This is a genomic window from Pseudoalteromonas sp. Of7M-16, assembly GCF_022347805.1.
Classification (GTDB): Bacteria; Pseudomonadota; Gammaproteobacteria; order Enterobacterales; family Alteromonadaceae; genus Pseudoalteromonas; species Pseudoalteromonas luteoviolacea_F.
The window spans coordinates 1-57671 of the sequence record NZ_JAKRFY010000002.1; the positions used below are offsets into that span (position 1 = coordinate 1).

The following is a 57671-nucleotide window of genomic DNA, read 5'->3' on the forward strand; positions in this document are numbered from 1 at the left end:
GCGCCTCCTTGTCATCCCGAACTTGATTCGGGATCCAAATACTCTACCTAAAACCCATGGATTGCGGAGCAAGTCCACAATGACGGGAGTTGGGATCCATATACACTACCCAAAACCCATGGATTGCGGAACAAGTCCACAATGACGGGAGTTGGGGCTAGTTCGAAGGTTGGTTTTGTGCCCAAGGTCAACATTGTAATAATGCACCCCTTGTCATCCCGAACTTGATTCGGGATCCAAATACTCTACCTAAAACCCATGGATTGCGGAAAAAGCCAACTTTGGCATGGATGAGCCTATGATTGTTCATAGACTCAACCCTTGACTTTTAACCACCAAACGTTTTGGATAGGTGGGTTGCCAGTTTAATTTCAATAGGCTGAGCTTGAGCCGTAATATCCACTAAAGCGTCTTCAAAACTACCCTTAGACAATGCACTATAAGCATCATTTGACAGACCATATGGCTCGCTTGGCATGCCGATGAAAGGAAAAACCATGCGATCGAGTGTGCCATCACTATCTTTATCGTGAACGACGCTGATGGCGTACTTGCCCGCTGGGATATCCGTCAATACAACTTCCGTTGCCGGTATGCTCGGCTTGACGACTATGCGATGAAAATACTTAATGCTCGAAGCACTGTAGTTATCATCACTGTAATAGGAGCCTGCATTGTCATGCAAATATACCAGCAGCTGGCCTTCGGTGCTCTCCACATGATTTACCACAACCCGGACATCGGTTGGGGCACCTTTCACTTTATTAATACTCATGTTGGAAGTAGACGAACACCCAGCTAACAGTACGCTAATTAAAGATGACAACAATACCTTTTTATTCATAACAAATACCTTTTAATCTTCACAGTCTGTATCAATCATATTGGACAATACCCTGCTAATTTCAATATGGCTTTGCAAGATATCTCCATGATTTCGCTGCGTAAGCAAAGTATATTCAACCTTGCCTCCAATAAACTCTCCAACATTGTTGTCTACAATAGCATCCAATGTTTTCGACCACTCATGTGTCAACATTTCTGAGACTTGTGCCTCGTATTGACCTGCTTTTAATAGATGCACCTGAGTCGTTTTTAATGGCTGAGTTAATGGGCACAAGTCCAACAGCCCTTCCGCTTTGCGGGCTTTTATCATGGCGTCGATATTCTCTGTTCCATGCCCAAGCTCTTGCATACGTGTAATAAACAATTGTTCATTTTCAGACTCAAATTCTTGGGTAAGCAATTTGAGCTTACCTGACTTGATAATAGTGTCTAAAAGCAGCACTTTTATGTCAGCGTTGTGGTTTCTTTCAAACAAACCAGCCATTTCTAGTGCAATGTTACCACCTAGTGACCAACCAACTAGCTGAACTTTATCAAGTTCAATATGGGTGCAAACTTCGTCGTAATAAACCTTAGCTAGCACATCTAACTGACTAATTTTTTGATCATTGATGAGGTTGTAATTGTCAATGCCCAAACAATTAAACGATCCACTTAACTCTGCTGCTAGCCCTTGATAAACCTCACAACCACCGCTGCCAGCATGGATCATTACAAGGGTTGGCAAACCCGCTTTAAAATTGTTCAAACGCTTCACTAACTGCCCGTCTCGCGCTTGGTTTCGAATCAAACTTGCAAGGCCTTGCACCGTAGGCGAATTAAACAAATCTGCCACAGAAAGCTTGCAATTGATGGTTTGGTTTATCATTTGTGTGAGCTTAATAGCCGCGATTGAGGTCCCACCCAATTTGAAGTAGTCATCGCTAATACCTATTTGCGAATGACTTAGTGCTGATTGCCATAACTCACATAACTTAAGCTCGAGGGCATCCCGTGGCTCAACATATGTATCACTGGAAATAAAATTGGGTTCTGGCAAGGACTTCACATCCAGTTTGCCGTTGACATTGAGTGGGATCTTATCAAGTAACGTTATTGCGGATGGCACCATAAAATCAGGTAGCGCACTCTGTAAATAATCCAAGATCTGCTCTACTTTATCAGCCCGTGTATCGTCACTCACGACATACGCCGCGAGATACTTTTCAGTGCCATTTTGTTTTGCTATCACCGCGGTTTGCTTCACCCCAGCAATACTACAAATAGCACTTTCAATTTCCCCTAACTCAATTCTAAACCCGCGTATTTTCACTTGCTTGTCATTACGACCAACGTACTCAATATTGCCATCACTTTGCCACCTAACAATGTCTCCTGTGCGATACATACGAGTTTCTGCATTGCTTCCTGCAATCGGTTTTACAAATGGGTTTTCTACAAACTTTTCAGCGGTTAGTTCTGGGCGGTTTAAATACCCTCTGGCAAGGCCCTCACCACCGATGTAAAGCTCACCCGGTGTACCCACAGGTACTGGGTTACCCATCGAATCTAGCACATACAAAGTTTTGCCAGTCAAAGCATGACCAATGGGCGCATTAGTTCGACTATCATCGAGATGGCAAACAGAGGCAAACACTGTGGTTTCTGTCGGACCATAGACATGACTTAACTTCACTTGCGGTGTACTTTGCTTAAAGGCATTCACCACATTTAAATTGACCTGCTCGCCACCAAATAAAATGTGCTTGAGCGAACTACTTTTAAGCTGCCCACTGGTTGCCAGCGCATTAAATAATGCAGTGGTCATAAAGCTCGCATCTATATCGTGTTCCAAAACATACTGCGCAAATAATTCAGGAGATAGTCGCGTGTACTTATCAACTAAGTGCACACACAAACCGTTGAGCAAACTGAACATGGCATCAAAAATAAAGCCATCGAACGCATAAGATGACATACTTGCGATATTACTCACCTTAGATGCATCCAAGTAGTTATTACCCAATGCAAAGGAATTCACAGCATGGTGCTCTATCTCTACGCCCTTGGGTTGACCTGTGGTCCCAGAAGTATAAATAACATAAGCTAAGCTAGTCAGTTCAGTATCTACATCCAAATTCGCGGTGTTCTCGCCACCAACGTGCTCGGCAACCAATACCCTTGGCCCTGCGTCCGTATTGAAGATCCCTGACACCTGAGCATAATAATCAGCGTGTGTCAGTACCAAAGGTACATTCGCATCGTCGACAATAAATCGCGTGCGCTCATCTGGATTATCCATCGACAGCGGTACATAAGCAGCACCGGCTTTTAACACAGCTAAAATCGCCACAACCATATCGATATTTTGAGGGTAGTACAGTGCAATTAATGTATCTGGCTTGATCGCTGATTTTTGCTCAGCCTCGTACGCTTGTCGAATACATCGAGCAAGCTGATTGGCCCTATTATTAAGCTGCTGGTAACTCAATTGTTCGTCACCACACACCACGGCAATGTCATTGCTGTGTTGTTGAACAACCTGCTCAAATACACGCTGAATCGAGTGTTCACTCAGTTTATGCACTGGCTGTGCGTTGAAGTGCTCAAGCAACTGTGTGCGCTCAACGTCACTCAGCACATTAATGTGGTGCAATGGCTCAGATGGCGCGGCCAACATACTTTTGAGTATCCGCAAATAACGGCCTGCAAGTGCGTCAATTGTCACCTTTTCGAATAAACTGGTTGCATAATTAAACTGCAAACCAAGCTGCTCAGCGCTATCATCCACCATTAAGGTTAAGTCGTATTTTGCACTCTTTGCATTGAGCATATCGCTTAGCACAGGGGTGAGCTGCATATCACCGTGCACAATCGACTCAGCATTCATGCTCTGCACACTAAACATCACCTGAAAAATAGGGTGACGAGAACTATCTCTTTCCAATTCTAACAATTCAACTACCTGTTCAAACGGCAGCTCTTGGTGTACTTTCGCTTGTGTTACCAACTGATGGGTATGTTGAATAAATTCGCTAGCACTGGCTTGTTTATCGACTTGGCTGCGCAGCGCCATAGAGTTAACAAAAAATCCGATTAAGGCCTGCACTTGGCTATGATGTCGGTTGTCAGAAGGCGTACCAACTACAATATCTTGCTGGCCAGATACACTGGCCAAAGTCACATAAAAAGCGCTCAACATCACGGTATACACACTTGTTTGATGTGCTTTGGCAATCTCCACAACCTGCTTGGATAAGTCTTTATCAAGGGTTAAATCGAGATTTTCTCCGGCATAACTCACTTGGCTTGGCCTTGCTCTGTCATAAGGTAACTCAAGCGTTTCGAAACCTTTGAGCGCACCTGTCCAGTAGCTTTGCAGCTTGTTTAGTGTCTCACCTTGAAGATAATCTCTTTGCCACTTTGCGTAATCCGCATACCGGATGCTCAACTCTGGCAGTTGTGCAGTTTTACCATCCAGTGCCGCAATATACGCTTTCGTTAGCTCGTCGGTGAATACAAAAGTCGACCAGCCATCAAACGCAATATGGTGCCAAACAAAGAGCAAATACTGCGTGGATGAACAACAAATGTGATACACCCGCATTGGACTGTCTTTTGACAACTCAAATGGTTGTACAGCAAGTTCACTCACCAAAGCTGCCAACGCAACTTCATCTACCACTGTGTGCTGTAAAATGGCAATGTTTTTGCGTAAAGCGCACTGGCTTAAGACGCCGTCATCACGGGTATTAAATACCGAATTTAATACCTCATGGCGAGCAACTACTTGATTAAGCGCTTGTTGTAAGGCACCAAGGTTTAGCGACTCCCCCACTTCAAACAGGGCTGGAATGTGATATGCACTACTGCCCTTTTCGTAACTGTCGATAAAGAGCAACCGCTCTTGTGCAAATGACAGCGGTAAAACCTCACTGTCACTGCGTGGGATCACAATGGCCTGTGACGCATCAATTACTGTGGCAAGTTTTGCTACCGTATTATGTGTGAATAACATTTCGAGTGGAATATCACGCTTAAGCGCTTTGCGGCTGGCCGCAGACAGACGAATTGCCGTAATTGAATTACCACCTAACGTATAAAAATTATCATCCACACCCACAGTATCAACATTGAGCACCTGCTGCCAAAGCTCGCATAAAGTCGACTCAAGCTCACTGCTCGGCGCTTTATAGCTATGTGCGAAACCTTGATTAGGAATAGGCAGCGCCTTTTCATCCAGCTTTCCATTGCCAGTCAAAGGGAACACATCTAGTCGAGTAAAGCTGGCTGGGAGCATATATTTTGGTAACCTTGATCCCAGATATGCGCTTATATCTTCTTCACAGGCGGCACTGTCTGCGCTGGCAATCCAATAGGCATGTAGCGCACCGTCTGCATGACTTTTATCTGCAATGACAGCCGCACTGTGAACACCAGCAACGTCACATATAGCATGCTCAATCTCACCAAGTTCAATCCGATAGCCTCGAATTTTAACTTGATTGTCGTTTCGACCAAGGTATTCAATTTCACCATTGTCGAGCCAACGAACCAAATCGCCAGTTTTATATATACGCTGATTGTACGTATCATCGCTACTTACAAACGGATTTTTAATAAAGCGCGACTGGGTTAAATCTTCCCTATTTAAGTAACCTCTGGCAACACCAGCACCGCCGATATATAACTCACCGATTGCGCCTACTGGCACAGGTTTAAGTACCGATGACAAAACATACAGCGCAACATTGGGATAAGCATGCCCGATACCATTAACCACTTGACTTGGGTCAACGCGCTTATTCATGGCACCAACGGTCGCCTCTGTCGGACCATATTCATCAATCAATGTATCGGTGACTATTGAGAGCTTATCAATCACTGGCTTAGTCAGTGCTTCACCGCCCACCATTAAGCTACGTAAGGTTATCCCACTGTCAGTCAATAGTATGTTCGCAAGACTCGGTGTGGTTTTTACAAAACGCACTTTATTGTTTGTCAAATGTGCCTGATACGCTGACACATTGGCAATATCATCCTGATAAACACACACTGTGCCACCCGCCATCAGTGGGCACAAGGTGGTTGTCACAGTCAAATCAAAACAATAGTTGGTCGAAAAGTCAGTTACATCCAGAGCATCTAATAAGGTACTTTGCACCCCAAAAAAGTAATTCAGCACCTGCCCTTGCTCTACCATCACGCCTTTTGGTTTACCTGTGGTACCCGAGGTATAAATGACATATGCAATGTTATTTATACGACTGCGACGCTCAGCAAAGCCTTGTGGGTTATTTGCTACCAACATAGGTTTATCACAGCTGATAAAGCCAACTTGGGTGCCCGTGAGCCAAGTATCTAATCGATGGGCATATTGAGATTGAGTCAACACCAAGCGTGTGTCTGTATCAGCCAAAATAAACTGTACTCTGTCCTCAGGTGCATCCGGGGAGATAGGCACATATCCCGCACCTAATTTCAATACCGCTACCATCGCCACAAGGGTTTCAGCACTTGGGCTCAAATACAGCCCGATCAGTGTATCGGCTTGCACCGACTCCCCTTGCTGAGTAAGGCGCTGCAAAATGTTATTTGCTAAATGCTCAGCTCGCTCATTAAGTTGGTGATAACTTAAAGAAGTTTCCCCCGCTTTAACAGCCACCTTGTCTGGCATAGCTTGCGCGTGCTGGGCAATCAAGCCCGCAATGTCAGTTTCAAATTCAAAGTGCGTTTGTTGGCAGTGCCACTGCTGAGTGATTGCCTCACACTCAGCTGGTGTCAACAACCCTAATTGCTGATGCGGCTGTTCTGGCGCATCCACCAGCTGCTCAAGCAGAACTTTAAGCTGAGTTACCAACTTAGTGGCTTTGTCAGTATCTAACCAATTTGCACTGTAGTTAATGGCAATATCGAGCGTATCACCCTGCTCTGTCGCGACAATTGACAGCGGATAGTCAATTTTCTCTACCACCTTTTTGAGTTGCCATTTTCGAGTATCCCCTTGATGATTGATCGGATAGTTTTCAAATGTGAACAAGGTATGGAATAACCGCTCACCTTGAGGTTGCAACTCCGCTAAAGCAACACTGCTGGCACTGTTGAGGGAGGCAATCGACAGCTGAATGTCAGTCATGATTTGCGCACAAGAGGCATCTTGTGGCCAAAACACTTGCAGCGGCAAGGTATTGATAAATAATCCAACACTGTGGTCGATGCCGTCAACCGGCAAATTGCGACCAGAGACAACAGTCCCCACAGTTGTTTGCTCATCGCCCGCATAGACTTGAATAAGCTTGTGCCAACAAAATTGCAACGCGACATTCAATGTCACGCCCGCATTTTGGCACATGGATTTGAGTCTATGAAACTCAGCACCACTTATCATCAGCTGCTGCGTATCTGGCTCTGTGACCTGCATTGGTTTGGTTAAATCAAGGGGGGCACTCAACATACCCGAGATGTCGTTTGCCCCTTCAAATTGCAGCTTCTTTTCTAGCCAATACTGCTGTGTCTGTGCTTGGTTCTGTTGATAGTACTGCTGCGTTGCCAAATAGGCCGTTTCGACCTCAACAGTTGGTATCGTCCCCCCTAGCAGCTGTTCATAATATTCATGGACACTGCGCAGCAACAAAGGCGCACTCCAGCCATCGCTGATGCTGTGGTGCTCCGTTTTTAGTAAGGTGTATAAGTCATCTGCTTGCTTGATAAGTGAAATTCGGATCAAGCCCGGCTTTGACAGATCAAACCCTTTTGCGCGCTCCGCTTGCTGCAACGCATCTATCTTTGCACCGCGCTCTGCTTCACCTAATGCGCTGATATCTTCATAGTAAAAGCTATTGCTGTCGATACTCGCTTTGGGGGAGACAATTTGAAACAGGGTTTCATCCCAGTTAAAAAAAGTGCGCAGCGCTGGGAACCGTAAAGAGGTCAACTCCCAGGCCTTTTGATACAAAGGCACATTGAGCGGCTCTTGATAATCCAACATCATTTGTACGCGATATGCGTCATCGTCTGGCTGATTCAAATGATGATAGATAAACCCTTGCTGTAAGCTGTTTGCCGGACTCACCGACTCTATCCCACGAGAAGGCGCAGTTTGACTCTGAATATAACGTCTAAAGGCTTTCGCCGAGTCAATGTTTTGCTCACTCAAAAACGCAATTAATTCTGGCTTATTGGCTTTGATTTTATTCACTAACTGCGGATCCGGAGACGCATTGCCAAAAGCCAATTTTAACTTACCTTGCTCTGCCCAAATAGACAGGTTATGTGCGCTTATTTCTTTGATAAGTAACATTGCTTAAATCTCCATGATGTTGTCGTCGCAGGTATCGTCTTGCTCATCCATGTCTGCTTCTTCAAGCACGCTATTCAAGTGCGCAAGATGTTCTACTGATAAGTCATTGGCGATAAAGTCACTTGGCGTCGCAACAGCCCCCTGTTCGGCGATATGTGCGGTATGTTCGATCACATGTTGTAAATTAGTCATGAAATAGCGTTCAAAATCAGCACTGGCCTGCTGGCCTAGTCGCGACTGAATTGAAAACACCAATTGGTCTGAGTCGATCATGCCGTTGATATTGAGCATCAAAGCCATTTCATTTTGCTCGCCAATCAGTTGCCCACAGGACTCTTGCACAATCTGCCAACTCTCAACCCCTTTTGCACTACGATTAAATTGCCCTAAGTAGTTGAAACTGATAAGAGGCAGCTTTTGCGTAATTTGACCTGCTTGGAAAAAAGCACCATAGCCTACCCCTTTGTTTGGCACGCCGCGTAGCATTTCCTTGGTTTGCACAACAGTCGTAGAAAGGTCTTCATAAGCCATTAACTTCACAGGATATAAGCTGGTAAACCACCCTAAAGTTTGTGATACATCTAAGCGCTCATCAATATCTTCTCGGCCATGGCCTTCTAGAGTGATCACATGCTCTGTACCTGACAACACTTGCGGTAAAGTTAAACTCAACGCAGCTAACAATAGATCGTTGATTTCAGTGTTATAGCCTTCATTTGAATGCCTCAATAGCATTCTTGTATGCGCTACGGACAAAGAAATCGAGTGCTCACTTACAGGCTCGGTTACATTCAAAGCTTTGCTATGTTCAACCACATTTTGCCAGTAATTCAGCTCACTGCTGTGATCAGTTGGGTAGCTTTGCATAGCATTCACCCACTGGCGATAACTGCTGGTTTTTGCAGCCAATGTTTTACCGGTAAGCAAGGTTTGCATGTCTTGTGACAATACCCGCCACGAGACGCCATCAATGATTAAATGGTGGAAAATAAAACAAACCCGCGCAACACCATCGCCGTAACCTTGCAGGTGCACCAGCTTAAATAGCGGCCCACCTTTGAGGTCAAAACTTTGCTGCCACTGGTTCAACTGCTCGCCAATTTGCGTATCAGAGAGCCCTGTCACATCTAACTGAGCGACACCACACCAAGCAGCCAAATCTAACTCGTTGAGAGATAAATAAGATTGACGATCAGTATCACCTTGCGGCGCAAAACGGACGCGCATCATGTCGTGGTGCTCAATCAAAGCATGACATGCCCGCCCGATGTCGGCGGTTGTCAGATCCTCTGGTACGGTGAGCATAAATGACTGGTTCCAATGCGCAGGTTGCGACAGGCCTAAGTCAAAGAACCAAGACTGTACAGGCAGTAAATCAAACTCACCTGTTAGTATCCCTTGTTCTGTTTGCAATGTCTCAGCCTGCGGCAATTGCTCAAGCTTTTTCGCCAATTGCGCTATGGTGGGTGATTCATAAATATCTTTCACTTTGAGCGTATAGCCCAACAAACGCAGTTGTGACATTAATTGAATACTAATGATTGAGTCGCCACCAATACGGAAGAAGTGCTCATCAATCCCCACTTTTTCAAGGCCAAGTAACGCCTGCCAAATATCACATAGCTGGCTCTCAAGTTCAGTGGTCGGTGCCACATAATCGCTTTGTGCATCAAATACAGGATCTGGTAAGGCTTTGCGATCGACTTTGTTGTTAACAGTCAGCGGTATTTGCTCAATGGCCATAATGGCGCTGGGCACCATGTACTCTGGCAATTGCTCAGCTAAATACGTGCGTAGCACGTCGTGGTTAAGTGCGGTTTCGCCTTGTGATACCACATACGCAATCAGTTGCTGTGTGCCTTGCAGCAATCGCGGGATCACAACTGCTTGCTTCACATCTTGATGTGCAATGAGAATGTTTTCAATTTCCCCCAGCTCGATTCTAAAGCCACGGATCTTAACCTGCTCATCATTTCGGCCAATGTACTCTAGCTGACCATCCGCAAGTCTGCGCACCAAGTCACCACTGCGGTACAAGCGAGATTCTTGAGAAGCAGGCAATTGCGCAGCAAATGGATTTTCAATAAAGCGCTCACGGGTCAGCTCTTCGCGGTTTAAATAACCGCGCGCAAGCCCCGCGCCTCCTACATACAATTCACCTACAACTCCAACTGGCACGAGGTTTTGGTTGGCATCAAGCACATACGCTGACATATCACTGAGCGGACGGCCAATGAGTGATTGATGTTGATTGTTATCTGGTGAGAGTTCCTGATATGTCACATGCACTGTGGTTTCTGTGATGCCGTACATATTGATTAACTTGGTTTGTGTGTCACCATAAGCCTGCCACCAAGGCGCAAGGCGCGCCATATTAAGCTTATCTCCACCAAAAATAACATAACGCAGTGCTGGTAACTGTGCATCTTGTGACACTGCTGTGTCTATAAATGAGTAGAAGGCGCTCGGTGTTTGGTTTAATACCGTGACGCCTTGGTTTTGACACAAGGCAATAAACTCACGCGGATCACGGGTGCAGGCTTTGTCAGGGATCACCAAACAACCGCCATGCAGCAGCGCGCCCCATATTTCCCACACACTAAAATCAAAGGTACAAGCGTGGTACATCACCCACACATCTTGTGCTGTGAATTGATACTCCTGTTCACAAGAGTCAAATAACCTTACCACGTTGTGATGCGGCTGCATCACCCCTTTAGGCTGGCCTGTGGTGCCTGAAGTATAAATGACATATGCCAAATCATCAGCCGAAGTATTTATATCCGATAAGTCGATATCCGCTTCTTCCTGATTGAGCTCATCATAACTTAGCACCTGAACAGGAGACTCTAACCCATCTAGTACTTCAGTGAGTTCAACCTCCAGACCTGCTTGGCAAAGTAATATTGGCGTTTGCGTATCGCTCAAAATAAACTGGCTACGCGATTTCGGGTACTCTGGCGTTAACGGTACATACGTTGCCCCTAGCTTTAATATTGCCACCATGCTCACCAACAATTCGAGACTGGGAGCAAAATAAAGCCCGATGTAAACCGGCGCTTGGTTTGTGGCAGATGCAATGCTCGGATCTCGCGTTAAAATCGCCTTGGCCAATGCCGTCGACTGCGCATCTAACGCTTGATAGCTAAGCGCTTTGTCTTGGAACTTTAGCGCCGTATTATTGGGGTACTTTTGAACTTGCTCGGCAAAAATCTCACTCAAACTGCCACGCTCAGGTAGTGGCGTAATTTGTGGCTGGATTTGCATCAACAGCTCATGGCTTTGTTGCTTTGACAGCAAACTAATTTGACTATGCGGCTGCTCAGTCTCATCAACTATGGCGTTAATGATAATTTGCAGCTGCGCGATTAATCGCTCTGCCTGACACGTATTAATTTGCTGCGCACAATAATTCAAAGAAAACTCAACCTGCTCAGGCGTGGCAGTTACGATAACGGTGATCGGGTAATCACTTTTCTCGCGCGTCTCACGATACTGCATTGCTTGCTCTACACGCTCACGGTCGCTTTCTTGCACTTTTGGGATTGGATAGTTCTCAAACACAAATAAAGTATGGAATAACGCATCCCCTTGGCTTTGCACGCGAGATAACTCTGCGCCACTGTGGGTATTTACGTCCGCAATTTCTAGCTGAATTTGTGACATCACCTCTGCAATGGTTGCATCCGCTTGCCAATTAACTGCCAAAGGTAAAGTATTGATGAACAAGCCCACACTTGCATGAATATCTGCAACGGGTATGTCTCGCCCAGAAACCGTAGTCCCCACAATCGTTTGTTGATCTTGGCAATAGCTTTGCAACAACTTGTGCCAAGCAAACTGCATCGCGGCATTAAGTGTCACACCTGATTGCCTGCAAACCTCATTCAAAGCAGTAAACTCACTACCTGTGATCACAAACGCACTACGCTCAGGCTCGGAGACAACCCGTTCATTCGCCAAATCAAATGATTGGCTCAGTAGGTAATTGACGTCGTTGGCATGCTCAAACTCAGACATCTTTTGCTGCCAAAATGCATCCGTTTGGTCTTTGTTTTCATACAGGTATTCCTGTGCAGCTTGATAGGCATGGTCGTGTTGGATAGTCGGTTGCTCACCTGCTTTAAGCTGGTTGTAAAAATTATTGACGGTCTCCAGTAAGTTACCCACACTCCAACCATCGCCAATGCTGTGATGTTCAGTTTTAAGCACACTAAAATGCGTGTCGCTGTGCTTGAACACCACCACTCTAAAGAGCCCAGGATCTGCCAAATCAAATGCTTTGAGCCTATCTTGTTTTAGCAGCTCATTCATTTGCTGAACTCTTTCGCTTTCAGAAAAAGCACTTAAGTCCACGACATTGAAGTGAGTATCACTGAGAACAAGCTTTTGGCTGATCACTTGCAGCATCTGCGCTTGCCAATTAAATGCCATGCGCAATGCTGGGTGTTTATCCGTCGCTAGTTGCCAAGCCGCACGATACAGTTCAAGGTCTAGCTGAGTATGATAGTCCACTAGCAACTGTACTCGGTATGCATCATCATCAGGCTGATTTAAGGCATGATAAATAAAACCTTGTTGCAAACTATTGGCAGGATATAAAGCTTCTAAAGGAGTATGTGACTGTAGGTTTTGCAGCAGCTCAAAACTAATCTGCGCCTGCGGGAAGTCACTTGGTGTACTCACCCCACCAGCTTGCATCGCCGTCACACCTTGAGCAATGACCTGCTCAAGTGCACGTTCAAAAGCGCGCACAAATAGCGCGCCTTGCGCTGGCGCAAGCCTTGATTCAACCTCAATGCTCAACGCGTCCTGTTTAATTAACCCTAATACATTGAGCATTAAATCACTGTCATTGTCAGCGCCAACCAGTGCACCTACAGGCTCCCCTGTAATTTGCCAATCGGCAGGTTCAGCCGTTTTATACTGACCAAGATAGTTAAAGCATACTTTAGGGAGTGGCGCTGGTAACTTTGCAGGGTCGAATTGGAAAAGCGCACCGAAACCAATCCCTTTGTCAGGGATGGCGCGCAGCATGTCTTTGTTTGCAGCAATGGTTTGCTCTACAGACTGCGCACATACCAGCTTAACGGGATACAGGCTAGTGAACCAACCTAGTGTTTGGTTTATCTCTAACGCATCATCAATGGCTTCTCGACCATGACCTTCCAGCATAATATGATGAGACTTAGTTCCAAATACGGTTTCCATGGCAATGGCAAGGGCACTGAGTAATAATTCTTGCGTGTGCGTGTTATATCCTTGAGCAGCTTGCTGCAACAAAATTTCTGTTTGCTCGACCGATAAAGACAGTGACAATTGCTGCATTGCATGCAAAGGCCGTGGACTTGGCTGCCCAGCCATCACCTCAGCCCAATAAGCCGTTTGTGCTTGGTTACGCACTGCGTATTGCGACAGTCCATCCACCCACTGACGGTAACTGGTTTGCTTTGCCAACAGGCTTTGTCCAGCAAGAATTTGCTCAAGGTCGTTAAGTAAAATGCCCCAAGACACGGTATCTATGATCATGTGGTGGAAAATAAAGCACAGTCTATCGCGGCCATCGCTATGCCCTTTTAGTCTCACCACACGCCATGTAGGGCCTGCAAAAATATCCAAGCTGGCTTGTACAGCGCTCAAGGTGTCACTGACTTGTACCTCATCCAACAGAGAGATATTCAGCTCAGTTAATTCAAACAGCACTTCTTCGCAATAGCGATTTTTGCGCTCAACAACACATCGGCTGCGCAACATATCATGCTGGTAGCTCAGGGTGGTGAGCGCTTCATTTAGGTCATCATTAGATAAATCATTCGGACAATAGGCACTAAATGCTTGGTTGAAGTGATGCACATTTGCAAAATTTTGTGAAAAGAACCAACTTTGTGTTGGGTGCAGGTCAAAATCCCCCTGTAAAACCCCTTGCTCTGATAACACAGCTACTTTTGCAACATCATCATTGTCGATAATAAATTCAGCCAGCTCCGCCACACTTGGCGCGACAAAAATATCTTTTACTTTAAGGGAGTAGCCAGCGCGTCTTAGCGCTGAGACCAGACTGATACTGACGATTGAGTCGCCACCAATTTGGAAAAAGTTATCGTTTATCCCTACCTTTTCAAGGCCCAGTACGCCTTGCCAAACGTCACATAGTTCAGTCTCTAGTTCATTGCGCGGCGCTTGGTATTCAGTGCTGGCACTAAACTCAGGCTCTGGTAATGCTTTTCTGTCTAACTTGCCATTGAGGGTCAAAGGTAATGCATCAATAACCACAAAAGCAGCTGGCACCATATACTCTGGCAACTGCTTTGCCACAAACTCTCTCACATCATCTAAATCAATCGATGCATCGAGCTCGCCAACTAGATAAGCCACCAAGGCTTTTTGCTGATTGTGCTCTTTATCAATCACCGCAACGTGTTTTATTTCTGGGCGCTTTAATAAGCAGTGTTCAATTTCACCCATTTCAATACGATAGCCACGTACTTTGACCTGAAAATCTTTACGGCCTTTAAATTCAATGTAACCCTTTTCATTCCAACAGCCGTTGTCGCCAGTACGGTATAGTCGGCCAAGTGTAGGGTGTTCAAAATAGGCAAGGTTGGTGCGCTCTGGGTCATTAAAATACCCTTGAGCTACCCCAATACCGCCGATGTGAATTTCACCTAAAATACCCGCAGGACAATGATTGCCATATTGATCCAGCACCCACATGGCTTGATTCGGCATTGCCAAGCCATAAGGAATGCTCTGCCAATCCGGCTCAACTGTGTTTATTTCATGCCAAATTGACCAGATACTGCCCTCGGTAGCGCCACCCAGACTCATCACTGTCGCATGAGGCGTCATAGCACTGAGCTGCGTAGGTAGACGAAGTGGGATCCAGTCACCACTCATCATGTAAACACGCAAACTATCAACGTTGCGCACTTGTAGTGCTTGCTCATTCGCAAGCAATTGCGCAAGCTGAGGAACCGTATTCCAAATTGTCACTTGGTGCGCTTCGACCATGTCTAACCAATGATCTGTGTCCTGCACTTTGTCTTGCTCAGGCAGCACAATAGCTGCCCCCACGGCCAACGCGCCAAACACATCGTATACAGATAAATCAAAGCTTAAATCCGAAATACCAAAAATACGATCTTCTGACATAACCTCAAAACGTGCATTAATGGCGAAGATGGTGTTCATGGCACTTTCATGAGTGATCACCACCCCTTTGGGCTGGCCAGTACTACCCGAAGTAAAGATCACATAGGCAATCTCGTGTGGCAAAGGTAGCACGAGACTTTCTCGCCACTGGGTATCAGCAAGCTCGCTTTTTATCGCGGCCTCTTCAACCAAAGTGAATTGGAATTCGCTCAACCACGGCTCATTTTGAATGCGCTCGAACAACACTATCGAAATTAATACCTGCTTCACGCCCCCCGCCAATAAAACCTGATGAATACGTGAATTTGGCCAAGCCACATTAATGGGTAAATACGCACAACCAGCGGTATTAACGGCAAGCAGTGCAGCCACTTGATATTCACTCTTTTCACACATGACAGCGACCAATTCACCGCGCTTAGCTGCTTTTGTGGCCAATTGGTAGGCAATACCATAGCGATATTCGCTCAAGGTATGATAATCAATTTGACGGCTTGCCGTGATCACGCAGACGCGCTCAGGGTACTGCGCAACTTGTAAGTCAAAGCCATCAATTAAATTATGCTCTGGGTACTTTGCAGGAAAATCATTCCACTGGTGTTCAATGCGATGTTCTTGCGCCTCAGTGAGTATGCTGATGCGGCCACATATTTGATGGGCATCATCTTGCGCTAAATGTGTAATAAAGCGTTTTTGTATTTCACCAATGTCTTGCAAAGTCTCAGTGTTAAATTGTGCGTCTGCTGCGACAATTTTTCGTAGCAATTTTGAGCCTGTTTCAAATAATGTGAAATCTAATTCAAACTGCGCCACAGCAGGTGTTAGCAACACCCCTTCCACGGTGACCGCATTATCTTCACCTAATCTGAGCTGCTGTTCAGGCAGTCCAGCAAGCACCTGCATCAAACCTGGAATAATATGAGATGTTTTTAGCTGCGCAAGGTAGTTACAGACTACATTGATATTTTTGCTGCTCAAGCCTGATGGGGCTTTGTTCAATAGCAGCGCAGTGAGCTGCTCACTGATGGTCTGCAATAGCTCAATGAGCGACTTTTGATGAACCGCAGAGACCGACAGCGCTTCTAAATCAACATAGTGGCCCAATAGGTAACGATTTTTACGCGTTCTTCTCGCAATTGGTACGCCAATGGTGACGTCTTCATCGTTGGTCAAACGGCTTAGTGTTAAAACGGTACTCGCAAGAATTACACAATAAGGACTGATACCGTGCTCAGCAGCAACCTGCTTTATTGGTTCAATGCACGCTGTTGTATTATCTAACAGGACGGCAACATCATCATTGGTATCAGGGTTGTGTGGCTTTTTCATGATGAAGTCCACAGGACTCACTTGCACGTCAGCAAAGTCTTGCTCTTTGGCAGCGTAATATTCAATATCAGGTTTAAGTGTTGAGCAGTCATCCTCACTCGATAACAGCCTCAGCAAATCATTCACCAAAATCTGCAAAGACCACTGATCACACACAATATGGTGACCTTTGATCAACACAATCACCTCTGAATCTGTCAGCGCCTGATAATAAAATTCAAAATTACACTCACTGGTATCTATAAACTGCACATTGTACTGATCGCACAGCTCCGATGCGCTAATATCAGTGCCCTCCATGGCCAACCATTGCACTTGGCCATCTTTGAAAATAAGCTCAGGTGTATCCGCTGAGAGTTCAATTTTACTGTGGAGCACTGGATGGCGATGTTGCAATTGAATTAGCACGTCTTGCAACCGATTAAAACAATCGCCCATGGTAATTTTGAGTGCGCTAGAGACATTAAAAACAGGGCTAGTTGGTGCAATTTCTTGACCTTGCCAAACTTGCAATTGACGCTGAGAAAGTGATTGAGAGTTATCGTTACGCATTGGGTTTATACTTCCATTATTATTTTCGTGATGCCATAAAAGGGTGGTCAACGCAGAAAGCGCCATGATGTGGTTGAACGCTTTGAGTATTTAGGCACATGTATAACCTCCATCAACATACACAGTGCTGCCTGTGGTCCATTCACTTTCCAATAAATTAATGATTTCTTTTGATACATGCTCCGGTGAGCCAAATCCTAAGGGGTGCATGCTAGCCAACTTGTCAAAGTGACCCGGCTTCGCCATGCCTTGATAACCATCATTGAGCTTGGTTTGGATCATGCCTGCTGCAATACAGTTCACCAACACACGATCCTTGGCCAACTCCAATGCTGCACATCGACTTAGACTACCCAGCGCACCTTTACTGGCCGCATAGCCAGAAATACCTGCTTCACCTGCAGACTGGCTGACGGATGACAGTAGTACAATTGACGTTGTTCCCTCTGTATTTCTAACGCTTTTGCGTGTAAATGCTTTAATCATGGCCAGTGCACCACCGCAATTAATACGATAAATCTTCTCAAAGTCTGCATAACTAGATTGACGCAATGTGGTCATTGCGTGCACACCAGCACAAAATACAGCCCCTTTAAATGCACCATATTGCTTTGCATTGTCGATAATGATTGGCGTCAACTCATCTGGTGTACTCAAATCAGCGACGGCGATTTTATGCTGCCCAGATAAAGACACCGCCAACTCGCCCAAGGTCTGTTCATTTCGCCCAATTAGTAGCAGTTCGTAACCTTTATTTGCTAAATCATGGCAGGTTCTCTGCCCGAGATCTGAGGTTGCACCAAGCACCAAAATTCTTAATGGAGCCCCATCAATATTCATTGTTTCCATTACTATGCTTCTTCTCTTTAAAGGCCACGTCACGCCAAAAGTACCGAGGCACTTTTGGCTCATATGCGTATACTCAATGTTGAATTGTTAAACGGATATCTCTGTGCTCGGGCGCATGGTCATACACTGCCCTGTCATCATTTTGTTATAGTGTGAAAAGTGTGCGATGAACTCGATAAACTCCTGGCGTAAAAACACAGTTGGGCGCATACCGAATACAGAACGCTTTAGTGCGCGGCGCATTTTTTTTCGCTCTGCTTCATCTTTTGCCAAATAGGGGATCACAGCACTGTTGATGAACACCTTGTCACTGGTAAGTTCTCTGGCTAAAGTTTTCATAAATGCATTCAGTGCATGGTTGACCACCGAATTCACTTCTTGGCCAAGATAACTTAAACTGTCCGAATACAACGGAAAGACAATGTTCGCGCCCGCTTCTTTGACACAACCCGCCAAGTTTTGATAGATAACAAACGTACTATCTAAGTACGTTGTTATTTGCACCAAACAACGCTCATCCGTAAACAGCGCTTGCTCATTTGCGCACTGAACACCTTGAATAACGACCAGTGATTGCCCATCTTCGAGCATCCCTTTTTCCGTCAATAGCAGCTGAATATCAGGTTCGACTTGCCCTTGAATTTCCGCCAGTGACAGGCTTGGTAGTGCTGAATTTTGCGATTCAAATTGCTCCGAAGGTGCTATCAAAATCACATTGACGTTTGCACTAAGGTAGTGATCAACCACAGCCTGATCAAACTCGCTTTGCGCTTGTACTAAGAGTAAAGATTGCGCTGCACTCATATTAAAAACCCTCCGTCCAGATGGATAACTTCTCCGTTTTGATAATTAGGCTCGTCTGATGTGAGGTGCAATACGGTACGTGCAACTTCACTGCACTGCCCCATTCGTCTTACACTGGTACAGTTAATAATGGGAGCAACAATGGACTGCTCTGCGCTATCCACCATTTGGGTTTCAATCAAACCTGGTGCAACGGCGTTACACAAAATATTGTCTTTGCCATACTCACGCGCAATGGTTCTTGTCATGCCAATAATGGCGCCTTTAGACGTTGCATAGTTGATTTGGCCTTCGCGTCCAACCACACCACTTTTTGACACCATATTAATAATGCGGCCAAATTGCTGCGCTTTAAAAATCGGCAGTACTTGATGACATAAGTTAAAAGTGCCTTTTAAATTCGTCGTCAGTACTTTTTGCCACTCTTCTAGCGCCATTAGCTGTATTAAATTATCGTGATTAATCCCTGCGTTATTAACCAAAATATCAATCCGCTGCTCCTGTGATTGAATCGATTTAACACTATCTAGCACAAAGCCAGTCTCTGATATCGAACCTTGCAACCAAGTAAACTTAGGGTGAGACGCCAATACGTCTGGAACACTAGAACGCGCGATACCATATACGCTAGCGCCCTCGGCAAGGTATTGAATGCAAATCTCCAAGCCAATTCCCTTTGAGCACCCTGAAACAATAACAACCTTGTCGTTAAACATTCTTCGCTCCCACATGTTCTAAATACCGAATGGCAATCCGAGCACTGGCAACTTCTTCTTCGTTCACCCAAGCTGCAACTTTAAATTTCACCAGCTCTCCGAGCGCAGTATCAACTGATGCACGCAGTTCCAAAATCTGACCGGGTAAAACGGGAGTAAGAAACTTGACCTTGTCAATGCCCGCAATCACGCCTTTTGACTTCCCTGTAATGCACAACCCACTGGCCTGCGCCATGGCTTCCACAATTAACACGCCAGGAAAAATAGGCTCATCTGGGAAGTGGCCCTCAAGGCACGGTTCGTTATATCCAATAAATTTTTGTGCGATGATCGACTCATTGGGCTGCACCTCAACAATGCGGTCAACAAATTTAAATGGCGGCTTATGCGGTAAATTATCCGGTGAAATCATTTTTCATCTCCCCAGTCGAATAAAAAGAAAACCATCACAAGTAATACAAGGGTGAAACCAGACAGGGTTTGAATTTGCGTAGATACCTCTGCAAGGGAAGCCCCTTGATTTGCAGTGAGTCGAAATGCATCCAAAAAGGCGGTGGAAGGCAACCATTGCACAATGTTTTGAATCGTTTGCGGAAAGTTGGAGGTATCAAAGTAGATCCCGGATAAAAACATCAGTGGAAAGTACAGCAAGTTAGAAATTCCCGTTGCCACTTCAACTTTCTGACTGCGAGCACCAACCAAAACCCCGATTAAACACAATACAATCGACCCCAATAGCAGCACCACTAGAATACTCAGCCAGTCCCCCATGGGTTGATAACCAAATAAAAAGTAGAAGGTAGCGAACAAGGCAACTAGCTGAAAGACCAGTAAGAAGACGCGGGCGAAGACAATGCCAATGACGTAGTCTAAGCGGCTAAACGGAGATAATTTAAGGCGCTTGAAAAAACCTTGTTGCCGATCAGAAACCAGCCCATTAGAAATGGATGTAATGCCAATACCGATTATCTGTAACACGATAATACCGGGGATCAGCCAATCGATATACCTAAACCCTTTTAGATCAATCACCCCCTCAAGATAAGGCTTACGCATTTGATCTTGCAGCGCCATTACATAGCTAAATGCAATGGCTTGTTCATGGCTATTTCGCGTTGAAAATAGACCACTTGGAGTCAAAATCAAGACATCGTTATAACTGGATAAAATGGATGCTAGGTCCTCACCGGGTGACACTTCGGTGCTTGGCTTGGCAAAATGGTCATTGATACGAGCGATTAGATTTGAGTCGTTAATATTTATTAAGCTGACCTTTTTGTCCTTCTCTATCGCCTGAAACCAATCGGCATCTATTTTTTCTTGTTCTATGACAACCAAATTGACTGGCCCCATTGGCTTTTCACCAGAGAACGCTTGAACCAAAAGAAGTGCCATAAAAATGGGAAAACCGAAGGTCCAAAATAAAGTTGCTGGTTCACGAAAAAACGGGCGAATATTAAGCAGCATAAGCTGCCAAAATGGCTTTCTTGTCAGTACATTACTAGGCATGACTTCGTTCCTGTTTTAGAATATCGTGGCCTGTTAACTTTAAAAACACGTCATTGAGGGTTGCTTTGCGTGGCTCTCTAATTACCGGATCTTTGAAGGTGCGGTGGATAATTGCATCCGGCGTGCCAGACTCAATAATACGGCCCTGCTCAATGATCAATAACTCATCACACAAATAGTCTGCTTCATCCATATAGTGTGTTGTGAGGATCACCGTCATCCCCTCTTCTTTGAGCGACTTGATGATTTCCCAGAAGCTCTGACGGCTGGTGGGATCTAACCCGGTTGTCGGTTCATCTAGAAAGATCAACTCTGGCTTGCCAACAATTGTCATGGCAAGAAATACCCGCTGTTTTTGTCCACCACTTAGGCTATCGAGCCATGCATTGGCTTTATCTGTTAGACCAAACCTTTCAATTAGCTCATCTACGTCCATCGGTTCTTTGTAAAAGCTCGCAAACAAGGTGATCGCTTCTTTAACCTTGGTTCTACCATACAAACTATTGGACTGTAGTAGACCGCCAATCTTCATGCGGATCTGCTTCTCATTGGTTTTCCAATCCATGCCAAACAGGCTGACGTTGCCTGACGTTGGCTTCTTTAGCCCTTGTAATATTTCCAATGTGGTTGACTTTCCCGCCCCATTTGGCCCCAATAGCCCAAAACATTGGCCTTTGTTAACTTTGAAAGACAGCCCCTTTAAGACAAGGCGACTATTTTTGCTGTAAGACTTTTTCAAATCCGTAACATCAATGACCGCTGACATGAGTATCCCCTTTGATTTTCGATACGATACACGTCGATGCACCCAGCTGCGTATTAACACTCATGACCAACACAGACTCAGGCGCATCGAGACCCTGTAATCCCACTTCACGACCCATAAATGTGCGTCCTCTAATTAAGCTTGTTGCTACGCTCACTGCATCTAAGCTTTGGCAAGCCACACCTGATGCTTTGTAATCTCTGCTATTGATAATGTGCGCTGAAGGAAAATGCTGTTTGAGTACACTCGAAAATGCCTCATAGTGATGCGTATTTACCATGCTTAAAACAATGACATCTGGCACTGCGGTATATTGCTCTAGTGCCGAGCAAAGCCATTGCTGAACGTCATCTTTGAAGTACCACTGCCCACCACTAAACTGGTGAATTTGGGCCAATGCTCGGTTTGCACGCGCGTCTTGCTGGTTAACCACGATCATTGCATTGGCACCACTTCCCAGCGTCTGCTCATCCACTTGCATTTGTTGCCAAACCAAATCTGATTTATCGCTTTGGTCTTCAGCACTACACACTAACGCATAAGAAATCTTATTTTCACTTAAGTCGTTATAGGCATGCCACAAAGCATGCATACCTTCATTGCCTAAGTCGCTAAAGTTCGCTGAACAACCCGTTAAACCAAATGCCAAAGCTAGGTTGCCCAATGGCGCATTGAGTACAGTGTCGGGGAACAAAGTGCTTTTAACCCCAGAAGGGCCATGTTGCAGTAGATCAGATAGATTGCGCTGCTGTACCTGAGAAGCACCAACAGTGGTGCCAAAGTACGCTCCCATTGGGGGTTTTTCACTGTCGCTAAAATCAATATCGGCACCACTGAATGCCAAGTAGGATGCGCCAATTGAATATTGACCTATCGCACTCATACGGCGACGGAACAGACTTGGCTGAAATTGCTTAAGGGAAAATTCCTGGGCATAACTCAGAGCTTGTTGCTCTGAGCCACTAGAGTAACCCACTTCATTTGCAATATTACTGTGACTCAACACATATACTTTTTGCTCTGCTGCAACAGGAATATCTGAGACCAATTTACGTGCAAGTAAGGTGGTATTGTGGCCGCCAAATGCCGAGTTTGTAGCAGCAAAACAGTCTACTTTATGCTTTCTTAACCCATTAACAACAATGTCATGGCCTTGACAGTCTTCTCGAATATCATCGCCATTGAGTGTTGAAGGGATTTCTCCTTGCTCGATGGCAACCAATGCAGAAATAAATTCAATGGCACCCGCAGCGCCTAAGGTGTGGCCAAAATATGACTTAGAACTTGATACAGGCAAAGAATTTTTGGCTCGTGGTTGCAGGGCTGCGAATATGCCTTTAAGTTCAGCACCATCATTCGCAGGAGTGCCCGTACCGTGGGTGTTAATATAATCGATATCTTCTACAGTCACGTCACTTTTCGCCATTGCTGTGGCGAAAGAGCGTCTCACACCAGCACCACATGGCTCGGGCGCGGTTGCATGATATGCATCTAAACTAGACGCTGTAGCAGCTAGTTGAACAACGGCTTTTTGTCCTCGCTCACTAGCTTGTGTTTGGGGTTCTAAAATAACAAAGCCAGCGCCTTCCCCTAAGCTCAGCCCCATTTTTACGTCATAGGGAGAGCACACTTGAGGTGCCACAGACTGCAAAGAATGAAATCCTGCATAAATGGTTTTAGCTAGCGCATCGGTACCACCAGCGATGACTAAGTCAACAACTCCTTTATCGATTAGCTGCTTAGCAAACCCCATTGCACTGCTACTCGATGTACATGCGCTGGTAAACGTCAATACGGGTCCCAATATACCGAAGTGCTTAGCAATGTTGTCACTTTGCTTATGAGCAGGATATTCAATCAATGCCGCTAGCTTATTTTCAATAATGCCGTCTTCTAGCTTTTCCATGCCGGTATTGGCATTACCTACGCATAGCGCCACCCGTTTTTGTGCCAAAGTTTCTCGAGATATGTTTGCCGACTCCAATGCTTCCTCTATCGCTTTAATCGCAAACAAGGTAGAAAAATCAGGTAATGCATCTCTTTCATCTTGGTGTTTTTCACGGATCGACCGAACAATGCCTGCGATATCACTCGAAAGGCCAGTTACATCAAAACAATTTAAAGAAGCAATTCCTGATCGCTGTGATTGCATTGAGTGATACAACTCGTGCGCGTTATCGCCACACGAAGAAATTACGCCATATCCAGTTATTACTGCATGGGATTTAAACTCTGGCATTTCTTACTTTCTCCTGTAAACCTTGCAATGTGACTTTGCCCATTGCATTGGTAGGTAATTCATCAATGAATTCTATTTTGGGGATGGGTAAATCTTGGAATAACGCTCTTATCTCCTCAGTGGTTTCAAACTGAGCAGCTACTTTTTCAACAAAAGCTATGAGCTCGCCACCGCGTACGTTATTTTCTTGTTCGATGAAGTAAACTCTAAGGGCATGCCCAGCAAAGAGCTGGGATAGCTTTTCTTCAATTGCTTTTAAAGAGTAGCGTTTGCCTTTAAATTTAAATACGTTGTCTTTGCGGCCCAAATGTCGAATTTGGTTGTTAGGTAAAACTTCAATTTTGTCGTCCAAAGGCGCTGACTCGATGCCATAAGGTAAAAAGTCAGAATAGATAATGTGCTCTTCACCATTTGGCATCAATTTCACGGTCGGAAGTAGTCGATATGTTTGAATGTCGTCTAGCCCCATCATGCGATACGCAATGGCGCCGGTTTCCGTGCTTCCAAGTACATCAATCCCCTGCAACTGTGTTTTTCTATTTGCATTGAGACTGGCAAATTGTGTATCTCTTTGTTGGCCGAATTTTCCACCAGAGTTAACGACATAGTGGTACCTATCGGACAACCCTCCAGAAATACTTTGCCATAGAGCTGGCACACTTACCGCCATAATAGCCTCATACCCTGAGGGAGCAGGTCGAGACAGGGTATTTGATTGATATACCACTGCGATATCCAGTTTTAGCGGTAGTAAAAAACTCCAAATAAACCCGTACATATGCACCGGTGAGACATATGCATCAACGAGATCTAACGCTTTAAAGTCAAACAACGTTGTTAATTCATCTACTTCGTGCAACATGCTCACTAGCGATTTTTCAATTTGAACTGGCACACCAGTGCTGCCTGAAGTTTCAAACCCGATCACGGCATTATTTTGCACACGCTCCAATTGAGCATATAAATTGCTGCTCAATGTTTCAGAAGGTGCAGTTGCATGAGTTGACATCAACTCGTCAAACCCCAATGCATTGTCCCCTTCTGGTTGGGCACTGAGGAGTGGTTTACAACCGCTAAATACCAAAGCAACGGCCATCAACATCATTTTGACCGGATCAGTATCTCGTACTCTAACAGGCTCGTGGCGATTGATCTTTACCTGTCCAATCGCAGCTATCAGAGTTGTTATATACTGCTCAAATTCGTGACGACTATACCTGTCACCGTTTGAAGAATAAAAAGCGGCGTTGTTATTACCTAATACACCCTTTGTTTTTGCGGCTACAATACGCTTTGAAATATTGCTTACTGTATGAGTACCATCATAATCAGCATTGTTAAACACGACATTGAACTTTCGTTGACAATCTGAGTAAACCTGCAATAAATCAACCGAATCAAGAAATAAAGGGCTGGCCAATAAATCATCTTCATTGGACAGCTGCTTCACTTCGGACTCTTCTAGCTCAACTGAATCTACGATTTGTTGGCGCACCTGTTGGACTAAGTCTTCAAAATCCTTCATTCAGTTACTATTTCCTGTAAATCAATGGCTGCAACGCGCTTTTTGAATGACGCTTTTGGCGGTACGACTTCAACCTCACCACTGCAAATCAGTTCGTTGTCCTGATTTAAAATAGTGATAGTCAGCCGGACATGCCGATTGGGTAATTTTTGCGTCACTTGGACATGTGCATAAATGGTATCGCCAATATACAAAGGCGCATGGTGGCTAACTGTCATATTAGTCACCATGGAACCAACCCCAGGTAGTTTCATACCAATTACTTGCGCTACCATGGCTGGCGCGATCCCTGCGTGAGCAATACGTCCTGCTAACCCCATTTTCTGAGCAAAAACGCTGTCTACGTGTAATGGATTGAAATCACCTGTGATCCCAGCAAAACTGTATACGTCTGATTCAGAGATAGTTTTAGAATGAACAGCACTATCTCCTTCGTTAAGTTCCCTATAGGTTTTTCCAGCCGTGTATAGAGTCATCGTCTTCTCAACTTTTATGCCGCAACTTGCTCGGAAATAAACTCGCTAAGAGAATGAATTGATGCCATTTTCTTTTGCACTAATTCACTGGGAAACTCCTTGAACTTAAGTCCATACTTTTTCTCAACGGCCGACACTAAATCCAAAAGCTCAATGCTGTCTAAATCCAAGCCATCACCAACTAGTGCTGCATGCTCGTCGATTTCTTCTAGAGAGTCTGCAACTTCTAACTCTTCGATTAAAATGTCATGTTTAATAAATGTGATAATTTCTTGTGTACTATTCATTGTTCTTCCTTAGATTTAAAAAATTTTTAGCGCTTTATTTAATCGAATAAAAAGGCAACCATTTCTTCAATTTCACCGTCTAGCGCGCGGTCTTCGATAACCGGAGAGAAAGTAGAAGCTAGAGAATCAAAAAACGCACGAGATAACCCATTTAACTTTTCAGCAGATTGGTCCTTATCAAGGACATAATATGCTTGGCGAATTGCCATAGCTTGAATGGCGATAACAGGCTTAATCAAAGAAAGGATATTCTTCAAATCACGAGCAGCAATTGTGCCCATACTCACAATATCTTGATTCAATGCTTCAGTCGTACGAGAAAAGACAGACATCGGTCCAGATTGCTTGAGCGCTTCAGCCACCAAAGCTGACGCACTGATCTGCATTGCTTTGAATCCATGATTGATCCAAGCCTTGTCTCCCAAGTCATCCACTGCAACGAGGTTATTTGGAATACCACCGTTTAACCTGTCATCAACTAAAATACCCAGCTCACGCTCTAATAACGCGCCCATATTTGCAACTTGAGGCTTTAGCGCATCGCAGATTGCAGCAATATGTCCACCATAAAAGTGGCCTGCGTTGAGTATCAAGTCACTTTCATGATCAATTAGAGGGTTGTCATTGACTGAATTGATCTCCACTTGTAAAACTGACTTTGCCCAGTTCAGCGTATCAACCAATGGCCCTAATACCTGTGGCGAGCAACGAATTGAATAACTATCTTGCAAGCGGAAAGTTTCTTTCATTCCGTGTTCAATCACTTTATCTGTTCGCTGTCTGCGGCCTAACCTGAGCTCTGGATTTGATAGACGTTTATAAATCAGGTCAGCGCAATATCTTTGCCCTTGATGTGGCTTCAACTCATGCACTTTTGGATGAAAAGGGGATGCTCTACCGTCAATCAGTTCAACGAACAAAGCAATTAACTTACACGAAATATCAATGGCCTTATCAAGCTCATTAATCGTATTGGCAGTTATTGCACTCATGACAGAAGTACCATTCATGATTGCTAGGCCTTCTTTCGCTTTTAGTTCATAAGGCGTGATATTGAGCTCTTCAAACACTTCAGATGTCGGTCTGATCACACCTTGGTAATAAACGTTTCGCTGCCCATTAAGTGCTGCGCCAATATAAGACAGTGGAGTTAAATCTCCGCTAGCACCTACCGAGCCTTTCGCAGGGATCGCTGGAAAAATATTATGTTGTAAAAATAACTCCATTTGTTTCAATAACTCCCAACTGACACCTGAATAGCCCCTCGCATTACAGTTCAATCGGATCAATAGAGTTACTGCACAATCACGTTCACTTAGATATTCGCCTACGCCACACCCATGATATGCCAATAGGTTTTTCTGCAACTCTTGAGACATGGCTGGAGAAATTCGGTTACTCGCAGAGTTACCAAACCCAGTTGTTACACCATAGATGTCTTCTCTATCCGAAATACGCTTATCTATATACTTCCGGTTATTCTCAATGAGTGATTTGTGAACCTCTCCATTCAACTGCACTTTCGGATAATTCTCGTAGATAAACTTCTTTATATCTTCAAGTGTTAGCTGGCTTATTAAGTCTATATCTATTGTGGATACTACTTTATTTTCAGACTCAACTATTGAATCTGAAAAAGAGAGTTCATTACTCATTTTTCTTGCTTCCTTTAACAATTAAAAAACGGTCATCTAAGTTTTATATTTAAAATTTATAATCGCGAAAATATAAATCGAGCATGTATTCCCAAGCATTTCATGACGTAATATCTATTATCATCGTTATGCCACTCTCATCGCTCATATGGTCTTCCTTTGCCCTCAAAAAGGTGCAAATAGATACTGATCAACTCACTCAAAAGCGTGTGTGTCATTTTTTACACCATTACATTTAATCAATCAATAGTACCCACAAGAATTACATCAAACACATTTATTGCTATAAACTTTTACAAAATAGTGGATAAAACAACCTGATTTAACAAAAAACAAACACCAAAGGGGAAAGCAAACCACCCTGAACTTAACAAAAAAGACGTGCTTTTCAGCTAACATTTGTAAGCTGAACTGCTAGAAAAGACTTCAAGTGATGACCAGATTATTACGATAAAGTTTAAAATATAAGAAAGGTGAAGGTTTATAATAAATTAATAAAAATAGATTTGACTTTTTAAACACCCATATAAATAAACTCATACAAATTAAAATAGAATATTAACTCAACCAACAGAAAGAACCAAAACAAGAGACTGTACCTACAAAGGTTAAAAAATTATGTCGTAAAAATGAATAGACACTGGTGAATAGATTAATTTAGAAATATTATATAAAGTATAATTTTATACTTTTATGTACACCTACATTTTTGTGTAAACATTTCCATTTTTTCAAGTAACCATATAAGGTACAAACATAAAAACCCGAATAAAGTGCACCTTTTTACAACAATTAAGTTTTGGTTACGCTCAAAAAAACAAAAATATTTCCTATAGGTGCGTGTCAATTCGGCTTATATGAAATAATACGCGCATCTATTCTTTGCGAAAAAAAAGAATGGTGCCGTCAGTGAGCAATAAAATTGTCATACTCAAATACGAAGTGTATTTTTCATGCACCTTTTTAGCCACAACGTGAGTCGTTATCCACTTACCTGATCATGAAACATGTTTAATTAGAGTTTTTTGTAATACCACAAACAGGAAACAACTATGAATTGTCAGGTTTTGCAAACCTCTGAACATCACTGTAGTTACAGAAACTGACGCAGCTATAAAGAGGAAGAAGCGTGTTGAAACCAAGGAATGAGCAGTTCTATTTACTACAATTAGAAAGCCAAATATACATCAAAGCGCACTTATCCATTCCCTCACTGTGCGCATAGCGGACAAAACACTCTACAAAATCGAACTATATGTCCATATTTTTCGGTTTTACGCCGCTGTTCTTTAAAACTACCATCTAACTTAAGCATTGTCTTAATTTCACCTTAATGGAGTTTCATACCGTGGCTCAATTGCTCAATTCAACCACATATGATATTGGCGGATTGACCGTCAACCGACTACTACCGCATATGAAAAAGCGCATGGTTGGCCCATTTATCTTTTTCGATCATATGGGCCCAACAAGCTTTCCTGTCGGTGAAGGCATTGAAGTTCAACCTCACCCCCATATCGGTTTATCGACACTAACCTATTTAATCGAAGGCCAAATACTACACCGAGATTCACTGGGCAATTGTATTGAAATCACCCCCGGCGATGTCAACTGGATGACTGCAGGTAAAGGAATAGTGCATTCAGAAAGAGAAAGCTTTGAAACTCGGGCTAGCCAGCATAATCTGAATGGCTTGCAATTGTGGGTCGCATTGCCTGAACATTATAGCGACATAGAGCCTAGCTTTGAGCATATCAGTAGACACGACTTGCCACAGATAACACACAAGGGAGTAATGAAAAGAGTGATCGCCGGAGAAGCGTATGGACTTCAATCACCTATAGCTACTTATTCTCCAATGTTTTATGTCGATATCATCGCGTCAGCACAAAATCAGCTAGAGGTCCCTAATCCGAAGCAAGAAACGGCAATTTATTTGATTTATGGAGAAGTTAAAGTCGCAGGCCAAACCTATAACCCTGGCGACTTTGTGCTACTTGCAGCCTCAGACAAAACCATTTCAGTGTCAAAAAATGCGCGTCTGGTCTTGCTAGGTGGCGATAAATGGGAGAACGTGCCATATATACATTGGAATTTTGTGTCATTTAGTAAAGATCGTATAGAACAAGCGAAGCGAGATTGGCAGCAAGGTGATTTTCCTAGTATTAAGTATGACAATCTTGAGTATGTGCCCTTGCCCACAAAGCGCACTTTGTAAATACACTCAAATCTTATTTAAGGTGAGTTTTTAGCCTATTCAAAAACGGACAACATCATGAGAGAAAAAGTCGAGTTTATTAGTAATGGGAACACCCTTGCGGGCCTGCTTGAGCGCCCGAGCGGCCATATCAAAGCGGTTGCACTTTTCGCTCATTGCTTTACCTGCACAAAAGACATCGCAGCAGCATCGCGTATATCTAGAGCTTTGGTAAAAGAAGGATATGCTGTACTGCGGTTTGATTTTACAGGGCTAGGTAATAGCGATGGCGACTTTGCCAATAGTAACTTTTCATCTAACCTAGATGATTTGTATGCTGCAGCAGAATATTTACGCCAGCGCTTATATGCACCGCAAATTCTCATCGGCCATAGCTTAGGCGGCGCAGCGGTTTTGGCCGCTGCCAACCAAATTGAAGAAGTCAGCGCAGTTGTTACTATTGGAGCCCCCGCCAATGCACACCACGTGGTCCACAATTTTTCAGCGCATGTCGATCAAATCAACCAAACTGGCGAAGCGCAAGTCCAGCTAGGTATGCGTACATTTAGTATAAAAAAACAGTTTTTGGATGACTTAGCAGCCCATAAAACACAGCAAAATACTTTAAATAAAAAGGCGCTCCTAGTAATGCATAGCCCTGTCGACGACGTCGTGAGCATTGAGCAAGCAGAAGCCATTTATTCCAAAGAGAAGCACCCGAAAAGCTTTATATCTTTGGATAGTGCAGACCACTTACTCAGTAAGGCAAGTGATTCTGAATACGCAGCAACTGCGATTTCTGGATGGGTTAGTAAGTACATTACGCCTCATCCTGAGCCCAAAGCTGAAACAGAGGCTGTTGAAAACGGCCATCTAGTCGTAAGTGAAAGAGACCATAAGTTTACCTTAAATGTTGTCAGTGATAGTCATACATGGTTGGCCGATGAGCCGACTCACGTCGGTGGGAAAAATCTTGGACCAGACCCTTATGAGCACTTGTTAGCAGCCCTTGGCACCTGCACTGTGATGACGATGCGCATGTATGCAAATTACAAAAAGCTGCCAGTAAAAGACATTAAAGTGACTTTACACCACCAAAAAAACCATCATCAGGACTGCGATAACTGCGACGACAACAACAGTTACGCTGAGCATATATCACGAGAGATAGAGTTAGAAGGTGACTTAACCTCCGAACAAAAGCAAAAACTCTTGCGCATTGCAGATAAGTGCCCGGTACATAAAACACTGCACAATGAAATTAAAGTTACGACCGAACTAAAAGACACTTATTAGTCGGTGTCTTTCGTTGTTGCTCGCGGAGCACTGAGCGACGCAAGCAACAACTGCTTTGGATGACATTACATGTCAATCCCGCTCATAACGCTCAAACCACCAAAGGATATACTCTAACTTTTGCTGCAAATATGAGGGCCTAGCGGTCAGCGCGTGGCTCATGTTTGGCATTCTTACCATCGCTGTGTCGATATTTTGTAACTTAAGCGCTTGGTAAAATTGCTCCGTTTCAGAAATTGGTGTTCGGTAATCCGCCTCCCCTGTCATTAACAAACTCGGGGTTTTTATATTATCCATGTATGTTATAGGGGAATGCTTTAAATAATGCGCTGTATTTTCCCAAGGTTTGCCATTAAACCAATATTGCGTAAACATCGGGTAAAAGTCAGACGTCAACACAAAACTATATAAATTTACCGCTGGCTTCATTATGGCCGCAGCAGCAAACCGCTGTGTCTTACCTAACATCCAAGTTGCTATCATACCGCCCCCTGAGCCGCCCATAACGTACTGTCGCTTTTCGTCAATAAAACCACGCTCAATCAAGTACTCTACACCACTGGTTAAATCATCATGCTCATGATTGGGAAAATTATTGTGGATCAGCTGCGCAAATTCGTTGCCATATGAATCACTGCCTCTTGGATTCATATACAGAACCACGTAGCCTTTTGCCGCAAGCACCTGTAGCTCTGCTGTAAAATGCGGTCCATAGTTGGCCATCGGTCCGCCATGTATTTCTAGCACTAAAGGGTATTTTTTATTTTTGTCAAAACTTGGCGGATAAATAACCCAACCCTGTATTGGGCGGTTGTCATGTCCCGAATTAACCCATAGCTCTTCAACTTTACCAAGCTTAATGTTATCCAGAAAAGTTCCATTAAAATCGCTGATTTTATCTACCGTTCTTCCCTGTAAAATAGCTAATTCAGGCGGTCTTTGAGTATCAGCCAGTGAAAATGCCACCATACCATTTCCGGCAACATCAAATTCCCCTCCAGCATATGGGCGACCCGAAGTCATGTTCCCCAACTGCTCAGTCAGCACTCTAAAATCACCTTTTAATCCGCTGTAACCGAGATGTGTTTTTCCTTGATTGTCATAGCTGAAATAAATACCGGAGCTGTCGTATTTCCACTGTAATTGTGAAACGCTCCTATCAAGCCCCGTAGTCAGCGCTTTGGTTTCACCACTTCGCAAATCCTTGATATACAGCTCTTTGTTTTGATAAATCATGCCGTTGTCATCATAGCCAATAAAAGCCAGATAACGACCATCGGGTGATACTGTTGGCATATCGTCTGGGCCCTCACGCTCAACAACACCAGAAATCTTATGTGTTGCTAAATCCAAATAATAAATATTGGTATTGAAATGTGAGAGCGCCGGTTCTGCGTAACGTTTAGCGGACAAATAAATACCGCGTCCGTCCTTTGCAAAACTGAGTTTACCAGTATGACTATACTTACCTGAAGTAATCTGCTTAGGGGAAGACTCTCTCACTGATTGCATGAATATTTGACTCGCACCCGATTTCAAATATCCCGTACCATCAAGTCGATATCGAGTAGATTGGATCAGTTTTGGCTCAGGGGCCCAGTTCGCATTGTGTGGCTTTGAGGATAGTGGTATTGGCGAGTTTATCCGCTGTTCAACAAACATCGTAAATGCAACCGATTGATTGTCTGGTGACCAAGTTAAGTTATTCGGTATACCCTCATACCACTGGGTATAAGTCAATTGACCACTTTCGAGGTCTTTAAAGTGAATACGTGCCTTATTGCCTTCTTTGCTTGCAATATAGGCCAGCGTATTTTGATCTGGGCTGAGAGACGGTGCGAAACTGGTATAGGTCCCTGTATCCACAGGCTGTAGTGTTTGTGTGGCATTGTGGTAAAACCATACTTGGCTTAGTTTTTTATCATTGACTCTATCAAACTGGTTTTTTACGAAATAGATATCGTTTCGGCTGTCTGATATATCAATCTGATCAACATACTTAAGCTCAAAGTAATCTTCAGGCTGTAAATACTTTTCACTGCTTGCTTGGGTCATAAATGTATTAAGCGCACAGGTTGTTGCAACACATAAGGTTACAATCACATTCGTTTTTTTCATAGTTTTTCCTCCTGTGCCTTCTTTGTATAACGGCCTGAGCCATCCATCCAGTGAACAAACTCTTTTATCAGGAAACCGTCAGGAGAAATACAATTAAAAACATATAAAGCAGAAGGTTACACTCTGATTGAAACAAAAAAACTAAGTGTCTAATATATAACTATATGACCCAATAAACGTATATTAATCAACCACAGTAACTTCTATAAATGCTTTGATTGCTATATCTTTGTGCAAATAACTATTCGAGACTGAGTTGCGCTTCGTTCAGATCTAGGGGGTAGACTTTAGATATTTTATCTTCTTTGGTACATTTCGTAGCCACTTTATTTGAGCCAACGCTTGTTGAATTTCGACAAGTTACAAATTGCGCTTTCAAACCAAATTTACGTTTGTAATGCGCAACCACTTTGTCTATTTTATGTTGCATCTGAGGCGTTGCCTTGACATAGAGCGCATCATAAAAATTTACCCACTCTTCAATACCGGACTCGGCAGCCACACCTAGCCAACCCATACCAATTATCGTTGACTGTTCAACGTACTGGCCTTTTAAAAACATAAATGCCAAGTAATATTGTGCATCCTTATAGCCCCATGTAGCGAGCTCACTTAGCGCCTCAAATGCCTCTGGATATGCTTTTTGATGGTAGAGCTTGATACCCTTTTTTTCCTGCTTATGAATCGCATCAATATCTTTAATAATGGCGCGATTAGATTGGCACGCAGGTAGTAGTGTTATCAATACAATTAGAAGAAGTAACTTCTGTATAATGATAGACATCCGGTCGATTTAATTATAAGAATTATAATTTGAGTCAGGATAACTCGTTGCAATCAAAAGAGTAAAAACGAATAAAGTGTTAAATATAGCAGTCTAAAAATAAAAAAGCGGCGGGACACACCCCCACCGCTTTATTCAACACACTCTCTTCTTTCGAAGATAAAGGAACATAAGTATGCGAATACTTTGAATATTAACGATATTTTATGACAAAATAACGAAAACACTCGATATTTTTTTAAAGTCGAATACCGCCGTCAATTTCAACAACTCGACCTGTAAAGAACTCATTTTCAATGATAAATTGTGCCGTGTGGGCTATTTCTTGCGCTTCGCCTAAACGGCCAACAGGCTTCATCTTAACCAAACGCTCTTTCGCTTCAGGCTTCATCGCATCAGTCATCTTAGTGCGAATAACACCAGGTGCAATTGCGCCGACACGAATACCATAGCGACCTAACTCTTTCGCCCATGTTGTCGTCATTGCTACTACACCCGCTTTTGCTGCCGAGTAGTTAGTTTGGCCGATATTACCCGCACGCGCCACGCTGGACATGTTAATAATAACGCCACCTTGATCTGCCTCAATCATTTTAACAGCCGCTTCTCGTCCGCACAGGAATACACCTGTGAGATTCACATCCATTAAAGACTGGAATTGATCAAGAGACATCTTTTTAACCACTTCACCGTCTTTTACTTTTACAAACAATCCATCACGTAAAATGCCCGCGTTGTTGATCAGTACAGATAACGAGCCAAAATCTTCAACGATTTTATCAAATACTTCTTCTACATTGCTCTCGATACTGACATTCGCAACATAAGTTCTAACGGTTACATCAAATTGGCTAAGTTCTTCTACAGCTTCTTGCAAAACTTCTTCTTGCATATCAACAAGCGCTAGATTTGCGCCCAAACTTGCCATTTTATGTGCCATTGCAAGACCTAAGCCCTGTGCACCACCTGTAATTACAACCGTTTTATTTTCTACATTCATAACTAAATTTTAAACCTTTACGTTTTAAGACTTTTCAGAGAAAAGTTTAAATATCGCACTAAAATCTTCCGCCCCTTTGCCTTGGTTTTGCATTAGGTTATAAAGATTTTTAGCCAGTGCGCCCATTGGGGTGGCTGAATTTGTCTGCTGAGCGGCTTGCATTGCAAGTCCTAAGTCTTTTGCCATCAAATCCACCATAAAGCCCGGTTTGTACTCATTTGAAGAAGGAACATTGTCCAGTACATTCGGGCATGGGTTATACACTTCAAGTGTCCAATTGCGCCCAGAGCTATTGAGCATAATCTCACTCAATACTTTGGGGTCTAAGCCGTGATCTACACCCATTTGGAGTGCTTCGCTGGTCCCTGCCATTAAGATTGACAGCAGCATGTTATTACAAATTTTTGCGACCTGCCCGGCACCTATGTCCCCAGCGTGATAGATATTTTTACCCATATCCTTCAACACTGTGTGCGCTTTGGCAAAATCTTCGTCGCGTCCACCTACAATGAAAGTCAACGTCCCAGCAGCAGCTCCGGCCACACCCCCAGACACTGGTGCATCAACAAAAGACACGCCTGCATTTGCCAGCTCTTTACCAACAAATTGGGCGGACTCTGCGTCTATTGTCGAACAGTCAATAACCAGTGCCGACTTACTAAGGTAGTTGATTAATCCATCTTCGCCAGTATAAATTGAGCGAACATGTTTGCCAGCTGGCAACATGCTGATCACAAAGTCTGCACCTGTACAGGTATCAGATACTTTTGTGGCGGCGCTAGCACCTTGTTCAACTAGTTGATTTACAACTTCTTCATTAAGGTCAAATACCGTCACACTGTGACCAGCTTTCACTAAGTTTGCGGCCATTGGGCCACCCATATTACCTAGGCCAATAAATCCAACTTTTGCCATTTTTATTTCCTTACATAGTTGCCAATGGGTGGTTTTTGTCATCCCACTTAGGTACAAAGAAGCTCTCAATCACATCACCGTCTACATCAGCAATGGATTTAAAGCGCCAGTTTGGTTTGCCATCTTTATCTATCAATAATGCACGCACGCCCTCTTGAAATTCACCCACCTCTCCACAGTGAACGGACATCGCCAGCTCTTGTGAAAAACAAGCTTTTAAAGATTGGCCCGCAAAGCGCTTAAGTTGTTCACTGACTAATACGGCACTCAGTGGTGAGCCGTGTTTTAGGCCCGCCTGAGCTTTGCTCAGCCATTTGTTTTCGCTGCTGTCAATGGACAAAATATGATCTACTTGCGCAGATAAATTTGGCAAATCCACTAGCTTCTTAATCTCATTTGCTAGCGGCTTAAGCGCGCTACTAGGCAGTGAGTGAGCGCCCTCTTCAATTGACAATAATAGTTGTGTCAATTTATCGTGATTCAGCACATTGGTTTTACCCCAATTTACTTCACTTAAGTTATGCAACAAGATGTCAAAGTGATCAGCATTGATAAAGTGATCTGCCAGACCAACAAACTTAGCGTCATTGGCATTCACAGAAGCGCCTGTTAAACCTAAAAACAGGCCAACACCTTCTGGCATTTTATTTAAGAAATAAGAGCCGCCCACATCTGGATATAAACCGATGGTGATTTCAGGCATGGCAATACGCGACGTTTCTGTTACCACACGGTGACTAGCCCCGGCCATCAGGCCCAAACCGCCCCCCATAATGATGCCATTACCCCAAAGTAGAATAGGCTTGTCATAATTATGGATTTGGTAATCGAGTTTGTACTCTTCGCTAAAGAAAGTTTCGAGGAAGTTATTTCCATCGTCGGCTGCCATCGCTTTATATAAACTGACAACATCGCCGCCAGCACAGAAAGCCTTATCACCCGACCCTCTCAGTACCACCATCGCAATGCTGTCATCGGCCGACCATTCACTCAACTGAGGAGCCAGTAAGCGGATCATGTCTAAATTTAGCGCGTTCAGCGCTTTTGGCGCATTTAAGGTCGCAATTGCGACCTTCGTGTCGTTATTACAGTGCGCCAATTGAAACACGACCGGCGCGTCTTCTTGGTTTAGTAACTGTAATTCAACCATTAGCCATTCACCCAATTTGCTTTACGCTTTTCTAAGAATGCGTTGACGCCTTCTTTTTGATCTTGTGTATCAAATAAAGTTACGAATAACTCACGCTCTAACGGCAGTGCACTATCGATGGTACCTGTACGGCCTTTTTGGATAAGTGACTTACACGCAGTAACTGCAACAGGACTTTGATCTTCTACTTTTGTTGCAAGCTCTAAAGCCGCTTCTAGTGCCTGACCTTGCTCAACAACTTCTTCAACTAAGCCAATTTTTTCTGCTTTGTCAGCTTTAAGGCGCTCACCGCATAAAATCATGCGCTTCGCCCAACCTTCACCGACCAACCAGGATAGATTCTGGGTACCACCAGCACAAGGAAGTAAGCCCACTTTTGCCTCTGGTAACGCCATTTGTGCTTGCGCCTCTGCGATACGAATATCACACGCCAACGCGACTTCTAGACCGCCACCCATTGCAAAGCCATTAATCGCTGCAATCGATACGCCTCGGAAGTTGCTCAGAGTTTCAAATGCTTCGCCAAAGACGCGTGACATGTCAGCCGCAACACCTTTGTCACCATCTGCAAATACATTCAAATCAGCGCCTGCTGAGAAGAACTTTTCACCTTCACCTGTGATAACAAGAGAGTAAATCTCTTTGTCCGCGTTTAGTTCATTAACCAGCTCTTTTAAGCCAACCAATGTATCACGCGTCCAAGTATTCGCGGGTGGATTAGACATAGTTACAATTGCAATGTGACCACGTTTTTCAAGTTTTAATTGTGCAGACATTTATTCGCTCCTTATAAAACGCTTGCAGCGCCTTCAGCTAAAATTCGACGGGCAATGATCACACGCATGATCTCATTTGTGCCCTCTAAGATTTGGTGAACGCGTACATCACGTAAATGGCGCTCAAGTGGGTACTCTTTGATATAACCATAACCACCATGGATTTGCAGGGCATCATCACACACTTTAGTACCTACATCGGTTGCAAAGCGCTTTGCCATCGCACAGTAAGTGGTTTTTTCAGGATCATTGCTATCCAGTTTAAATGCTGCCAAACGCACCATTTGTCGTGCCGCAACAAGCTCGGTATTCATATCAGCAATTTTAAATTGTAATGCTTGGAAAGCAGCCAGTGGCTTGCCAAATTGCTGACGTTCTTGCATGTATTCTTTGGCAGTATTCAACGCCTGTTGCGCAGTACCAATTGAACAAGTTGCGATATTAATGCGGCCACCATCTAGGCCTTGCATGGCAAATTTGAACCCTTCGCCTTCTTTGCCCATCAAGTTCGCAGCGGGAATTCTAACGTCTTCAAAAGTGATCAAACGAGTCGGCTGTGCATTCCAGCCCATTTTCTCTTCGGCTTTACCATAAATAACACCAGCGGCATCAGCTGGAACAACAAACGCAGAGATCCCTTTTGGGCCATCCTCACCGGTTCGCGCCATAACCACTAAAACATCTGTTTCGCCCGCGCCCGAGATAAACATTTTCGACCCGTTCAGGATATACTCATCGCCTTCTAATACGGCTTTAGTTTTCAGTGATGCAGCGTCTGAACCTGAACCTGGTTCAGTTAAGCAATATGATGCAAGCAATTCACCCATAACCAGCTGGTCCATATACTGATTTTTCACTTCGTCAGTACCAAAGCTTGCAATCATCCACGTCGCCATATTGTGGATAGTCAACATCGCAGTTGTCGCTGTACAACCCATAGACAGCTGCTCAAAAATAATGCTTGAGTCAAGGCGAGATAAGCCTAAACCACCCGCCTCTTCTGGCGTGTAAAGGCCACAAAAACCAAGCTCGCCTGCTTGTTTGATAACATCTTTAGGAAAAATATGCTCTTGGTCCCAGCGCGCTGCATTAGGAGCAAGTTCGGTCATAGCAAATTGGTAAGCGGTTTCGGCGAATGCCTGTTGATCTTCGTTCAGATTAAAGTCCATAAAAGACCTCTCTTGTTGTCGTATCAAGTGATATACATCACTTGTTTTTATTCTTGTTGCACCTGATCTTCGTCAGGCGGTACTACTAAAAGCCCAGCATAGGTACTGGGCTTTGGGATTTTGCAGAATTAACGTAGGTTAATACTCATATTTGGGCCAGTGACTGCTTCATCAGCAAACCAGCGAGATGTGATTGTCTTAGTTTCAGTATAGAAACGCACACCTTGTTTGCCGTATGTGTGAACATCACCATAGAAAGAGTTTTTCCAACCTGTGAATGAGAAGAAAGGCAACGGCACAGGAATTGGGATATTAATACCTACCTGACCAACCTGAATTTCTTGTTGGAATTTACGTGCAGCTGCACCACTTGCTGTAAATAGTGAAACACCATTTCCATAAGGGCTGTTATTGACAAGCGTAATCGCCTCTTCAAGGGTATCAACAAATACACAGTTTAGTACTGGACCAAAGATTTCCTCTTTGTAAATGTCCATGTCTGTTGTCACATTGGTAAATAATGTAGGGCCTACCCAGTTACCTTTTTCGTAACCTTCAACTGTAAAATCAGAACCATCTAGCAGACAAGTTGCACCTTGTGCTTTACCCGACTCAATCAAAGACAAAATACGAGCCTTTGCAGCTGCTGAAGTCTGTGGACCGTATGCTGCTTCAGGATCATTCCAGATACCGGGACGAACCTTTTCAAGACCCGCTTTTAAATCATCAACCCACTCTTGAGACTTACCAACAAATACAGCGACCGAAATACCCATACAACGCTGACCTGCCGCACCCACTGATGCACCAACTAGGTTGTTGATAGTCTGCTGTTTGCTAGCATCTGGCATGATCACCATATGGTTTTTAGCACCTACACATGCTTGAACACGCTTTAGGTTTTCAGTGCCTTTGCTGTAAATATATTGACCAACACCACACGAACCAACAAATGATACGGCGCGAATTTCCGGCGCTTCTAAAATTTGGTCTACTTGGTCTTTACCACCGTGAACAACTTGCAGTACGCCTTTTGGTGCACCTGCTTCTTCGAATAGCTCGACTAAGCGCATCGGCGTCAATGGATCTTGCTCAGATGGTTTAAGTACAAATGTGTTACCGCACACAATCGCCATAGGGAACATCCACAATGGGATCATTGCCGGGAAGTTGAACGGTGTAATACCAGCACAAACACCTAGAGGCTGGATGTACGAGTAAGTATCGATATTGCGAGCAACATTTTCTACTGTCTCACCCATCATCATGGCAGGCGCATTAGCGGCTTGTTCAACTACTTCAATACCACGCCAAACGTCACCTTTTGCATCTTCAAATGTTTTGCCAAGCTCATGACAAATAATGGTAGCGATTTCTTCTTGGTGCTCTTTTAACAGTGCTGCATATCGCATCATGATACGTGCACGCTCTGGTACAGGTACATTTTTCCATGTTTGGAAGGCTTCTTGAGCAGAATTAATTGCTGCTTGTACTTCTTGTGACGTAGCGCAAGGTACCTGTGCAAGTACTTCTTGATTTGCTGGATTAACAACGTCTAACCATTTGTCAGACTGCGACTGTGTGAATTCACCGTTGATGTATAATGGTACCTGGTGCATTTTGCACTCCTCCCCAAAAAAACTGAAAGTAGCGCCGCGTTAAAAGTTAGTATTGTTGCGGCGCTTGACGATTTAAACTTCTACTGCGAGTGCAACCGCCTCACCACCACCAATACATAGTGATGCAACGCCTTTAGATAGGCCGCGATTGCGAAGTGCGTGGATTAATGTCACCAAAATACGTGCGCCACTTGCACCAATTGGATGACCTAGTGCACACGCACCACCGTTAACATTGACTTTAGCGCTATCTAGCTGCATTTCGTTGATTGCAAGCATAGTTACCATAGCGAATGCTTCGTTGATTTCCCAAAGGTCGACATCTTCTTTTGACCAACCTGCTTTATCAAGCAACGAGTTCATTGCACCAACAGGAGCAATAGTGAACTCAGCTGGAGCCTGAGAGTGTGTTGCGTGTGCAACAATCTTACATAAAGGCGTAAGACCGTGTGCTTTTGCTTCTGATTCGCTCATTAGGATCAGTGCCGCTGCACCATCTGAAATAGACGACGAGTTAGCTGCTGTGATAGTGCCATCTTTTTTGAAAGCTGGACGAAGTGAAGGGATTTTATCTGGACGTGCGTTACCTGGCTGTTCATCCGTTGTTACCTCTACATCACCTTTTCGCGTTGAAATGATGTGTGGGATAACTTCGTTATCAAAACTGCCACTTTCAATTGCCGCGTTTGCCTTACTCAAAGAGTTAAGCGCAAATTCGTCCATATTTTCACGAGTGATGCCATATTGATCCGCAGTGTCTTGGGCAAAACAACCCATTGCTTTTTTATCATATGCATCTTCAAGACCATCTGCCATCATGTGGTCAATAACTTGGTTATGACCCATGCGCATACCACCACGAGCGTTAGGCATGAAATATGGTGCATTTGTCATGCTCTCCATACCACCTGCAACCGCAGTTTTTATACTACCTGATTTGATCAAGTCATGAGCGAACATTGCTGCTTTTAGACCTGAACCACATACCTTATTGATAGTTGTTGCACCTGTAGAACGTGCAAGACCTGCGTGCAGCGTCGCTTGACGCGCTGGCGCTTGACCTAAACCTGCTGGTAAAACACATCCCATGATAACTTCATCGATGCTGGCATCCGATAAACCAGTATCATTCATGACAGCTTTGATTGCAGTTGCACCTAGATCAGTCGCGGACGCGCCTGAAAGGCTACCCATAAACCCACCCATAGGTGTACGTTTTGCTGCTACGATGACTACGGCTTCGTTACTCATTTAAAACTCCTGTTAACAAGCAAATTGCTTGCTTTTAGTAATCTCTTACGTCGAGCATACCTAAAATTTACGTTTACGCCAACGTAAATCTAAAAACAAGCGCTTTGCGATTTTCAAAAATGTAAAGTTTACTTGCACAGCTGTGTTGCCAAGTTGGCAGTTTACTGCGCATTCCCTTGCTATATCCCATGTCGAAGAGCTAATTAACAAAGCATATAGTGCCTTATGCGAGCTAAAAGTAGTTCAAGATCCAGATTTTGCATATGCGACTAAAGCATGATGCAAAAACGACACTTTACCTTTACGTAAACTTCACTTATATTGGTCTAATCAGTTTCGAAGTAAGTGTGTAAATAATGCAAGACACCAATAAAGAACCAACCTACTCAATAAGCGAACTCGCTAAGGAGTTTGACATTACCACACGAAGTATTCGTTTTTATGAAGATCAAGGATTACTTTCGCCAGAGCGTAATGGTCAGACCCGTATATATTCAAAGCGAGACAAAGTGCGTCTTAAACTTATTCTGCGCGGTAAGCGACTAGGTTTTACGCTTGCCGAAACTGGCAGATTGTTTGAGTTATACGATGCAGATAAATCCAGTGAAAAACAGCTCCATACCATGTTGCAATTAATAGAAGAGAAAAAAGCCGACCTGAGTCAACAAATGGATGACATTAAGGTGGTGTTGATGGAACTGGTTACTGCTGAAAGACGCTGCCTCGATACTTTAAAAGAATTACAAGACTAATCAATACACAAATTTGTTTGCTGGGGCGTCTGCCAAAACCCGCCTCAGCAACCCGCAAGGGTGACAACACAAACCCTCACACAGGATGACAACAAGATGAGCACAGTATCACTATATAAAGAACTCAATTTTGGACTTGGTGAAACCGCAGATATGATCCGAGATCATGTCAATAATTTTGCTACTAGCGAAATTGCGCCACTGGCAGAAAAAACCGACCATGACAACGCATTTCCAAATGAGCTATGGCCAAAGTTTGGCGAAATGGGCTTGCTCGGTATCACTGTGCCCGAAGAATTTGGCGGTGCAAATATGGGCTACCTTGAGCACGTTATCGCAATGGAAGAGATCAGCCGAGCAAGTGCATCAATTGGCTTGAGCTACGGCGCACACTCTAATCTTTGTGTAAACCAGATAAACCGCAACGGTAATCAAGCACAAAAAGAAAAATATTTGCCAAAGTTGATCAGCGGTGAGCACATCGGCGCACTGGCTATGAGTGAGCCAAACTCAGGGTCAGACGTTGTTTCTATGAAGTTAAAAGCAGAAAAAAAAGGCGACAAGTACGTTTTAAATGGCAATAAAATGTGGATCACCAATGGTCCAGATGCGGACGTTTTTGTGATTTACGCGAAAACAGATTTAAATGCAGGCCCTCGCGGTATTACAGCATTTATCGTTGAACGTGATTTCCCTGGCTTTTCTACAGCTCAAAAGCTCGATAAATTAGGCATGCGCGGCTCCAATACCTGCGAACTGGTATTTGAAGACTGTGAAGTACCGGAAGAAAATATCTTAGGCACATTGAACGAAGGTGTTAAGGTTCTAATGAGCGGCCTAGACTACGAGCGCGTCGTACTTGCCGGTGGCCCACTTGGCATTATGCAAGCGTGTATGGATGTGGTTGTACCTTATATTCATGAACGTCAGCAGTTCAATCAGTCAATTGGTGAGTTCCAGCTTGTTCAAGGCAAAATTGCCGACATGTACACTCAAATGAATGCCGCCCGTTCATACGTATACACAGTAGCAAAAGCATGTGACCGCGGTGAAACAACACGAAAAGATGCCGCTGGTGCGATTTTATATGCTGCAGAACTAGCTACCAAACTTGCACTAGATGCCATTCAGCTACTAGGTGGTAATGGCTATATCAACGAATACCCTACTGGTCGCCTATTGCGTGATGCCAAACTCTATGAAATTGGCGCAGGTACTTCGGAAATACGCCGCATGCTAATTGGTCGTGAGCTATTTAACGAAAGCCGTTAAGGAGAAGTGCCATGACAGTATTAAATTCTTCTGTTAATACGCACGACCAACAGTTTAAAGACAACCATGACGCGATGGCGTCATTGGTTGACGATTTAAATGACAAGGTCGCAAATTTAAGCCAAGGTGGCGGCGAAGCCCTCATTGCTCGCCATCAAAGTCGCGGAAAACTGTTTGTCCGTGACAGAATAGATACACTACTCGACGAAGGTTCACCGTTTTTAGAAATTTCCCAATTTGCTGCATTTGGCGTATATGAGCAAGATATTCCATGTGCCGGGGTTGTTGCAGGTATTGGCCGTGTCAAAGGTGTCGAGTGTATGATTGTCGGCAACGATGCAACTGTAAAAGGCGGTACTTACTTCCCGCTCACGGTTAAAAAGCATCTAAGAGCGCAAGAAATTGCGGAGCGCTGTCATCTTCCCTGTATCTATTTAGTCGACTCTGGCGGTGCTAACCTGCCAGAACAAGATGAAGTATTTCCAGACAAGCTACATTTTGGTCGCATCTTCTATAATCAAGCACGTATGTCTGCTAAAGGCATTCCACAAATTGCAGTGGTTATGGGCTTATGTACTGCAGGTGGTGCTTATGTGCCAGCAATGGCAGACGAAAGCATCATAGTCAAAGAACAAGGCACGATATTTTTAGCGGGTCCTCCTTTAGTAAAAGCGGCGACCGGCGAAGAAGTAAGTGCAGAAGACTTGGGCGGTGCGGATGTGCACTGTAAAGTATCCGGTGTTGCCGATCATTACGCTGAAAACGACGAGCACGCGCTGTCAATTGCCCGCCAATGTATCGAACGACTTAACCATCAACGCCCAACTCAACCAATTCTAAAAGATATTAAACCCCCTCGATATGATATTCGTGAAATCTACGGCATCGTTGGAACCGATCTGAAAAAGCCTTTCGACGTTCGTGAAGTGATTGCACGTATTGTCGATGACTCTCAATTTGATGAGTTCAAACGTTACTTTGGTGAAACTTTGGTAACTGGCTTTGCAGAAATATTTGGCCGCCCAGTTGGTATCGTCGCAAATAATGGCATTCTCTTTTCTGAGTCTGCACAAAAAGGCGCTCACTTTATTCAACTATGTGCACAGCGTGATATCCCGCTACTATTTTTACAAAACATTACAGGGTTTATGGTCGGCCAAAAATACGAAGCCGAAGGTATTGCTAAACACGGTGCCAAAATGGTGACCGCGGTGTCATGTGCTGACGTGCCCAAGTTTACCGTGCTTATAGGCGGGTCATATGGCGCTGGTAACTACGGCATGTGCGGACGTGCATACGAACCTACCATGATGTGGATGTGGCCAAATTCCCGCATCTCTGTGATGGGCGGTGAGCAAGCAGCTGGTGTATTAACACAAGTGCGTCAAGATGGCTTAGCGCGCAAAGGCCAAAGCATGAGCGATGAAGAAGTCGCAGAGTTTAAGAAGCCAATTGTAGAGCAATATGAAAAGCAAGGTCATCCATATTATGCCAGTGCGCGTCTGTGGGATGATGGCATCATCGACCCTGCTGACACACGAAATGTACTTGGGCTTGCGCTAGAAGCGGCTGCAAATGCGCCAAAGCAAGAATCTAAGTTTGGTATTTTCAGAATGTAGGGGGCGTACATGTCTGTCACTTTAAATATTACGAAAAGCAAGGTGGCGATTTTAGAATTAAGTCGCCCTGAAAAACACAATGCGTTTAACGCAGAGATCATCGCAGAACTGATCAAAACCATCGAGTACGCCAATCAACTAGAGATCCGTGCTCTGGTGTTAAAAACCCAAGGCAAACACTTTTCTGCTGGTGCAGATCTCGCTTGGATGAAATCAATGGCGGATAACAACTATGAAGAAAACGTCGCTGATTCTCTAGAGCTGGCCAAACTAATGCAAGTGCTCGCCACATCACCACACCCAACTTTATGCTTGGTTCAAGGGGCTGCTTTTGGTGGAGCTTTAGGTCTGATTGCTTGCTGCGACATTGCCGTTGCGACAGCCAATGCAAAATTCTGTTTAAGTGAAGTGAAATTAGGCCTGATCCCTGCCGTGATCAGCCCATACGTGATCAAAGCAATTGGCGAAAGACAAGCGCGCCGTTATTTTTTAACAGCGGAAGTGTTTGAAGCAAGCAAAGCGCTGGAATTAGGCTTGATCCACGACATTAGTGAAGACCTAGAACACAGCGAAGAGTACTTTATCGAACAGCTATTAAATAACGGCCCTGTTGCAGTAAAAAGTGCCAAGTCGCTAATCAATGAAGTCGCGGGTAAATCCATTGATGAAGGGCTTATCACCCATACAGCCAAGCGAATCGCTGAAATTCGAGTCAGTGAAGAAGGACAGGAAGGTTTGAGTGCCTTTTTTGATAAACGCGCGCCAAATTGGCAACCGACAGCAAGCGAGTAAGGAGTACCACATGTTAAAAAAAATCTTAGTCGCAAACCGAGGTGAAATAGCCTGTCGAGTCATGCGCACAGCAAAACGCTTGGGATTGAGCACTGTGGCAGTGTATTCAGATGCAGATGCCAACGCACTTCATGTCAAGCAAGCTGATGAAGCCTATCATATTGGCCCAGCACCAAGTAAAGATTCCTATCTTGTCAGTGAACGTATTTTAGAAGTAGCCAAACAAAGTGGCGCTGATTGCATTCATCCTGGATATGGGTTTTTGTCTGAAAACGATGCTTTTGCAAATGCATGTGAAGAAAACAACATTGCTTTCATCGGCCCGCTTGCCAGTTCAATTGAAGCCATGGGTTCAAAAACACGCGCCAAAGAGATCATGGCAGAGGCCAACGTCCCGTTAGTACCGGGTTACTATGGCCAACAACAAGACACTGAATTTTTAACTGCTGAGGCAGAAAAAGTCGGCTACCCTGTGCTGATCAAAGCTGCATTTGGTGGTGGCGGTAAGGGTATGCGAGTAGTCCGAAACGCCGGTGAATTTCTCAGCGCTTTAGAAGGTGCAAAACGCGAAGCTTCGGCAAGTTTTGGAAATGACTTAGTTTTACTTGAGCGCTTTGTCGATAAACCACGCCATGTAGAAGTACAAGTTTTCGCCGACAATCACGGCAACTGTGTGTATTTGGGAGATCGAGATTGCTCCCTACAACGACGCCACCAAAAAGTCATTGAAGAGGCACCTGCTCCTGACTTAAGCGAGGCGCTGCGTAAAGAAATGGGCGAAGCCGCTGTACGCTGTGCTCAGGCAATTAACTATCGCGGTGCCGGTACTGTAGAGTTCTTATTGTGCGGCGATGAATTTTTCTTTATGGAAATGAATACGCGCCTACAAGTAGAGCACCCTGTTACGGAAATGGTGACAGGTCAAGATCTTGTCGAGTGGCAAATTCGTGTTGCCAACAACGAACGTTTACCGCTGTCTCAAGCACAAATCTCTTTACAAGGTCATAGCTTTGAAGCGCGAATTTACGCGGAAGATCCTGAAGAAAACTTTATGCCCTACTCTGGCACATTGGCCCATTTGAGTTTCCCTAAAGCCCAACGTGGCGTACGCATTGACACAGGCGTGCAACAAGGTGATGAAATAAGCCCATTTTACGACCCGATGATTGCCAAACTGATTGTTCATGGCCACGACAGACGTACGGCGTTGCTGAAGCTCAGATCAGCACTAAATGAAGTACACTTAGCGGGCGTAAAAAGTAATATTGCATTTTTACATCACCTAGCAGAGCACCCTACTTTTATGGCTGGTGCACCCGATACACACTTTATTGATACCCAAACTGAAGAGCTTACTGCCTCTAAAGCACCTAGCGATACCTTGGTGTGCCTTGCAAGTATTGCTTATCTTGCGCATAAGCAAGCACCGAAAGTAAATTCACCGTGGCAGCAAGTCGGCTTTAGACTCAACCAAACACGTAAACTCACCGTGCCATTTATTGATCACTTTGTTGTAGCTCAAGCCGAGGGCCATCACTGGCAAGTGCATTATCATGATTATGAACACCGCGTTGAGGCAAAGCTAGAAGACCATCAACTTATCGCAAATGTAGATGGAAAACGCATGGTCGCGGATGTACTTATCGATGAGTCTAGTATCACGGTCATGTATGGACCTTACCAGCACACCTTCGAATTAAAGACTAAGCACTATGTAAGCGAGCATGAGCATCAAGAAGCACCGCTTGCAGCCCCTCTCAATGGCACTGTTGTCAAACACCTGCAAGAAGTTGGTGCACAAGTCAGCAAAGGCGATCCAATCGTGATAATCGAAGCGATGAAAATGGAATATACTTTAAACGCGCCTTTTGATGGCACTTTATCAAGTTACTGCTTTGATGAAGGTGAACTTGTTAGCCATGGGGCAATGCTCGCAATCGTCGAGGAGGCATAACATGGCCAACTATCCGGCAAAGGTTAAAATTGTAGAAGTTGGTGCTCGTGACGGCTTACAAAATGAAGCCTCAGTCAGTACACAAAGTAAAATATCACTCTTGAATGCGCTGGCTGATGCCGGCCTCAAACATCTTGAAGCAGGCGCATTTGTATCTCCTAAATGGGTGCCTCAAATGGCAGATTCCGCTCAGGTGATCCAAGGGATAACACGTACACCTGGCGTTGAGATTAGTGCGCTGACACCAAATCTAAAAGGTGCCGAGTTGGCGCTTGAAAATCAAGTTGATGAATTTGCAATTTTCACGGCGGCAAGTGAAGCTTTCACGCAAAAAAATATCAATTGTAGCATTGAAGAAAGTATCGAGCGCTTCAGGCCTGTTGTTGAACTAGCTCAAAAAAACAACATCAAAGTAAGAGGTTATGTCAGTTGTATCGCAGGCTGCCCTTACCAAGGAAAAGTTGAGCCCGAGCGCGTTTTAGAGGTATGTAAACAATTGTTGGCACTTGGTTGTTATGAGATAAGCCTAGGCGACACAATCGGTGTTGGCACCGCGAATCAAATAGGATCATTGCTAGAATTGCTACTCGAACACATCCCAGCACAAAGGCTTGCGGTACATTTCCATGATACATACGGTCAGGCATTGGTAAACATTCACAAAGCTTTAGAGATGGGTATTGCAACAATCGACAGTGCTGTAGCTGGCCTAGGAGGCTGCCCTTACGCTAAGGGAGCGTCAGGAAATGTTGCCACTGAGGATGTCATTTACTTGCTGCAAGGACTTGGCATTAGTACCGAAATTGATTTAGAAAGGCTAGCAAAAGCAGGTTGGCAAATTTGCGATGCACTCAATAAAGAGCCTGTCAGCAAGGTTTCTTTAGCATTAAAAAATACGTGCCAGTCTTAACAACAAGACAATTTTGACAACGAGGAGTGGGCTAATGGCCGGTTTCGATAAAGTAGTTTCTAGCTACGAAGAAGCAATGGAGGGTCTCAAAGATGGAGATACCATTATTGCCGGTGGTTTTGGACTGTGTGGTATTCCAGAAGGTCTGATAGCTGAGATAAAGCGCAAACAAACAAAAGAACTAACAGTTGTTTCTAATAACTGTGGTGTCGATGATTTTGGTTTAGGTATCCTACTTCACGATCGCCAAATCAAAAAAATCATTGCCTCTTATGTTGGTGAAAACGCGTTGTTCGAACAGCAACTACTTGATGGCATTATTGATGTAGAACTCACACCACAAGGCACACTCGCTGAAAAGATGCGTGCTGGTGGTGCGGGTATCCCAGGATTCTATACTGCAACAGGCTACGGTACACCTGTTGCTGAAGGTAAAGAAGTCAAAGAGTTTAATGGTCGTCCTTATATTCTCGAAGAGTCTATTACAGGTGAATTTGCCATCGTAAAAGCTTGGAAAGCCGATCGTTATGGCAACTTGGTATTCCGCCATACAGCGATGAACTTTAATCCAATGGCTGCAACTGCGGGTAAAATTACCGTTGTTGAAGTGGAAGAGATTGTCGAACCAGGTGAATTGGAGCCAAGCGAAATTCACACCCCTGGCATTTATGTAAACCGTGTTATCAAAGGTGACTTTGAGAAACGCATTGAACGTGTTACTACGCGCAAGTAAGGAGATCACCATGGCTTTAAATCGTGAACAAATTGCAATGCGCGTAGCGCAAGAGCTTCAAGACGGGTACTACGTTAACTTGGGAATTGGTATTCCGACTCTCGTTGCTAACTATGTTCCTGACAATATGGAAGTAATGCTGCAATCAGAAAATGGTCTTTTAGGTATGGGCCCGTACCCAGAAGAAGACCAGGTTGACGCAGATATGATCAATGCGGGTAAAGAAACCGTGACAGCTGCTACAGGAGCGGCTATTTTTAATAGCGCTGAAAGCTTTGCCATGATACGTGGTGGTCATGTAGACTTAACCGTACTAGGTGCATTTGAAGTGGATCAAAACGGCAACATTGCCTCGTGGATGATCCCGAAAAAGTTAATCAAAGGCATGGGTGGTGCGATGGATTTAGTCGCGGGCGCACAAAATATTGTTGTGACTATGACCCATGCTAGCAAACACGGCGACTCTAAATTACTTGAGTCATGCACACTGCCTTTGACTGGGGTAAATTGTGTGAAGAAAATCGTCACCGACCTCGCCGTGTTAGAAGTTAAAGATGGCGCATTTCATTTGCTTGAGCGCGCGCCAGGTGTTAGTGTTGATGAAATAATCAGCAAGACTTCAGGTAAACTAATCGTTGAAGGCGATATACCTGAAATGCAGTTTGTTTAACCTAATTATCCGTGGTTCAACATCATAGTTAATAACTAACACAATTGTACCGACCTCATTCCCAGTGCCAAAGGCGCTGAGTTACCCAAAACCCCTCGCAAGAGGGGTTTTTTTTCTTTGCCCGACGCATCTTAGCTCCCTCAATTTGAAAACCAAGCCCATTTACGCACTTTTTCATACAACAACATCTTGTAACACTTCAGCGCCATACTCAGCCTTGAAGATCTCAGCAAGGTCTCCATATTGGAAGTATGAGCTGTTTTTACCTATCAGAGTAAAACAAGTAGGCAAGTAAACTTTTAAAGAGGTGACTATGAAACGCGTGTTACTTTTTCTGGCAACAAACTTGGCCATTATGGTTGTGTTGTCCATCATTCTATCTATCCTAGGAGTTTCGTCGAGAAGCTATGCCGGCATGCTGACGATTGCCGCAGTTTTTGGTTTTGGCGGTGCATTTATCTCACTATATATTTCAAAATGGATGGCAAAAAAGTCTACTGGGGCTTATGTCATAGAGCAGCCTCGCAATGAGACTGAACAGTGGTTAGTCAGTACTGTGGCAGAGCAAGCGCAAAAAGCAGGTATCAAAATGCCTGAAGTTGCAATTTACGATAGCCCAGAAATCAACGCTTTTGCGACAGGCCCAAGTAAAAACGACAGCCTTGTCGCTGTAAGCAGCGGACTACTTGCAGGTATGAGCCAAGGTGAAGCTGAGGCAGTGCTCGCGCACGAAGTATCTCACGTTGCCAATGGGGACATGGTCACCCTGACTCTTATTCAAGGTGTAGTTAACACCTTTGTTATTTTCATTGCCAAAGTGCTCGCCAATATTGTGGATGGCTTCTTGAATGGTGACGAAGAGAATGAAGGACATAGCTGGACTTATGTGATATTCGACTTGCTCTTCCAAATTCTATTTGGGTTCTTGGCGTCAATGATTGTTGCTTACTTTAGCCGCAAACGAGAATATGCAGCCGATAAGGGGGCAGCTGACCTAGTTGGTGCACATAAGATGAAAGCAGCCCTTGAAAGATTACGTAACAACCAAGAATCCAAGTTAGACGGACAGATGACAGCATTTGGTATTGCATCAGGCAAAAGCGTTGTAGATCTATTTGCGTCACATCCGCCTTTAGAACAGCGAATTTCTGCCCTATCCTAAAATTTTGATGTAAATATTATGTTTATTTTATAACCACAGGCCCTCACGGGCCTTTTTTAAGACGATTTACAATAAATTAAATTTAGTGCCTAACTTCTATATTTTTATCATAAACAGTTATAAAAAATTATATGCATATACAACAACGTCATATAATCTATTTTTCCTGCTATTTTAATAAAAGCAGCACTTAAGTCTTCACTTAAAACCTAAAATAGGTAAAATACCCCCTCATTTCTTAAACAAATAGCTGCAAACGTTGCTTTTTGGTTATTTATTAACCGAAATATAACTGTAATATTAGCCGAAACCATACTTTTTGCGTGTATCCATTCAAGGCCCACTTGTTTAAAATATGTAACCCATTTTATTGACATAAAAGCAATATTGTATCTACGTAAGGTAAAAGAAGTATGCTGATCAAAACCCGATTACTCATTTCATTTATGCTGATTGGTTTATTACCGGCTGGTATATTAGCAATGGTTTCATTATGGACGGCGTCTTCAGCGCTTGAACAACAGGCATATAATCAGCTTACTTCCATCAAGCAAATAAAACACAAACAAATTGATGATTATCTATCGGCGAGAAAAAGCGACCTATCTGTCATTGCAAAAAAATGGCAGCTACTGGTAGAACAAAACCCAACTCTAACTAATGCTGAGCTGGCACATAATTATCATGACTTATTTGACACCTTTATCACACAAAAAGGATTTTACGATTTCTTTGTTATTGAGCGTGACGGCTTAATTAGCTACACAGTTGCTCGAGAGTCTGATTACCAAACTAATCTCGTAACTGGCCCTTTCAACAACTCCGGTTTAGCCACACTCTTTACTCAAGTCGTATCTTCGCGAAAATTTATCCTTGCTGATTACAGCGCTTATGCTCCAAGCAACAATGAGCCAGCCGCATTCATAGGCATCCCAGTGGTTATTGATGGTCAAGTCAATTCGGTGCTTGCATTACAGCTGTCTATAGATGCTATCAATGCGATAATGCAACAACGAGATGGCATGGGTGAAACGGGTGAATCTTACCTCGTTGGCAACGATTTCCGCATGCGTTCTGACTCATATTTAGATCCCATCAACCATACCGTGATCGCCAGTTTTGCAGGCTCAGTTGAAGCAAATGGCGTAGATACAGTTGCAGTTAGAAAAGGTTTACAGGGTATCTCTGATACGGAGATCATCATTGACTACAATGGCAACCCGGTTCTGTCGGCCTACCTTCCGTATACATTTGCAGGATTAAAGTGGGTACTATTAGCTGAAATAGATAAAGCCGAAGCATTTGCGCCCGTATACAAATTATACTGGATTATTGCCGCTATCTTCTTCGCCACAATTTTGTCTGTTGCCGTCGCAACCGTTTTGATTGCTCGCTCGGTACTAAAACCACTTGGCGGTGAACCCATTGAAATGCGTAAGATAAGCGAACGTATCGCTGCTGGCGACCTGCGTGAAGAGTTCGGTCATGATGAACATGCCATTGGTGTGTACGGTGCAATGAGGCAGATGAATGCTTATTTAACCAGTGTGATTGGAACCATCGTAGAAACAACCACGCAGCTAGCGTCGACAGCGACACAAACAAGCGCTGCGAGTGAGCAAGCAAATGCAAGTTTGCAAGAGCAGCACGCCAACATTGAGCAAGTTGCAGAGGCAATTCAACAGACTTCATACTCAATTGATGAAGTTGCTACCAATGCACGAACAGTTGCTGATTTAAGTTTAGATGCAGAGAAAACCTCGTTATCTGCAAATCAAACACTAAGAGATACTGTGATCCAAATGGAGTCTCTCAATCAAGCAGTCGAAAACTCAGAAACAGCCATAAAAGAGGTTGAGTACAATACACAAAATATCAGCCGTGTGATAGAAGTGATCCAAGCTGTAACGGAGCAAACTAACCTATTGGCACTGAACGCCGCCATAGAAGCGGCTCGTGCCGGTGAGCATGGCCGTGGTTTTGCTGTAGTTGCAGATGAAGTCAGACAGCTGGCGCAAAAAACACAAGCATCCACTGCTGATATTGAAAACATGATTGCAAATCTGCAATCAACATCTCAAACTGCTGTATCGGAAATGCATGCGTCTGCTGAAGCGACTCGCCAGACAATTACCGCGGCCAATGACAGCGCGTCGTTATTGGAACAAAGCGTAAATCAAATTAACCAAATTGCACAGAGCGCTCAAACAATAGCGCAAGCGGCACAAGAGCAATCGGCCACAACAGAAGAGATTTCATATAATGTTGAATCTATCAGACAGGCTGCACTTGATAACGCAGCTGGTGCAGATCAAGTAACCAGTGCGAGCTTAGAACTTGATAAACAATCTAAAACGCTTAAACAAGTTACCTCCGCATTTAAACTGCCGCAACAATTAAATTAAACTCGGACATTGGTATGCAAGCGCTTAATCGCGCTTGCTCAGTCCAAACGTGAATACAGTAGCAATGACCAGCATGGCACTTGAGATCATCAAACACACTTCCAAGCCATATAGCTGATATACCAAGCCAGATAGGACTGTACCTAATAACCTTCCCATGGCATTGGCCATATAATAAAATCCGACATCCATAGAAACACCGTCGCTGTCGGCTATTTTCACAATTAAAAAGCTGTGCAAAGAAGAGTTAACAGCAAATACAGCACCAAAGATCAGTAGGCCAACCACTATCACCACTTTAGGTTGCCATTGTACCCATAAACCGAGTGCCAACAAAGCTGGTATAACTGACAGTAATCCGACCCAAAACAACGCCTGCCCGTAACTACTTCCCCTATTAGCAGTGATCTTTGGAGCATTCGCTTGCACAACACCATATGCAATGATCCAACTCGCCATAAAACCGCCAACCCACCAGTGATCCCAGCCAAATGTTGAGGCCAAAAACACAGGCAATGCGACTACAAACCACACATCTCTCGATGCAAATAAAAATAATCTCGCCCCAGCCAATAAATTCAACTGGCGGCTTTTCGAAAGTAGTTCACGAAATTTTGGTTTGCTCTTTTTCTTGCCCAAGTCTTGTTTCAATAACAACAAACTTGATAACCAAGTAAAGGTTAACATTGCCGACATAAACCACAATGCACCTTGAAAACCCATTAATGAGAGCAGTAATCCGCCGAGAAAAAACCCCACACCTTTTAAAGCGTTTTTAGAGCCAGTTAATAGCGCTACCCACTTATACAAGGTATTGTCTTGATCTTTGGGCACCAAAAGCTTGATGGCACTTTTGGCGCTCATTTTATTGAGGTCCTTTGCAATTCCAGACAGAGCCTGCGCCACCATAACATAAGCAATGGTTAGTAGCTGTTCATCTAGGGCCAGCATAGTCACGGCAACAATTTGTAAAAAGAGACCAATGTTCATGGTCTTATTAAGGCCCAATCGTGCACCTAACCAACCGCCAAGTAGGTTTGTGACAACACCGAAAATCTCATAGAACAAAAATAAAGATGCGATGGCAAGCGGGCTATAACCCAATTGATGAAAATAGAGAACCACCAGCATACGCAGTGCACCATCAGTCAAGGTGAAAGACCAATAGTTACCGGTGATCACCAGGTACTGCTTGATTTCTGGAGACAGCCTGGCCAATAGTGACTGCGTCATAGTATTACCCCCAGCGCTTTTCAATAACTAAGCGGACTAAGTCAGCAGTTCTATTTGCATATCCCCATTCGTTGTCATACCACACATAAAGTTTCACTTGTGTGCCGTTTACCACCATGGTTGAGAGTGCATCAACAACGGCACTTCTTGGGTCCGTTTTATAGTCTATTGATACCAATGGACGAGTTTCATAACCTAGAACCCCCGCCAATTCACCGTTTGCTGCTTGTTCCATCCAACCGTTGATCTCTTCTGCACTGGTTTCACGACTCACTTCAAAAACACAGTCGGTTATCGACGCATTAGTTAAAGGTACGCGTACAGCATGACCATTTAACTTGCCTTTTAACTCTGGGAAAATATGTGTGATAGCTGTCGCTGACCCTGTCGTAGTCGGGATCAAACTGGTTCCACAAGAGCGTGCTCGGCGCAAATCTTTATGAGGTGCATCAATGATAGTTTGGGTATTGGTAATATCATGGATGGTTGTCATAGAGCCGTGTTTAATACCAATATTATCTTGAAGTACTTTCACCACTGGCGCTAAACAATTAGTCGTACATGAAGCTGCGGTGACAATTGAATGCTGTTCAACATCATAATCTTCATGATTAACACCCATTACGACATTCAATACACCCGCTTCTTTTACCGGTGCTGTGACTACAACTTGCTTTACGCCTTGGGCGAAATACGCGGCAAGCTTTTCTTTTGTTTTGATTTTACCTGATGCTTCTATCACCAAATCACACATAGACCAGTCATTTTCTGATACTGATGTTTGTTGAGTGACACTAATACGCTTTCCTTCAATGACCATGTCATTTTCTTCACTCAGGGCTTCGTGTTGCCATTTACCATGCACTGAATCAAAGTTCATCAAATGCGCCAATGTATGTGCATCTCCCGCTGGATCATTGATCTTTACCAACTCAACCCCAGGTGAATTCCACAGCGCACGCATGGTTAAGCGACCCATTCTGCCGAAACCATTGATCCCTACTTTAACTTTCATCGTTCTTTACTCCAATATTCAATTTGATTGGTACAAAACACTGGTGACTGCCTTGCTGTGCTGTTCAATCTACCAAAGCGATACGCTAGGCTCACCAAGTTATGGTCATTTAGATGCCGACCTCAATATGCGATAAATCATATATTCATTTTTCCATATATGCAATCACGTATTTGTAATGATTTTGTATCATTTTTATTAATTTTATTTGAAACTTTTTTTCGATTTACTACCATGAAATTAGCAGTAACAAGTAATGTAAAATTGAAAGGAGTTAATCACTATGAAGCTTAAAGTTACCAAAAAGCCACTGAAAAAGTTAAGTTACGATAGCCTACCCCTTGATAAGAAACTGACTCCACTAGTAGGTGGTGCGGGTTTAAGTAATGGCCCAACCCAAGAATGCGAAACCTATTACCACTGCGATTCTGAGACCCCATAACCAATAGATAGACCCCTGCAAGCGTTGTCTTAACATTGAGATGACGTTTGCCCTCTCCCGCCAAATTTGCCTATTCAAAGACGTTTAATGTTAAACTAGAGCCAATCCTAGTTGTTTCGAGTATTTAAGATTGGATAAGAACACCTACATCCCAGAAAACTTTATCGAAGACGTTAAAAGCTACCTACCAACACATCTGAATTTAGATGATTTTATTGCATACTGCCAAAAGCCATTGAGATTATCAGTGCGCGTAAACACACTAAAAATGTCTGTCGAAGCATTTGAACTCGAAGCAAAAAATCTCGGTTGGCAGATAACCCCTGTTCCTTGGTGTCCAGAAGGGTTTTGGGTAGTACGCAGCGAAGAAGAACAAGCGGCTCTGCCAATAGGCAACACTGCATTGCATTTAAGCGGGTGTATTTACGTTCAAGAAGCCAGTTCAATGTTACC

Annotated in this window: 39 protein-coding genes (1 of these 39 running past the window's edge); 14 read left to right on the forward strand and 25 right to left on the reverse strand. The window is 43.9% G+C overall.

Annotated elements, in window-relative coordinates; all coding sequences use genetic code 11:
- Positions 1-328: 328 nt before the first annotated feature.
- From MHN81_RS02075 to MHN81_RS02140, 14 genes are all read right to left on the reverse strand, one after another.
- The gene (locus MHN81_RS02075; RefSeq protein ID WP_239424920.1) at positions 329-844 is read right to left on the reverse strand and encodes a DUF2141 domain-containing protein; all 516 of its coding nucleotides are present in this window, start codon (positions 842-844) and stop codon (positions 329-331) included.
- Between the two features lie 12 nt (positions 845-856).
- Positions 857-8125 carry a non-ribosomal peptide synthetase gene (locus tag MHN81_RS02080; RefSeq protein WP_239424921.1) on the reverse strand — a complete coding sequence of 2423 codons (7269 nt, stop codon included), beginning with the start codon at positions 8123-8125 and terminating at the stop codon, positions 857-859.
- 3 nt (positions 8126-8128) lie between these two features.
- Positions 8129-17158 (reverse strand): non-ribosomal peptide synthetase, encoded by a 9030-nt coding sequence (locus MHN81_RS02085; protein ID WP_239424922.1) that lies wholly within the window; start codon positions 17156-17158, stop codon positions 8129-8131.
- A 90-nt stretch (positions 17159-17248) separates the two neighbouring features.
- Complete coding sequence (locus tag MHN81_RS02090) at positions 17249-18007, reverse strand: SDR family oxidoreductase (RefSeq protein WP_172642419.1); 759 nt, start codon at positions 18005-18007, stop codon at positions 17249-17251.
- Between the two features lie 87 nt (positions 18008-18094).
- Positions 18095-18811, reverse strand: coding sequence for a hypothetical protein (locus tag MHN81_RS02095; RefSeq protein WP_023400480.1), 717 nt, complete (start codon positions 18809-18811; stop codon positions 18095-18097).
- Complete coding sequence (locus MHN81_RS02100) at positions 18808-19527, reverse strand: SDR family NAD(P)-dependent oxidoreductase (RefSeq protein ID WP_023400479.1); 720 nt, start codon at positions 19525-19527, stop codon at positions 18808-18810. Before MHN81_RS02100 ends, MHN81_RS02095 begins: the two co-directional genes overlap by 4 nt.
- Positions 19520-19939, reverse strand: coding sequence for a 3-hydroxyacyl-ACP dehydratase FabZ (gene fabZ / locus MHN81_RS02105; RefSeq protein WP_239424923.1), 420 nt, complete (start codon positions 19937-19939; stop codon positions 19520-19522). The genes MHN81_RS02100 and fabZ overlap by 8 nt, the downstream gene beginning before the upstream one ends.
- The gene (locus tag MHN81_RS02110; protein ID WP_023400477.1) at positions 19936-21036 is read right to left on the reverse strand and encodes an ABC transporter permease; all 1101 of its coding nucleotides are present in this window, start codon (positions 21034-21036) and stop codon (positions 19936-19938) included. Before MHN81_RS02110 ends, fabZ begins: the two co-directional genes overlap by 4 nt.
- On the reverse strand, positions 21029-21802 hold the full coding sequence (locus MHN81_RS02115) for an ABC transporter ATP-binding protein (RefSeq protein ID WP_023400476.1): 774 nt from the start codon (positions 21800-21802) through the stop codon (positions 21029-21031). Before MHN81_RS02115 ends, MHN81_RS02110 begins: the two co-directional genes overlap by 8 nt.
- Positions 21786-24041, reverse strand: a complete 2256-nt coding sequence (locus tag MHN81_RS02120) for a beta-ketoacyl-[acyl-carrier-protein] synthase family protein (RefSeq protein ID WP_239424924.1) — start codon at positions 24039-24041, stop codon at positions 21786-21788. Before MHN81_RS02120 ends, MHN81_RS02115 begins: the two co-directional genes overlap by 17 nt.
- Entirely contained in the window at positions 24028-25566 is a 1539-nt protein-coding gene (locus MHN81_RS02125) for an AMP-binding protein (RefSeq protein ID WP_023400474.1), read from the reverse strand. Before MHN81_RS02125 ends, MHN81_RS02120 begins: the two co-directional genes overlap by 14 nt.
- Entirely contained in the window at positions 25563-26042 is a 480-nt protein-coding gene (locus tag MHN81_RS02130) for a MaoC family dehydratase (protein WP_023400473.1), read from the reverse strand. The genes MHN81_RS02125 and MHN81_RS02130 overlap by 4 nt, the downstream gene beginning before the upstream one ends.
- Positions 26043-26056: 14 nt before the next feature.
- Complete coding sequence (locus MHN81_RS02135; RefSeq protein ID WP_023400472.1) at positions 26057-26329, reverse strand: phosphopantetheine-binding protein; 273 nt, start codon at positions 26327-26329, stop codon at positions 26057-26059.
- 38 nt (positions 26330-26367) lie between these two features.
- Positions 26368-27984, reverse strand: a complete 1617-nt coding sequence (locus MHN81_RS02140; protein WP_023400471.1) for an aromatic amino acid ammonia-lyase — start codon at positions 27982-27984, stop codon at positions 26368-26370.
- Positions 27985-29332: 1348 nt separating this feature from the next.
- Here MHN81_RS02140 and MHN81_RS02145 point away from each other — a divergent pair.
- Both MHN81_RS02145 and MHN81_RS02150 read left to right on the forward strand, forming a co-directional pair.
- Positions 29333-30202: a pirin family protein gene (locus tag MHN81_RS02145; protein WP_023400470.1), complete on the forward strand. Its 870-nt coding sequence runs from the start codon at positions 29333-29335 to the stop codon at positions 30200-30202.
- 57 nt (positions 30203-30259) lie between these two features.
- Positions 30260-31477: an alpha/beta fold hydrolase gene (locus MHN81_RS02150; RefSeq protein WP_023400469.1), complete on the forward strand. Its 1218-nt coding sequence runs from the start codon at positions 30260-30262 to the stop codon at positions 31475-31477.
- 72 nt (positions 31478-31549) lie between these two features.
- Here the strand turns inward: MHN81_RS02150 and MHN81_RS02155 are convergent, their stop codons facing one another.
- From MHN81_RS02155 to MHN81_RS02195, 9 genes are all read right to left on the reverse strand, one after another.
- On the reverse strand, positions 31550-33595 hold the full coding sequence (locus tag MHN81_RS02155; protein WP_239424925.1) for a S9 family peptidase: 2046 nt from the start codon (positions 33593-33595) through the stop codon (positions 31550-31552).
- Positions 33596-33836: 241 nt separating this feature from the next.
- Positions 33837-34379: a sel1 repeat family protein gene (locus MHN81_RS02160; protein ID WP_239424926.1), complete on the reverse strand. Its 543-nt coding sequence runs from the start codon at positions 34377-34379 to the stop codon at positions 33837-33839.
- 238 nt (positions 34380-34617) lie between these two features.
- On the reverse strand, positions 34618-35379 hold the full coding sequence (locus MHN81_RS02165) for an SDR family oxidoreductase (protein WP_023400466.1): 762 nt from the start codon (positions 35377-35379) through the stop codon (positions 34618-34620).
- Between the two features lie 24 nt (positions 35380-35403).
- The gene (gene mmsB / locus MHN81_RS02170) at positions 35404-36294 is read right to left on the reverse strand and encodes a 3-hydroxyisobutyrate dehydrogenase (protein WP_023400465.1); all 891 of its coding nucleotides are present in this window, start codon (positions 36292-36294) and stop codon (positions 35404-35406) included.
- Positions 36295-36304: 10 nt separating this feature from the next.
- Positions 36305-37444 (reverse strand): enoyl-CoA hydratase/isomerase family protein, encoded by a 1140-nt coding sequence (locus MHN81_RS02175; protein WP_239424927.1) that lies wholly within the window; start codon positions 37442-37444, stop codon positions 36305-36307.
- A complete protein-coding gene (locus tag MHN81_RS02180; RefSeq protein ID WP_023400463.1) occupies positions 37444-38220 on the reverse strand; it encodes an enoyl-CoA hydratase in 777 nt (258 codons plus the stop codon). The genes MHN81_RS02175 and MHN81_RS02180 overlap by 1 nt, the downstream gene beginning before the upstream one ends.
- 11 nt (positions 38221-38231) lie before the next feature.
- The gene (locus MHN81_RS02185) at positions 38232-39389 is read right to left on the reverse strand and encodes an acyl-CoA dehydrogenase family protein (RefSeq protein ID WP_023400462.1); all 1158 of its coding nucleotides are present in this window, start codon (positions 39387-39389) and stop codon (positions 38232-38234) included.
- A gap of 128 nt (positions 39390-39517) precedes the next feature.
- On the reverse strand, positions 39518-41008 hold the full coding sequence (locus MHN81_RS02190; protein WP_023400461.1) for a CoA-acylating methylmalonate-semialdehyde dehydrogenase: 1491 nt from the start codon (positions 41006-41008) through the stop codon (positions 39518-39520).
- A gap of 72 nt (positions 41009-41080) precedes the next feature.
- Entirely contained in the window at positions 41081-42259 is a 1179-nt protein-coding gene (locus MHN81_RS02195) for a thiolase family protein (protein ID WP_023400460.1), read from the reverse strand.
- 356 nt (positions 42260-42615) lie between these two features.
- Here MHN81_RS02195 and MHN81_RS02200 point away from each other — a divergent pair, with 356 nt between their 5' ends.
- From MHN81_RS02200 to MHN81_RS02245, 10 genes are all read left to right on the forward strand, one after another.
- Positions 42616-43011 carry a MerR family DNA-binding transcriptional regulator gene (locus MHN81_RS02200; protein WP_023400459.1) on the forward strand — a complete coding sequence of 132 codons (396 nt, stop codon included), beginning with the start codon at positions 42616-42618 and terminating at the stop codon, positions 43009-43011.
- 96 nt (positions 43012-43107) lie between these two features.
- Positions 43108-44283, forward strand: coding sequence for an isovaleryl-CoA dehydrogenase (locus MHN81_RS02205; protein WP_239424928.1), 1176 nt, complete (start codon positions 43108-43110; stop codon positions 44281-44283).
- A gap of 11 nt (positions 44284-44294) precedes the next feature.
- Positions 44295-45902, forward strand: a complete 1608-nt coding sequence (locus tag MHN81_RS02210) for a carboxyl transferase domain-containing protein (RefSeq protein ID WP_023400457.1) — start codon at positions 44295-44297, stop codon at positions 45900-45902.
- 9 nt (positions 45903-45911) lie between these two features.
- Positions 45912-46694, forward strand: coding sequence for an enoyl-CoA hydratase-related protein (locus tag MHN81_RS02215; protein ID WP_023400456.1), 783 nt, complete (start codon positions 45912-45914; stop codon positions 46692-46694).
- A 10-nt stretch (positions 46695-46704) separates the two neighbouring features.
- Positions 46705-48648 carry an acetyl/propionyl/methylcrotonyl-CoA carboxylase subunit alpha gene (locus MHN81_RS02220; RefSeq protein WP_023400455.1) on the forward strand — a complete coding sequence of 648 codons (1944 nt, stop codon included), beginning with the start codon at positions 46705-46707 and terminating at the stop codon, positions 48646-48648.
- A gap of 1 nt (position 48649) precedes the next feature.
- On the forward strand, positions 48650-49558 hold the full coding sequence (locus MHN81_RS02225) for a hydroxymethylglutaryl-CoA lyase (RefSeq protein ID WP_239424929.1): 909 nt from the start codon (positions 48650-48652) through the stop codon (positions 49556-49558).
- Between the two features lie 34 nt (positions 49559-49592).
- Positions 49593-50291 carry a CoA transferase subunit A gene (locus MHN81_RS02230; protein WP_023400453.1) on the forward strand — a complete coding sequence of 233 codons (699 nt, stop codon included), beginning with the start codon at positions 49593-49595 and terminating at the stop codon, positions 50289-50291.
- Between the two features lie 10 nt (positions 50292-50301).
- Positions 50302-50961 (forward strand): CoA transferase subunit B, encoded by a 660-nt coding sequence (locus tag MHN81_RS02235; RefSeq protein ID WP_239424930.1) that lies wholly within the window; start codon positions 50302-50304, stop codon positions 50959-50961.
- A 313-nt stretch (positions 50962-51274) separates the two neighbouring features.
- Entirely contained in the window at positions 51275-52123 is an 849-nt protein-coding gene (htpX, locus tag MHN81_RS02240; RefSeq protein WP_023400451.1) for a protease HtpX, read from the forward strand.
- Between the two features lie 413 nt (positions 52124-52536).
- Positions 52537-54528, forward strand: a complete 1992-nt coding sequence (locus MHN81_RS02245; protein ID WP_239424931.1) for a methyl-accepting chemotaxis protein — start codon at positions 52537-52539, stop codon at positions 54526-54528.
- Between the two features lie 24 nt (positions 54529-54552).
- Here the strand turns inward: MHN81_RS02245 and arsJ are convergent, their stop codons facing one another.
- Both arsJ and MHN81_RS02255 read right to left on the reverse strand, forming a co-directional pair.
- Complete coding sequence (gene arsJ / locus MHN81_RS02250) at positions 54553-55761, reverse strand: organoarsenical effux MFS transporter ArsJ (RefSeq protein WP_023400449.1); 1209 nt, start codon at positions 55759-55761, stop codon at positions 54553-54555.
- 4 nt (positions 55762-55765) lie between these two features.
- Entirely contained in the window at positions 55766-56776 is a 1011-nt protein-coding gene (locus tag MHN81_RS02255; RefSeq protein WP_023400448.1) for an ArsJ-associated glyceraldehyde-3-phosphate dehydrogenase, read from the reverse strand.
- 283 nt (positions 56777-57059) lie between these two features.
- Here MHN81_RS02255 and MHN81_RS02260 point away from each other — a divergent pair, with 283 nt between their 5' ends.
- Together MHN81_RS02260 and rsmF are read left to right on the forward strand one after the other, a co-directional pair.
- Positions 57060-57218 (forward strand): hypothetical protein, encoded by a 159-nt coding sequence (locus tag MHN81_RS02260; RefSeq protein WP_023400447.1) that lies wholly within the window; start codon positions 57060-57062, stop codon positions 57216-57218.
- 130 nt (positions 57219-57348) lie between these two features.
- A protein-coding gene (rsmF, locus tag MHN81_RS02265; RefSeq protein WP_239424932.1) for a 16S rRNA (cytosine(1407)-C(5))-methyltransferase RsmF crosses the window boundary here: on the forward strand, positions 57349-57671 show its 5' portion. 1129 nt of this gene lie beyond the right edge of the window; 323 of the gene's 1452 nt are visible here — the first part of the coding sequence; the start codon lies at positions 57349-57351; the stop codon falls past the right edge of the window.

Bases quoted from the DNA above. Each gene is read 5' to 3' on its own strand.
- MHN81_RS02215 (WP_023400456.1), top strand. From the start codon at position 45,912: ATGTCTGTCACTTTAAATATTACGAAAAGCAAGGTGGCGATTTTAGAA.
- MHN81_RS02220 (WP_023400455.1), top strand. From the start codon at position 46,705: ATGTTAAAAAAAATCTTAGTCGCAAACCGAGGTGAAATAGCCTGTCGA.
- MHN81_RS02180 (WP_023400463.1), bottom strand. From the start codon at position 38,220: ATGTCTGCACAATTAAAACTTGAAAAACGTGGTCACATTGCAATTGTA.
- MHN81_RS02190 (WP_023400461.1), bottom strand. From the start codon at position 41,008: ATGCACCAGGTACCATTATACATCAACGGTGAATTCACACAGTCGCAG.
- MHN81_RS02090 (WP_172642419.1), bottom strand. From the start codon at position 18,007: ATGGAAACAATGAATATTGATGGGGCTCCATTAAGAATTTTGGTGCTT.
- MHN81_RS02235 (WP_239424930.1), top strand. From the start codon at position 50,302: ATGGCTTTAAATCGTGAACAAATTGCAATGCGCGTAGCGCAAGAGCTT.
- MHN81_RS02260 (WP_023400447.1), top strand. From the start codon at position 57,060: ATGAAGCTTAAAGTTACCAAAAAGCCACTGAAAAAGTTAAGTTACGAT.
- MHN81_RS02185 (WP_023400462.1), bottom strand. From the start codon at position 39,389: ATGGACTTTAATCTGAACGAAGATCAACAGGCATTCGCCGAAACCGCT.
- MHN81_RS02075 (WP_239424920.1), bottom strand. From the start codon at position 844: ATGAATAAAAAGGTATTGTTGTCATCTTTAATTAGCGTACTGTTAGCT.
- MHN81_RS02210 (WP_023400457.1), top strand. From the start codon at position 44,295: ATGACAGTATTAAATTCTTCTGTTAATACGCACGACCAACAGTTTAAA.
- MHN81_RS02135 (WP_023400472.1), bottom strand. From the start codon at position 26,329: ATGAATAGTACACAAGAAATTATCACATTTATTAAACATGACATTTTA.
- MHN81_RS02245 (WP_239424931.1), top strand. From the start codon at position 52,537: ATGCTGATCAAAACCCGATTACTCATTTCATTTATGCTGATTGGTTTA.
- MHN81_RS02230 (WP_023400453.1), top strand. From the start codon at position 49,593: ATGGCCGGTTTCGATAAAGTAGTTTCTAGCTACGAAGAAGCAATGGAG.
- MHN81_RS02100 (WP_023400479.1), bottom strand. From the start codon at position 19,527: ATGTTTAACGACAAGGTTGTTATTGTTTCAGGGTGCTCAAAGGGAATT.
- MHN81_RS02125 (WP_023400474.1), bottom strand. From the start codon at position 25,566: ATGAAGGATTTTGAAGACTTAGTCCAACAGGTGCGCCAACAAATCGTA.
- MHN81_RS02175 (WP_239424927.1), bottom strand. From the start codon at position 37,444: ATGGTTGAATTACAGTTACTAAACCAAGAAGACGCGCCGGTCGTGTTT.
- fabZ (WP_239424923.1), bottom strand. From the start codon at position 19,939: ATGATTTCACCGGATAATTTACCGCATAAGCCGCCATTTAAATTTGTT.
- MHN81_RS02195 (WP_023400460.1), bottom strand. From the start codon at position 42,259: ATGAGTAACGAAGCCGTAGTCATCGTAGCAGCAAAACGTACACCTATG.
- MHN81_RS02165 (WP_023400466.1), bottom strand. From the start codon at position 35,379: ATGAATGTAGAAAATAAAACGGTTGTAATTACAGGTGGTGCACAGGGC.
- MHN81_RS02120 (WP_239424924.1), bottom strand. From the start codon at position 24,041: ATGCCAGAGTTTAAATCCCATGCAGTAATAACTGGATATGGCGTAATT.
- htpX (WP_023400451.1), top strand. From the start codon at position 51,275: ATGAAACGCGTGTTACTTTTTCTGGCAACAAACTTGGCCATTATGGTT.
- MHN81_RS02200 (WP_023400459.1), top strand. From the start codon at position 42,616: ATGCAAGACACCAATAAAGAACCAACCTACTCAATAAGCGAACTCGCT.
- MHN81_RS02155 (WP_239424925.1), bottom strand. From the start codon at position 33,595: ATGAAAAAAACGAATGTGATTGTAACCTTATGTGTTGCAACAACCTGT.
- MHN81_RS02095 (WP_023400480.1), bottom strand. From the start codon at position 18,811: ATGAGTGCAGCGCAATCTTTACTCTTAGTACAAGCGCAAAGCGAGTTT.
- MHN81_RS02150 (WP_023400469.1), top strand. From the start codon at position 30,260: ATGAGAGAAAAAGTCGAGTTTATTAGTAATGGGAACACCCTTGCGGGC.
- MHN81_RS02225 (WP_239424929.1), top strand. From the start codon at position 48,650: ATGGCCAACTATCCGGCAAAGGTTAAAATTGTAGAAGTTGGTGCTCGT.
- mmsB (WP_023400465.1), bottom strand. From the start codon at position 36,294: ATGGCAAAAGTTGGATTTATTGGCCTAGGTAATATGGGTGGCCCAATG.
- arsJ (WP_023400449.1), bottom strand. From the start codon at position 55,761: ATGACGCAGTCACTATTGGCCAGGCTGTCTCCAGAAATCAAGCAGTAC.
- MHN81_RS02085 (WP_239424922.1), bottom strand. From the start codon at position 17,158: ATGCGTAACGATAACTCTCAATCACTTTCTCAGCGTCAATTGCAAGTT.
- MHN81_RS02080 (WP_239424921.1), bottom strand. From the start codon at position 8,125: ATGTTACTTATCAAAGAAATAAGCGCACATAACCTGTCTATTTGGGCA.
- MHN81_RS02110 (WP_023400477.1), bottom strand. From the start codon at position 21,036: ATGCCTAGTAATGTACTGACAAGAAAGCCATTTTGGCAGCTTATGCTG.
- MHN81_RS02255 (WP_023400448.1), bottom strand. From the start codon at position 56,776: ATGAAAGTTAAAGTAGGGATCAATGGTTTCGGCAGAATGGGTCGCTTA.
- MHN81_RS02140 (WP_023400471.1), bottom strand. From the start codon at position 27,984: ATGAGTAATGAACTCTCTTTTTCAGATTCAATAGTTGAGTCTGAAAAT.
- MHN81_RS02130 (WP_023400473.1), bottom strand. From the start codon at position 26,042: ATGACTCTATACACGGCTGGAAAAACCTATAGGGAACTTAACGAAGGA.
- MHN81_RS02205 (WP_239424928.1), top strand. From the start codon at position 43,108: ATGAGCACAGTATCACTATATAAAGAACTCAATTTTGGACTTGGTGAA.
- MHN81_RS02160 (WP_239424926.1), bottom strand. From the start codon at position 34,379: ATGTCTATCATTATACAGAAGTTACTTCTTCTAATTGTATTGATAACA.
- MHN81_RS02115 (WP_023400476.1), bottom strand. From the start codon at position 21,802: ATGTCAGCGGTCATTGATGTTACGGATTTGAAAAAGTCTTACAGCAAA.